The following is a 56226-nucleotide window of genomic DNA, read 5'->3' as shown; positions in this document are numbered from 1 at the left end:
GCCGCCACCGCCGCGGCGGGCCGGTCGCTCATCCCCGCGCCGGTCCGCAGCCGTCGGAAGGTGTCCACGTCCGGCACACCGGCCCGCAGCTCGTAATGGTCACTCGCGCTAGTCATGCATTACACGATAAGCCACCGCCGCCCCTCCCGGCGGAACGCGCGGGTCGGGACGGCGGGCGGGACGGCGGTGGCGGGACGGGCCGTCAGCCCCGCGTCAGGGCGAGCGACTGCACGGCGGGGAGCTTGCGCCAGTCGCTGGAGACGATGCTCGCGTGCGCCCGGGCGAGCTGCTCGGTACGGCCGCGGGCCTGGTCGGCGGTGGGGTCGGTGGCGCTGATCGCGGGTGCGACGTTCTGCGCGTCGGTCATCGTCAGCAGGTAGTGCCGGCTGTCGTACCAGGCGGTGTCGATGCCGCCCAGGTAGGCGGCGGCGTCACCGTCGAAGACCACGAACCAGGGGCGGATCGCCGTCTCCGGGTACTTGGCGCGGGGATCGCCGGCCGCGGCGCCGTGCACGGCCGGGAACACCTGGGCGTCGCCGATCCGCCCGGCCGCGGCCAGGTCGCGCAGGTGACGCCCGTACTCGACGTCGGTGTGCAGGGTGTCGAAGGGGTTGCCCTCCTCCAGCGATCCGGGGATCACGTACACCAGCACCCGCCCGGCGAGCGAGGCCCTGGTCGGCCAGTTGCCGGCCCGGACCGCGTCGTCCGCCGTGGCGTACGAGCCGCCGCCCGGCCTGGCGAGCAGGTCGGCCGGGCGCAGCACGGCGGAGCCCAGGTGGCCGGCGATCAGGGAGTCGAGCTGGGCGGGGCCCATGCCGCGGTTGGCGGCGAACCCGGCCTTGAGCTCCAGCTTGACCACCAGCGGGCCGGCGCCGGGGTGGGCGCCGAGCCAGACCCGGACGTCGTCCAGGCAGGTCTCCAGGTTCTTGTTGGCGCCGCCGGTGTAGAGCTGGGCGGGCGTGCTCGCGCTGACGCAGTTGTTGGCGTTGCCGAGCGGGTTGGAGTGGCTGACCTTCCACTCCTTGGTCACGGTGTCCGTCCAGGCGTCCAGCTCGATCATGCCGGTGCCGGTGTCCAGGCCCTGGGCGAGGTAGCCGAACGCGGCCGGGTCGTAGGTGTTGTGCAGCCCGACGGTGGTGGCCGAGCCGAACGGGAGCTCACCGGGGCCGCTCGCGGCGGCCGACTGCACCGGAAGGAGGGCGGCGGCCGCGGCGAGCAGACCGGTGGCGATGGTGCCGGCGAGGGCGCGGCGTGCGGTCACGATGACTTGTCCCCTTGTCAGAACGCGGTCGGCGGTCGCTTCCGCCGTTCGGAAGGATGCCGCGGCTGAGCATCCCTCATGTGAAGGGGACACAACAACACCATGACGGGGACGGGACGATCCCGCGGCGCCGCCGACGGTGACCGGTGACCGGCGGTCAGCGGTCAGCGGTCAGCGGTCAGCGCAGGTTCTCGCGCAACCAGTCCAGCTGCTCCCGGACGACCTGCACACGGGGGTGGCCCGGGCCGTGGATCCGGCTGTAGTCGGCGGCGCAGCGCGTCAGCAGGCCGGCCGCCTCGGCGAGGAGGCCGGCGTCGATCAGGACGTTGGCCAGGTTCTCCCGGGAGCTCACCGTGACGGGGTGACCGTCCCCGTGCAGGGCGATCCGCCGGGCCAGGATGTCCCGCAGGAGGGGGACGGCCTCCTGGTAGCGCGCCATGCCGTGCAGAACGGCGGCCAGGTTGTTGCGGGCGGAGAGGGTGTCGTCGGCGTTCGGCCCGGCGAGCGACTCCCAGGAGGCCGCCACCGCCCGCAGCTGCGGCTCCGCCTCGGCATGGCGGCCCAGCCGCACCAGGGCGGCGGCGAGGTTGCTGCGGGCCGCCACGGTGCGCTCGTGGTCACGCCCGTAGCGCTGTTCGAGCCGGGGTACCAGGGCCCGCAGGGACCGCTCGGCCGCCCGGTGGCGGCCGCTGTTGATCAGGGCGGCCGCGTGCCGGTTGACGGCGGACAGCACCTCGGGGTGGTCCGCGCCCAGCAGCCTGGTCCGGCGGTCCAGCGTGTCGCGCAGCAGCGGTTCGGCCTCCGCGGAGCGGCGCAGGGACTCCAGGGCGGCGGCCAGCCCGTCGGCGCTGTGCAGGGTGTCCGGGTGGTCCCGGCCGAGTGTCTTTGCCCTGGCGCGGAAGTTCGCCTGCCAGAGCGACTCGGCCTGCTGGACCCGGCCGAGGTGGTGCAGCAGGTCCGCCAGCTCCGCGTCGGTCCGCAGGGTCTCCTCGTGGCGGGCGCCGAGCACCGCGCGCTGGGTGCCCGCGACGTACTCGTAGAGCTCGACCGCGCGGTCGTCGCCGCCTGGGGTGTGCGCCAGGACCCGGGCGTACTCCCGCAGGAGGATCAGGGTCTCGGGGTGGTCGGCGCCCAGCTTCTCGATGGCCGCGTTCGCCCGCCACTCGGCCACCTCCACCGGCTGGACGCGGACCCGGGCGATCTCCTGCTCCGGCCGGCCCTCCGTCACCTCGGTGACGGTGATGGTGGCCCCGGGCGGCTGCCAGCGCGGCTCCCGGAGCCCGTCGGCGGCGGCCGGCCCGTCCTCGGCGCCCTCGCCGGGCGGTCCCGACGGCGCGGGGCCGCCCGTGCCGTCGGCCCGCGCGGCACGCTCGGCCCGCCTGCGCCACCATCCGCTCATCGGTGGTCCTCCTTCGTCGTCTCGTCGTCTCGTCGTCTCGTCGTCTCGTCGTCTCGTCGTCTCGTCGTCTCGTCGTCGCGGCCCGGCCGGTCAGGCGCCGGCGTGCACATGGGCGGCCCAGAGGCCGGGACTGGTGGCGAACGCCGTCCGGCACTGCCGGACGGCGTGGTGGAGCGCCTCGGCCGTCCGGTCGGTGTCCAGCCCCGGCGCCCCGGCGGGCCGGCCGGCCCGCAGGCCCTGGTAGAGCAGCCTGGTCATCCGCAGCGCCAGCAGGTCGTGCACCGGCCAGAGGGTGCCGACGGCATGGGCGTACCCGGCGAGCTGGAAGGCGGAGGTGATGTGGATCGCCTCGTCGGCCAGGTCCGCGGCGCCCCGTGCCGTCTCGCAGGCCGAGAGGACGGCGAGCCGGGCCGCGGGCAGGTCCAGCCGGGCGATCCGGCGGACCGTCAGCGCCGCCGTCCGGTGGTCGTGGACGAGGAGGCGGGCGTTGGACGGGTCCCGCGGCTCGCTGACGCCGTGGCAGGCGAAGTGCACGTGGGAGTGGCGGGGCAGCGCTTCGAGGACGCGTGCCAGGGTGGCCTCCTCGCCGATCAGCAGCTCGGTGGGCAGCAGCCCGCGGAGCAGCTCGACCTCGCGCCGGGCGCCGGTGAGCGGGCGGGCACCCGGGGTCTCGGGCAGCGCCACAGCGAGCAGGCCGTCGGCGGCCGGGGGGCGGCCGGGCGCGGACCCGCCCGCCGACGGTCCGGCCGGGCCCGGTCCGCTCGGTTCCGGTCCGGTCTCCCGGGTGCGGGCGTACGCGAGCGCGCGGACGGTCGGGGTGTAGGAGGAGACCACCCGGTCGAGCACGGTGCGGGGCCTCCCGCCGGGCGCCGCCTCGGGCCGGCCCGCTCCGCCGTCGTGGCCCGTCGCGTCCCCGTGGTGGCCCGCCGCGTGCAGCGGCAGGGCGGAGAGCGCGCCGCCCGGCGACCACCAGACCCGGGGCCACCGGCCGTCCGCCGCCGCCCCGGACAGGCCGAGCCGGTCGAGCACCGGTCCGGTGACGTGGTCCCAGGTCCAGCGGAGCACCTCGCCGATCGCCACCTGGGCCGCCCGGTCGGTCGCCGGGTCGGCCGCCGCCGCCAGCGCCGCCTCCAGCCGGCGGACCTGCTCGTCCACCGCCTCCGGAGTGGCCCCGGGCAGTGGGACCAGCAGGACCTGACCCGACCACAGGACCAGTGCGTCGCTGCGGTACCCGCTGCAGTAGGCGAGCACCACCGGCCCGCGCCGGGAGACCGCCGCCAGGAGGTCCGGGGAGGGCGGGGAGAAGAAGTCCGCGAAGCCCGGCAGGGCGCGGATCTCCGTCACCAGCTGCTCGAACCGCGCCGCCAGGGTGTGCCGCAGGTGGCTGCCGGTGGTGCCGGACAGCCCCGGCGCCCCGTCGGCCGGGTCGGCGGCGTCCCGTGCGTCCCGTGCGTCGGGGGTGTCGGGGGCGTCGGGGGCGTCGGCGTCGGCGGCGTCGGCGTCGGCGGCGTCGGCGTCGGCGGCGTCGATCCGCTCGCTCAGCTCGCGGAACCGCTCGGCGGCCGCCGGATGGGCGCGGCGCAGCCGGCCCAGGCCGTCGCGGGTGGCGATGGTGCGGCCCAGCAGGACGCCCCGGCCCTGTTCCAGCAGCTGGACGGCGAGGACGAGGTCCCCGGCCTGAACGGCGCAGGCGGCGGCCTCGGCGGCCAGCCCGTGCACCCGGGAGAGGCTGCGCTCCTGGTCACCGCGGGCCAGCCGGCCCGAGGCGGCGAACGGCAGCAGCCGTACGGCCAGTTCGTAGCCGTGCAGGGCCTCCTCCCACCGTTCGCCGGTCGCCGCCGCGGCGCCCCACTCCCAGGCGGCCAGGACCCGGCCGTGGGCCGGCATCGCCTCGGTCCGCGCGGCCCGCCGGTAGGCGTCCTCGGCGGCCCGCAGCACGCCCGGGTCGCCGTCCCGGTGGTGGAGGATCAGCAGGGTGTCGGCGTAGTACCGCAGGTAGCCGCCGTGCGCCGCGGTGCCCTCGGCGTCGGCCCAGACGGCCCGGCCGAGGTCGCTCACCGCCGCTTCCAGCGCCGCCCCGTCCCCGGTCGTGCGGTACTGGTCGAGCCGGGCGTTGCCGAGATTGGAGAGCACCAGGGCGAGCCGGGGGTCGCCGTACGGGCTCTCCTCGACGGCGCGTTCCAGCAGGGCGACGGCCTCGTCCAGGTCCGCCAGGTCGCCGGTCGCGTCGAACCGGGCCCGCAGCGCGTTGGCGAGGTGGTTCAGCCGGTCGCCCAGGGCCGGGCTGCCGGACCGGGTCAGCGCGAGGGCCTCGCGGGCCGTCGCGATCGCCTCGTCGGCCACCGCCGGCTCGCCGGTCGCACCGTGCCGGCTCTGCAGCACCACACCGAGGTTGGCCAGCCGGTCGACCCGGTCGGCGGGCCGGACCGGTCCCTCGTCGACGGCCCGGCGGGCCAGCTCGGCCGCCTCCCGGAAGGCCTGCGGGTCGTCGGTCTGGAACCCGCGCTCCCGCAGGGTGACGGCGAGGTTGGCGAGGATCTCGCCGAAGGTCTTCGTGCCGGGCCGCTCCCCGGCCAGCGCCTCGCGCAGCACCTCGACGGCCTCGTCGAGGAGTTCCACGTCACCGGTCCACTGCGCCAGCCGGTGCAGCGCGTTGCCGAGGCTGTTCAGCCGGTGCGGGCGCCGGGTGGCGTCGCGCTCCGGCACGGCCGCGGCGCGGCGCAGCAGGTCGACGGACTCCCGCAGCACCGCCAGGTCGCCGGTGGCCTCGGCGGCCAGCCGCAGGGCCACCCCGAGCCCGGCCAGGCAGCCGCCGTGGCCCGGCTGCCCGGCCGGCGTCGCGGCCACCGAGGCCCGGTTCACCCGGAGCATCTCCTCGCGGTCGCCCGGGTCGCCGGTGAGGGCGTACCAGGTCCGCAGGCCCTGGGCCAGGTTGTGCAGCGCCGGCAGCCGGGCTTCGTGGCCCGCCGGGACCACGGCCGGCACCTCGCGCCACAGCCCCAGCGCCTCCTCCAGCGCCTCGGTGTCGCCGGTGAGTTCGTAGCCGGAGTGCAGCACCTCGGCGAGACCGAGCAGCAGGGCGACGAGGTCGTCGGGGTCGGACGGCAGCCCGTCCAGCGCCCGCCGGTAGGCACTCTCGGCCCGGGTCAGGTCCTGCTCGCGGCCGGCGGCCCGGTAGCGCTCGGACAGTGCCGCGCCGAGGCCGGCCAGCGCCTCCCCCACGGTGGGCGGCTGCTGCGGCAGGCCGGCCGCGCGGGCGAACATCGCCACCGCGCCGTCCAGATCCGCCGGCCGGTGGTCGAGGTCGAACCTGGTCCGGTACCCGAGGGCGAGCAGCCGGACGTCCTGGGCCGCGGGCGGCTCGGCCGCCGCGCGTTCGACCCCGAGCTCGATCAGGGCGTCCAGGTCCCGCCGGTCGCCGAGCAGTTGCCAGCGCACCAGGAGCGCCACCAGGAGGTTGCCCGCCCGGACGGGCCGGCCCGGGTCGCCCGGCGGCGCCGTGCGCAGGTACTTCCGGGTCGTCCGGACCGCCCGGTCCAGCGCCGCCCGGTCGCCCGTTCTGAGGTGGTGCAGCAGGAGTTCGGCGGCCGGATCCGCCCCGCCTCCCGTCACCGAAAGCCGCGCCTGCGAGACGATCACCCCCGGGCGCTCCGTCGCGCCGATCGGCCGGTCTGCTCCAACTCCCCGCCTCGGCGGGTGGAATCGCTCCATATCCTAGCGAACGTACCGTCAGGAGGCCGTCGTTATACTGATCCACGATCCGCGACGACGATCCACGATCCGCGGACGACGCCATGAAGGGGGCCGGGTGGTCGAGACGGCGAGCGGCGAGCCGGACGGTCCGACGGCCGGGCACGCGCGGTTGGGGGAGTTCTGCCGGCGGCTGACCTCCGCACCCGACTCGCTCGACCTCGGCCCGGCGGGGCACCGCTTGGTGGAACACCTCACCGCCGAGCTGCGGGCCGGCCGGCCGGCGGCGGAACTCGACGACGTGTTCGACGAGTTGGAGGAGCTGCTGCTGATGGCCGGGCACAGCGCCGGGCTCGGCTCCTTCCGCACGACCCCCGTCCCCGGCCCCGCCTACCGCGCCCTGCCGGTCTCCGGCCCGGGCCACCCGCCGCTGCACGTCCTGGCCTGCCCGCACGGCCACTGCGGCCGGGTGGAGGTGCCGGACGCCGCGCAGGCGTCGCAGTGCCGGGTGTTCGGACAGCCGCTGCGGGCGGTCGGGCTCCGGTGACCAGCGCCTTCCTCGGCGCGCTGGGCGGCCGGATCGCCGAGCGCTGGGTCGCGCTGCTCGCCCTCCCCGGCCTGCTCTACCTCGCCGCCCTGACCACCGCCGGCGTCCTCGGCCAGCGCCACTGGGGCGACCTCGGCCGGCTCCGCTCACGACTCGACGATCTGGCCGCCGCGCCCGGCTCGCACAGCGCCGCCGTGATCGCCGTCGTCGCCCTGGCCGTCCTGGTCGGCGCGGCCGCGATCGGGGCGGCCGCCCAGGCGCTGGGCACCGGGGTGGAACTGCTCTGGTGCGCCGAGGCGCGCGGCCCGCTGCTGCGTCGCCTCGCCGACCGGCGGCTGCGCCGCTGGCGCACGGCGGACGAGGCCTACCGGTCGGCCCTGCTGGCGGCGGGCCGCGCCCGGATCGCCGGCGCGGCCGACGCCGACGACCTGGCCGACACCGCGGAGCTCCGCTACGCCGAACGCAACCGCGTCGCGGCGGCCCGCCCGCGCCATCCGTTCCGCACCGGGGACCGGCTGGCCGCCCCCGGCCAACGCCTCTGGCGCGCCTACCGCCTGGACCTCGCGGCCGCCTGGCCCCATCTGTGGCTGCTCGCCGCCGACGGCACCCGCGCGGAGCTGCACACCGCCCGCCTCCAGCTGGGCGCCGCCGCCCGGCTCTGCGCCTGGGGCATCGGGTACCTGCTGCTGGGCCTCTGGTGGTGGCCGGCCGCACCGGCGGGCGCGGCCGCCGTCGGCCTCGGCCTGCGCCGGGGGCGGGACGCCGCGGTGGCGTTCGCCGACCTCACCGAGGCACTCGCCGACCTGCACGTCCGGGAACTGGCACAGTCCCAGGGCATCGACTGCCCCGACGGCTTCGACCGCGCGGCGGGCGAACGGCTCTCCCGGGCCCTGGCCAAGGTGGACTGACCGCCCGCCGAGGCCCCGCCCCGCCGCCCGGCAGGCGGCACCGGGCTCCTACGGCGCTCCACCGGCGCTCCACCGGCGCCCCGCCGGTGTCGGCGGCCGGGAGGCCGTCCCCGCCGGGGCGACGAGCCCCGTGGCGGCGCCCCCCGCGGACGGCCCAGCGGCCCGCCCCGCCCGGTGGGGGTCCACCGCGCGCCGCTCGGCGGCCGAGCAGCGGTCACCCGGTGGTGACCCGCAGGTTGGCGAGGACGGCCGAGCCGTCGGCGGTGGTGGCGAGCACCCGGCCGGAGCGGTGCCAGAACGTCAGTGCCCCGCCGTGGTGGCGCAGGCCCACCGCCGGCAGACCGGCACCCGGCTGCCCCGCCGCCGTCGCGTTCGGGAGCAGCAGGGTCCGCGGCGGCTCCGCCTCGCTCGCGGTGCCGGTGTGGACGCGGACGGTGCCGTCAGCGGCCGGGGCGAGCGTCAGGGCCCAGTGCTCGCCGTCGACGACCGGCCCGGCCGGCGCCACGCCGTCGACGAGTCGTTCCACCGGCTCCCGGTCGGTCGACCAGCGCAGTGTGGTGCCGCCCCGGGCCGGATCGGGTTGGCCGGTCAGCAGCCGGCCGGTCGCCAGCAGCGCCGTGCCCTCGCCGAGGAGGTCGGCGTCCAGCGCGGTGCGCGAGCGCAGCTCCCAGCCGGGCTGGTCCCAGCGCCACAGCTCCGTCAGCACGCCACCCCCGGGCAGCCGGGAGGCGACGACGGACGCGCAGGACGTGGGCGTGCGCACCAGCGGGCCGACGGGCCGCTGCTCGCCACCGAGCTCCCGCCACACCACGGTCGGGCGCGCGGCCAGGGTGTCGAGGACGGCGATGCCCTCCTCGTCCCGGGTCAGCAGCTGTCGGCCGTCGAAGGACGGCACGAGCCCGCGCACCCGCAGCGTGCCCCAGTACCGGACGGCGCGGGTGCCGAGGTCCAGCCGGGAGATCTCGCGGACCTGCCCGTACCGGGCCACCAGCAGGGCGGCGCCGCCGTGGTCGGCCAGGACGAGTTCGTCCGCCGGGACGTCCCAGCGGGCCTTCACCCGGCCGTCGGGCCCGAGCAGTCGCACCCCCGCCTGGCCGCAGGCCACCAGCAGCAGGCCCGACTCCAGCCGCGCCGCGTCCAGGACCGGGAGCGTCCCGGGCCGGTCCACGAAGGCCCACTCGTGCCCGGCGTCGGCCGTGGGACGGGCGGGCCGGCGCGGTCGCGGCAGATCCGCCGCGACCAGCGGGTCGGCACGCCTCGCCAGCTGCTCGAACAGGGCGGTCTCGGTGCGCTGGTCGAGCGGGGCGCCGGAGCCGCCGGCACCGCCGAAGCCGCCGTCGCGGACCACGGCGCGGAGCGCCGCCGTGGCGAGTTCGCGGTCGTTCGCCGGGTCCGCGCCCGGCAGTCCGGCCAGCGCACCGGCCAGCGCGGACCGGCCGGTCGCCCGGCCGCGGCCGGCGTCGGTGGCGCCGGCGTCATCGGTGTCATCGGTGGTGCCGGTGTCATCGGTGGTGCCGGTGTCGTCGCCGGCGTCCTCCAGGACGGCCAGCGCGAGCGCCCGGGTCGCCTCCCCCGCGCCGAGGGCCAGCAGGTGGGCGAGTGCCCGGCCGCGCGCCGGGCCGCCGAGCGCGACCGCGTCCCGCAGGTCGGCGGCCACCGAGGGGCGCAACTCCTCGTCCGGCCAGGCGGCTTCGACCGCGCCCAGTCGGTCGCCGCCCGCGCGGCAGTGCTCGACCCAGGCGGCCCGCAGCTCACGCCCGGCCCCCGGGTCGTCGGCGCTCAGCCGCTCGACGGCGTCGGCGAAGGCGGCCCGCCGGTGCGCCGTCCGGACCGCCCGCGCGCGCTCACCCGCCCGCCACCAGAGCCGCACCACCAGATCGGCGGCCAGCCCACGGCCCTCGGCGAGTTCGGCGGCCTGAGCGGTCCGGCCGTGCCGGTCCAGCAGGGCGACCGCCTCGGCCGGGGCGTCCAGCAGGTCGGCGAGCACGAATGCCGCCTCGTCGATCCGCCCCTCCCGCTCCAGCGCGGTGGCGGCCTGCCGGTAGAGACCGGCCAGGTGCTGCTGCACGGTCGGCCCGGACATCGGCGAGACGCCCGCCGGGCCGCCGGTGACCGGGGTCGGCCGCAGCGCGCCCGCGAAGCGCCGGGGCAGGCCGAGCGAGAGCCACCCCTGCTCGGTGGGGCGGGATTCGCCGGCGAGCCGGAGCGCGTCGCGCAGCGCGTCGTCCCAGCGGCGCTGCTCGAAGGCGCGGGTCAGCTCCCGCAGGTAGCGGGCGTGGCGGCCGTGGACCAGCCGGCCGGCGGGGCTGCGCACGACGAGCCGGGCGAGCAGCCCCCGCAGCAGCGGCCGCCGGGTGCGGACCGGCCGCCCGCCCGCCGGGCGCGCGGCGGAACCGCCAGTTCCGGCGGTTCCGGCGGACGTGCCCCGGGCGGCCCAACTGCCCCGGGCGAGGAGGGCGGTGACGGCCACCGCGAGCAGGACCCCACCGGGGTGGAAGCCGCGGTCCACGATCAGCTGGGCGAACCGGACGACCAGGAACACGGCGACGACGACGATGAGGACGGCCGCCGCCGTGAACGCCACCGGGCCGGACCCGTCCCCCCAGCGGGGCAGCCGAAGCCGGCCGAACCACCGGGCGGCCCGGGACAGGCCCGGGAGGCGGACCCGCCGACCGCCGCCGGGCGGAGCCGCCTCGGTCAGACGGCGGGCGCGCTCGGAGCGGGCCCCGACGCCGGCCGCCGCCCGCAGGTCGGGCCGGGCGGGCCGGGGCAGGTCCTCGACGACGGGCGCGGGCTCGGCCACCGCACCGACCGGCGCGAGCCGGTGGAGGGTGAGTCCGGCCGGGTCGAGCCAGTCCGAGGGGTCCAGCGGCGGCAGTTCGGCGATCGGGAGCGTCGTCACCGCCCCCGCCACGGGGAGGACGAGCCGGCCCGTCGGCACCGGGGCGCCCTCGGCGCCGACGGCGGCCAGCCCGCCGCCGGGCAGGCGCCGCACGGGCAGTCCGGGTGCGCGGTCCGCCCGGGCCTCGACCGGCTCGGCGAGGACGAGCAGCCAGCGGCCGTCCGGGAGCGCGCGCAGCTCGGCGCCGTCCGCCCAGTGGGCCAGGACGCGCTCGGCGGCCTCGGCCGCGCCGATCACCGGGACGTCCAGGACGAAGCCGGCCGCGGCCACGGTGGCGCGGAACGCGGCGGCGGTGGCGCTCACTGGTCGCTCCCGAGGTGGTAGAGGACGCGGCCGGTGTTGGCGTCGCCGATGACGATCCGGCCCGGGCGCGGTTCGGCGGCGAGCAGGGGCAGGGTCGGGTGGACGGCGGCCGGACTGACGCCACCGGAGAAGCGGCCGAGCGTGCGGGTGCCGTCCGGCCGGATGCTGCGCACCTGCCGGCCGTCGAGGGTGCAGGTGATCAGCGCCGGCACCGCGCCCTGGTGGACCAGGCCGACCACCTCGGCCCGCTCCCGGAACGAGAGCCGTACCCGACCGCCCTGCCGGGGCTGCACCACCCAGTTCCTGCCGTCCTCGGACCAGGCCTGGGTGGTGCCGCCGTGCACGACGTGCCGGGCCCGCTCCGCCTCGGGCAGCAGCGGGTGCGGGAACAGCCGCCGCTCGCGGACCCGCTGGAAGCCGCGCTCCTCCGCGCCGGGGGCCAACGGCCCGTCGTCGCGGGCGCTCCCGCCTCGCTCGATCCGCCACCACCGGCCGCCCAGCGGGCAGAGCAGGTCGTCGCCGTCGCGCAGCACCGGCCGGAGCGGGCCGGTGCACACGGGTTCCAGGACGGCCCGGTCGAGCCCGAGGGCGGCCAGCTCGACGGTGAACTCGCCGCTCGCCCCGAGCGGGCGGCCACTGACGTACGGGAGGAGCCGCTCCCCCCTGAGGTGGAGGGCGATCAGGCGCCGGCCGATCCGGCCCGCCGCGACCACCGGCCCGTGCAGGTGGTGGCGGCGGGTCCGGATCGCGCCGTCGTGCTCCGGCCCGGCACCGGGCAGGTTGGCCGCGAGCAGGGTGGCGGTGTTCCGGCCCCTCAGCAGGAGTGTGCGGGCGTCGGTGGTGAAGACCGGCTGCGCCCGCCCGGTCGCCCCGACCGGAACGGCGACCACCGCCGGCGCGGCCCGGCGGAACTCGGCGCCGCGCAGCGCCCGGACGGCGATCGGCGCCGGGGGCAGCGGCAGCTCGACGGACGTCCGCGCGAGGCGCACGGTGACGCGGACGGCGCCGTCGGCGCTCCAGCCGCTCGGCTCGCTCGCCAGCACGTGCTGCGGGGAGGCGAGCCGGTCGGCCAGCCGGGGCGAGGTGAGCAGCCAGGACCGGTCGGCGTCGTCCAGCCCCTGCCGGGCCCGCCGGACGTCCTCGGGCGTCGGGTCGGTGTGCCGGCGGGCGGCGAGCCAGCGCGGCAGCAGCTCCGGGAGGTCCCCGGTGAGCCACTGGCCGGGCGGGTCACCCAGGATGCCGACGACCAGTTCGGTGCCGCGCGCGGCTGCCCGGCGGTGCAGGACCAGCAGGGCGGCGAGCTGGACGAGCCGCCCGGCGCCCGCCTGGGCGGGGCCGGTGTCGGCCAGCGCGACGATCCGGCCGCGTACCGTCGGGGCGCGGAACTCGGGTGCCAGGTGCAGGAGTTCACCCTCGGCCAGGCGGCGCAGGAACTCGTCGGGGGCTTCGTCGGCCAGCAGCCACTCGGAGGGCAGCAGTTGGTCGGGCCGACCGGACCGGGCGAGGCCGCCGTGCCCGTCCGGGGTGCCGCGGTCGTCGACGACGGGCTCACGCTCGCCGATCAGGGCATCCAGGCGGCGGAGCAACGGGCCCAGCGCGACGGCGAGTTCCGGCGTCAGCGCGGACAGACCGGCGGCCCAGGGGGCCAGCGCGGCGGGGAGTCGGGCGGTCATCGCAGGACACTCCCGCAGGACGGGCCCGGGGCGCTCGGGGCGCGACGGACGGCGGGAGTGGGCGCGGGAGCGGGCACGGCCCCGACACCGGGGAACAGGCAGCCGCACCCTGGCGCGGCGGCGACCGGACGCCGACGGCGGGTTCGCGCGGCCGGCCCGGGGTGGCCCGGCGGGACGGCCGTGGGTCGGGCGGTCATCGCGGGCCACCCCCGGCGGCCGGTTCCGGCGCCGCCGGGGTGGACGCGTCCTCGGTGGAGCCCGTGTAGGGGTCCAGTGCGGCGGGGTCGGTGGTCGGGGGCGGCGGGTCGGCGACCAGGGCGTGCCCGGGGAGCAGGACGCAGAGCCGGTCGCCCTCGGCACCGACGGCCCGGCGCCAGAGCGCCGCGGCGGGCCGGGGGCGCGCGGTGGTGGGTACCAGGACGCCGGCGTCGAGGCCCAGGTAGCGGGCGCCGTCCGCCCAGGGCAGGTCGGCCTCGGCGCCGAGCACCAGCAGCGCGCCGTCGCCGGCGACCACGCCGAGCCGGGCACCGCCGGCGAGCCGTTCGCGCGCGGCCACGGCCAGGGCGGCCACGGCATCGCCCAGGGCGAGTACGGCGGCGGCGGGCAACGGCGGCTCGCGGCGCTCCCAGCGCAGTGCGACGGACGGCGGGACGGACGGCGGGACGGACAGCGGAACGGACAGCGGAACGGACAGCGGGACGGACGGCGAGCCGGGCAGCGAACCGGACGGCGGGGCGGTGACGGTACCGGTCATGCGGGCGCGACCGCCGCGACCAGCTCGGCACGTATCCCGGCCAGGGCCCCGGACAGGTCGGCCGGGTCGAACCCGGCGTCGATCTCCCGCAGCGCGGCCTCCAGCCGCAGCCGGGAGTCCCGCCCCTCGGGGAGGGTGCGGTGCGCGGCCAGCAGCTGCGTACCGGTGCGGACGAGCCGCTCGGCCCGGGCCGCAGAGCTGCGCGACAGCTCCTCGGCGGCGTGCGCCAGGCTGCGGTTGGCGGCCTTCTCGACCAGGTCGGCGAGGGTGTCGCGGGCCTGCGCCTGGGCGTCGGCGGTGGGGGCGACCAGCGGCAGCACCCACAGGTCGCGGGCCGAGGCCGCCGTCCGGCCGTCGAGCACGGCGGCCGCGGCGACGAGCTTCTGCGACCGGACCGCCCGCCGGTCGCTGATCGGCACGCCCGCGGCGCGCAGCCGGCGCAGCGCGGCGGCGACCAGCGGGGTGACCTCGTCGAGGTCGCAGGCCCGGGCGGCGGCGGCCAGCCGGTCGAGCGCGCCGAGCCGGTCGGCCGCGGCCGCGAGGCCGGTCGGGCCCATCGGATCGCCCGAACCGGCGAGGTCGCGCGGGTGGAGTGGGGACGCCGCCGGCCGGCGGCCGGCCTCCAGCAGTTCCTCCAGCCGCGCGTCCGCCACCGGCTCGACGAAGACCCGGGCCAGGAAGCGGTCCGCGAAGGCGGCGAGCGCCGGGTCGTCCGGCAGGTGGTTGGCCGCGCCCACGCAGACCCGCAGCGGGCTGTGCAGCACGGTGCCGCCGCGCCGGAAGACCCGCTCGTTGAGCAGGCCGAGCAGGGTGTTGAGGACGGCGGTGGAGCCGAGGAACACCTCGTCGAGGAAGGCGATCTCGGCCTCGGGAAGCATCCCGGCGGTCTCGAACTCGATCCGGCCCTCGCGCAGTCGACGCAGGTCGACCGGGCCGAACAGCTCGTTGGGCTCGGTGAACCGGCCGAGCAGGTACTCGAAGTAGCGGCCGCCGAGCTGGCCCGCGATCCGGCGGACCGCCTCGGACTTGGCCGTGCCCGGCGCGCCGACGACCAGCAGGTGCTCGCCGGCCACCGCGCACAGGACCACCACTTCGGCCACGGTCTCGCGGTCGATCATGCCCTGCCCGGCGGCGGCCACGGCGTGCCCGATCAGCTCGGCGTCGGCAGCGTCGGCGGCGGCATGGGCGTCATGGGCGGTTGCGGTGGCGCTGGTCTCGGTCACGAGCACCGGAGTCTACGGGCGGCTCCGCGGCGCCCACCAACCGGTTTCCGGGCTACCCGCCCGCGGCATCCAGACCCCCACGGGTTCGCTGCTCACCGCTGTCGGAGTGATGCGGGGCGGCCGCTCCTTCACTCTCGGGCCTCATGGCAGGCCCGTGTCGGACAGGTGTCGGACAGGCTGCGGATCCGCTCGGTCGCCTTCTTCCGGGAGTAAGGCCCCGACCGCCCGACGAGGTGGGCACTCATTGGGTCAGTGAACTGCCCCGGCGCGTGTCCGGAGGACGTCACTGACCTCGGCACTTCAAGGCCTCGGGTGGTGGGAGGTCGAGGTTGGCGGAGAGCCGATATTCCTCCCGTGTCGTGCTCCTCGGGGTTGGTCTCTGCGGGGCCTGCGGTGGCCTCCGGCTCCAGCCCGGAGGCAGCGGAACTGGTGTCGCCGCTCCGCGTGCCGGGGGCCGTTACCGTGCACCCTTGTGAATCCTGAAGATCCGAAGGACTCGGTCCGGCGCGGGTACGACTTGCTCTCCGTTCAGTACGAGCGCGCGTTCGGCAGCGAGACGAAGTACGGATCATGGATCGAGGATCTGCTCGGTCGGCTTCCGGATGCGGGCGCGGTACTGGATGTGGGGTGCGGGACCGGAGTCCCCGTGGCCCGGTCGCTCGCCGCGGCAGGGCACCGCGTCACGGGCGTCGACATCAGCGGTGTCCAGGTCCAGCGGGCTCGGGAGCTGGTACCGGGCGCGGGGTTCGAGGCACCGCCGCACCGATGAGGGAGCCGGCGGGGCGGGGGCCTCATCGGTGCGGACCGGCGGATCAGGCCTGCCAGTGCGGCTTGCCGCTGACCATGCGGCAGTAGATCACCCGGCCGCCGGCCTCGTGGGTGCTCTTGCCCAGGTCGGCGTCGCGGCAGAACTGGCCCGCCTTGTAGCAGTTGCCGGCATTGGAGCGGATCTCGCAGTCGTCGGCGGCCGCCTTGGGCTGCGCGGTCGGTTCCGGGTCCGTCGGCGGCTTCGCGGTGGTCGCCTTGGGCTCCGGCGCGGCCTTGGTGACGGGCGGCTGCGTCTTGGGCGCGGCCGACTGGGGCCTGGCCGTGGTCGGCGCGGATGCGGGCTCCGCGGGCGGCACCGGCGTGGTCACCGCCGACGGGGTCACCACCGGCGCGGGCTCGGGCGCGGTGACCACCGGTGCGGGGGTGGCCGGCGGGACGGTGGCGACGGGTGCGGCCGGGGCCGTGACGGCGGGCGGGGAGGCGGCAGTCGTGGCGCCGTCGGCCGGCGTCGGGTCACACCCGGTCAGCGCGAGACCGACGGTGAGGACGAGTCCGGCGACGGCGGCCAGGCCGCGACGGCCGCCGCGCGTGCGTGCGGCCGTGCGGGACGACATTCGTGCGGACGTGCGTGAGGGCAGGGGAGACATGAGGGGAGACGCTCCGATCCGATGAAAAGATGTTCGGGATTCAATCAGGGCGACCACACGCCACAAGCACATCCCGCACACTTCGTTGGCAGATCGAGACCTTGCGACCACGGAGAGCAACCGGGCCGCCCGGCGCCGATCACCCACGGTCGACCGGCCCCACGCCCGTCCGGCCCGCGCGCCGCCGTCTCCGCCGGACAGGTCCGGTATCCACCCGCCCTGCCACGCTTGCCCGGCTTCGAACCCCTGCGGTGCGTACGGTCGGTGCCGTCCCGACCGAACCCGGTCGGCGGGCGGAAGGGCCTGTCGTCGTCTCTCCCACGGGCGGGAGTACGAGGACAGGGCGAAGGAGACCGGCAGCCGTGCAGCGCAAGTGGTGGACCCTCACGTCTCCCTGGCGACAGCGCGAAGATGTTCGCGGTGTCGCTGGCCCTGGTCGCCCAGGAGTTCCCGCCCGGCCGCGGGCGGGGCACCGCGATGGGCGTGTACGGGGCGACCATCGGGGTGGCGGTCGCGGTCGGCCCACTGGTCGGCGGCGGGCGGAGGCCGTGGCGGCCCCGTCGTGACGGCCCGGGCCGGAGACTCCTCCGGGCCCGGGCCGTCACGTTGCGGACGCCCCGCGCCGCTAGCCGATCGAGATCGTGAAGACCTTGTCGGCCCCGTCGGCCGCCCCGCCGTTGTTGTCGGCGTTGGTGGTGGTGAGCCAGATCCGGTCGGCCCCGGGCACCTTGGACACCGTCCGCAGCCGGCCGTAGGCGCCGACGTAGTACGCGGTCGGCGTCCCGACGTTCTCGGTGTTCCCGTCGATCGGGATGCGCCACATCCGCTCACCGCGCAGCGCCGCCATGTAGACCACGTTGCGCACGATCGCGATCCCGCTCGGCGAGGCCTCGTTGACCGGCCAGCTCGCCTTGGGGTCGGTCATCCCGGCCACCCCGCAGGTGCCCTCGCAGGTGGGCCACCCGTAGTTGGCCCCGGGCTTGACCAGGTTGAGCTCGTCCCGCTTCGAGTCGCCGAACTCCGCCTCCCAGAGCCGTCCGTCGCGGTCGAACGCCAGGCCCTGCGGGTTGCGGTGGCCGTAGCTGTAGACGTAGTTGCCGAACGGGTTGCCGGGGGCCGGCTTGCCGTCGGTGGTCAGCCGCAGGATCTTCCCGTTGAGCGAGTTCTTGTCCTGGGCCAGCGAGGACGTCTGGGCGTCACCGGTCGACGCGTACAGGTACCCGTCGGGGCCGAAGGCCAGCCGGCCGCCGTTGTGGTAGCGGTTCTTCTTGATGCCCTGGAGCAGCACCTTGTAGCCGCTCAACGTGGAGCCGTTGTACGTCATCCGCACGATCCGGTTGCCCTCGGCGGCGGTGTGCATGAGGTACACGTAGTGGTTGCCCGCCCAGTCGGGGTCGACGGCGATGCCGAGCAGGCCGCCCTCCCCGTCGGTGGTGACGGCGTTGGGCACGGTGCCGACCGCCGTCTTGGCGCCGCCCGTGGTGAGCCGGAAGACCTTGAAGCTGTCCCGCTCGGTGACCAGCGAGGTGGTGCCGTCCGGCAGCCAGGCGATGCCCCAGGGAATCGTCCACCCCGTGGAGAGGGCGCTCGGGGAGCCCGGGACGCCGCCGTCGGCCGGGCAGGCGCCGGTGGTGAAGGAGACGGGGTCGGACGGCGCCGAGTAGTTGCCCGCGGTGTCCCGGGCGACCACCGAGAGCGTGAACGGCGCGTCGCAGGCGAGCCCGGTGACCGCCGCCGAGGTGGCCGGAGGGGTGCCGGTGACGCTCTTCACGACGGCGGAGCCGCTGCGGATCTCGTACCCGACCACGCCCTTGTCGTCCGTCGCGGCGCCCCAGGTCAGAGTGGCGCCGGTGGCGGTGACGGCCGAGACGGTCGGGGTGCCCGGCCGGCCGGGCGCCGGGTCGGTACCCGCCGTGGTGGTGCAGTCGACGGCGACGCTGGCCGGCGAGGCGTTGCCGGAGGCGTCCCGGGCGATCACGGTGAGGTTGTAGGTGGTGGCCGGGGCCAGCCCGGTGAGCTGCCGGGAGGTCGCGGTGCCCGGCGCCTCGGCGAGTTTGTTGCCGTGCTCGTAGATGTCGTAGGCGGTGACGCCGACGTCGTCGCCGGCGGCTCCCCAGCCCAGCGTCAGAGCGTTCGGCCCGACGGCGGAGCAGCTCGGCGCACCGGGACGGCTCGGCGGGGTGGTGTCGGCCGCCGCGCCCACCCGGAGGCGGTCGAGGTTGGGGCCGCCGTCGGCGGTGGTGGCGGTGGCCCGGATCCGGTTGGCGCCGGCGGCGAGGGCGACGCCGACGGTCTTCTCCGCCCAGGTGTCCCAGTCGGCGGTGGGCGGGAAGGCGACACCGGCGGCGACGACCTTCCCGTTGACCGCGATGTCCATCGGGCGGTTCGCCGTACCGGCGTTGGCGTACCGGAAGGTCAGCGAGGCGGTCCCGGCCGCGGTGGCGCTCACCGTGAACTCGACGGCGGAGCCGGTGGTGTTGGTGTAGTCGACGAAGCCGGTCCCGGTGTACCCGGTGTGGTTGGTGGCCGTCTTCGCCTGCGCGAGCACGGCGTCCTCGGCCTGGTAATCAATGCTCGCCGCCGTGGCGGCGGTCGCCGCGGGCGGCGCCGCCACGGCCCCCAGGACCAGGGCGGCTGCGGCGAGCGCCGCTCCGCCGGCCCGGGCGAGCGCCGTCCGCCGGTGCGCCGCGGCTGTCGTGCGCGGGTGTCCGGTGTCGGTCATCACGGCACCCAGTAGTTTCCGGAGGCGACGATCATCGACTGCAGCTGCACGCTGCCGCCGTAGTAGAGGGCCGGGTCGATCGCGGTGCCGGCCAGCTTGGCCCAGAGCGCGTCCAGCCAGGCCTGCGAGCCCGGGTCGGTCATCGCGGTGACCACGAACGGCGCGGTGAAGGCCATGTCTCGGCCGTTCTCGAAGACCGTGCCGTTCAGCTTGTAGCCGGTGGCGATGTTCGCCGGGTCGCCGCCCGTCTTGCCCTTGATCCAGGTGTTGATCTTTCGCGCCGAGGCGAGCGAGGCGGCGTCCCCGCTGGTGACGGCGTCCGCGCCGATCCGCCACGGGTCGCGGCAGGCGTTCCAGCTGTAGTCCCCGTCGTTGGGGCTCTCCAGCACCTCGCCGGCGGCGGGCTTGGCGGTGCCGTTGGTGTTGACCACGAAGTCGGCGAGCAGCCCGGTGTTCGGGGCGTAGCCGCTCTGCTGCTTGGTGATCAGGTTCTGGTGGGCGGTGCGGACGGTGTCCCAGGTGGTGTCGCCGGTCGCGGCCCGGAAGGCGCGGAAGTGGTCGATCATCCAGTCCGAGGAGCGGGTGATGTAGTAGGTGGAGTCGCCCGAGGTGGACCAGTCGCCGAGCCGCATCAGGTGGGTCGTGGGGTTGACCTCACTGGCCTTGATCGCGTTGATGTGCTTGACGGCCAGGCCCTTGTAGTCGTACGTCCCGCCGCTGCCCCACTGCCGGTCGGCGAGCAGCAGCCCGTACGCGACGTCCAGGTCCCCGTCGGTCGCCGAGTCGGAGCCGTTGACGCTGCGGCAGGAGGAGTCCTGCTCGGCGGCGAGGAGGTTGGCGTTGTTCACCGACGGGTGGGCGAGCACGAACTTCACCATGCCGTCGAAGACCGTCCGCGCGTTGGCGTCCGCACCGGCCATCAGCGCGGTGACCACCATGCCGTAGCCCTGGCCCTCGGCGACGTACGGGTGGTCGGCGTCCGGCGAGATGGTCTCGTACCAGCCGTTGCCGCAGTTCTGCCGGACGAAGGCGGCCTTCCAGGCGTTGTACTTGTCGATCACCTGCTGGTCGGTCACGGACTGCGCGCCGGAGGGCTTGAGGGTGCCGGCCGGGTACGGGTAGCGGTGGCTGCCGAACGGCACCGCGGGGCCGCCCGGGGCCGGGCCGCTGCCGAGGTCGGCGTCCAGGTAGTCCAGGTTGGCCGTGCCGCCGGTGGTGGTGGAGGTGAGCCGGATCCGGTTGGCCCCGGCGGTGAGCCGGACGGTCAGCGTCGAGGTCGCCCAGGTGTCCCAGCTCCCGGTGGACGGGAAGGCCCGGGCCGGCTCGACCGTGGCGCCGTTGACGGCCACGGCCGCCGGGCGGTTCGCGGTGGTCCCGTTGGAGTAGCGGATGCCGAGCACGGCGTTGCCCGCGCTCGCCGCGTCGACCGTGAACTCGACCCAACTGCCTGTGGCGTTGTCGGTGTTGACGAATCCGGTGCCGGAGTAGCCGCTGTGGTTGGACTCCACCACGCCCTGCGACAGGCCCGCGCCCTCCGCCTCGTAGCGGACCGGCGCGGCCGAGGCCGGCGGGGCCGCGAGCAGCCCGGCGGCCAGGCCGGCCCCCGCGAGCAGGGCCGCGGCGCGGCCGCGGTGTCTGGTGCTCGGTCGTGTCATCGGAATGCCCCTCAGCCCTGGTACTGGACGACGATCTTGGTGAACTCGTACGGGGACTGCGCGACGCCGCTGCAGGCGTCGGCGTCCGTGCCGGAGCCGCAGGCGCGGTCGCGGTTGACCGACCAGAAGGCGTACCGGGCCAGGTGGTGCTGCTGCGCGTAGCCGAGGATGGTCCGGAAGTCGGCGGTGGTGACCGTCTCGCCCGCCTCGTCGGTCTTCCCGTTCATCGAGGAGACGCCGATGTGCCGGTACGCGGCGTCGTCACCGTAGCCGTAGGCGCTCTTGACCGCCGCCTTCAGGCCCTCCAGCGCGCTGACCGAGGCCTGGCCCATCGGGCCGGTGTGGCCGCCGAAGTCGAACGGCATGATCACCCAGCCGTCGTTGGCGAGGCCGGCCTGCGCGCCGCGCTTGATCAGGTCCTTCCCGGTGGCGTCCGGGCCGCTCGGGGTGGTGCCCATGGTCACGTAGGTGACGATGCCCGGGTTCTTGGTCTTGACGATCTTCAGGGCGTCGACGACGCGCTGACGGACCGTCGCGTTGGAGAACTCGGTGTCCTCGATGTCGATGTCCAGCGCCTTGAGCTTGTAGGCGTCGATCACCTTCTGGTACGCGCCGGCGAGCGCGCTCGCGCTGGAGCACTTCTCGCCGAGCTTGTTGCCGCTCCAGCCGCCGACCGAGATCACTACGTCGCCGCCGGCCGCCCGGATGGACTTGATCGCCGCTTCGTCGGACCCACCGGTCAGCGCCCGGCTGCCGTCCCACTTGGGGTTGCAGCCGCCGTCGGAGAGGACGAACGCGAGGGTGAACCACTTCACCCCGGTCGCCTTCATCACGTCGGTGGGCTTCTGCGGGCTGCCCCAGCCCAGGTACTCGTACGGCGCGGCGGCCATCGCGGGCACGGCCGCCGCCGGGGCGGGAGCGGCCTGGGCGGCTGACGCGGCCGGGGCGGCTGTCGCGGTGGTCGCCGAGGCCAGCAGCAGGGCGGCCGAGCCGAGGACGGCGGCCACCGACGGGGCGGTCGGACGGACTCCGATAGATATGGGCATGCCAACTCACTTTCGCCGATCCACCGCCTGCGACGGCGGATCGAGGGGGAGACGGGCGAGGCGGAGGGGGGAGCGGAGCACTCGGGGCGGACGGCGGCGACCACAGCGGGCGCCTACAGAATCGGGGCGGCGCGGCGCGCGGTCAATGGCTTTCGTTAGGAAAGTTTCCCAACTGTCACCGGAGTAACCCCCTTGCCGGCCGAGCGGCTTGACGAAATAAGTAATGCTCCCTAACTTGAACCCCCCGGCACCCCGCCCGGCGCCCCACTCCCCCACGTTCGGAGGCCCCGGTGTCCCCCGGCCTTACCCGAAGAATCGGCCTCTTCCAGGCCACCGCGCTCAACATGAGCCAGATGTGCGGCATCGGCCCCTTCGTCACGATCCCGCTGATGGTCGCGGCCTTCGGCGGGCCGCAGGCCGTCATCGGCTGGATAGCCGGCGCCGTCCTGGCCCTCGCCGACGGCCTGGTCTGGGCCGAACTCGGTGCCTCCTTGCCGGGAGCCGGCGGGACGTACGTCTACCTGCGCGAGGCCTTCCAGTACCGGACCGGGCGACTGATGCCGTTCCTCTTCGTCTGGACGGCCATGCTCTTCATCCCGCTGATCATGTCCACCGGCGTGGTCGGCTTCGTCCAGTACCTCGGCTACCTCTGGCCCGGCATGACGAGCGGCCAGGGCGATCTGGTCGGGATCGCGTTCTGCGCGCTGGTGGTGCTCCTGCTCTGGCGGCGGGTCGAGAACATCGCCCGGCTCACCACCGTGATGTGGGGGGTGATGATCCTCTCGGTGCTCGCCGTGATCGTGGCCTGCTACACCCACTTCAGCCCGAGCCGCGCCTTCGACTGGCCCGCGCACGCCGTCGAACTCACCCACGGCCAGTTCTGGATCGGCTTCGCGGCCGGCCTCACCATCGGCATCTACGACTACCTCGGGTACAACACCGCCGCCTACGTCGGCGCCGAGGTCCGCGACCCGGGCCGGGTCCTGCCGCGCGCCATCGTGCTGTCCATCGTGGGCATCATGACCATCTACCTGCTGCTGCAGATCGGCGTCCTGGGCGCGATGGACTGGCACGCGATGCTCGACCCGGAGTCGGTGGCCTCCAAGTCGGTCGCCTCGGCGGTCCTGGAGAGCACCTGGGGCAAGGGCGCCGCCCAGGTGGTCACCGCACTGATCCTGGTCACCGCCTTCGCCTCCGTCCTCGCCGGCCTGTTCGGCGGCTCCCGGGTGCCCTACGACGCGGCACGCGACGGCGTCTTCTTCCGGGCCTTCGGCCGGCTGCACCCCAGGCACGGCTTCCCCGTCCTCGGCCTGGCCGCCATGGGCGTACTCACCGCGGCCGGCTTCCTGCTCGGCCGCCACCTCGGCGCCAGCACCGACCACCCCCCGCTGACCCTGCTGATCAACCTGCTCACCACCGTGATGGTGATCGTCCAGGCCCTCGCCCAGATCGTCGCGGTCACCGTCCTGCGCCGCCGCCAGCCCGGACTCGTCCGGCCGTACAGGATGTGGCTCTACCCGGCGCCCGGCATCGTCGCGGCCGTCGGCTGGCTGGTCATCTACGGCTACGCGGACCGCAACGCGCCCGGCTTCCACCCCATCGAGTGGTCGCTGGCCTGGGTCGTCGCGGGATGCGGCGCCTTCCTCCTCTGGGCCCGCACCGAACGCACCTGGCCCTTCGGCCCCCGCGAGATCCGCGAGGAGTACCTGAGGCCGACCACCACGGCGGACGCCACGGCCTGACCTGTCCGTTGACGCGACGGCGGCCCCGGAGCTTCGGGGCCGCCGTCGCGTCAGCGGTCCCCTCGGGCCCGCCTCACGCGGCGCCCCACCCCTCGGGCCCGACCTCCGCCCACACGATCTTCCCGACTCCCGGGCGAGGACCACAACCCCAACGGCGCGAGAGGGACTTGACGAGGAAGAGCCCCCGCCCTGACTCGTCGTCGGAGCCACCGGCCCGGAGCACAGGCTCCCTGTCCGCCCGAGCATCGTGCACCTCGATCCGCAGCCACGAGGCGCAGACGGACATCACCAGCCGGACCCGGTTGCCGCCGGGCGTCCCGTGGAGCACGGCATTGGTCACCAGCTCCGAGACGATCAACAGCCCGGCCTCCGCGAAGCATTGGCCATCCGGGACCTCCACGAGCAGTTCTTCGAGCAGCCGCCGGGCATCACCCGGCGATCTGTCGCTGCGCAGCAGCCAGCAACTGCGCTCATGGATGACGGCGACCGGGCTTTCGGGCGTTCCGGACATGGGGGAACCACCTTCCGCATGCGGGGGATCAGGAGGCATCGGCAGACAAGGCAGACGGCGACACATGTCACCGTGCGTCATCGCTCCATCACCATCAGCATGGAGCATGGCTCAGCTCCCTCGCAAGCCATGTCGAGCAAATATGAAAACTTTCAGTTCAGATGCCAAGGTGGCGCCCATAAGCTCGGGTTGGCAGTGGCGAACCATCACCCGGGACGTGCACACTGGTGCACGGACAGCTCTGGAGGGGTTACACAGATGGCGGTTGCAGTGCCGGCTGTGCGCTACCGGCGCATCGCGGCGGAGCTCAGGAGGCTTCGGGAGCTCAAGAACCTCTCGGCCGAGGAAGTCGTCGCCCAGGTCGACGGCGTCAACCTCGTGAAGCTCAGCAGATACGAGAACGCCCGGGTCCAACTGAAGCCCGAAGTGGTCCGCGCGCTCCTCGACTTCTACGAGTGCGACGAGGAGCTGAAGGAAGTCCTGGTCGAGATCCTCCGGGACAAGCGCCGACCGGGCTGGATGGCCGGATACGAGCAGCTGAACCCGCTCTACACCGACCTGATCCGTCTCGAAGAGACAGCGATCGGCAATAGGTCATACGAGTCGGCCTATATCCCAGGATTGCTCCAGACTCGGCAGTACGCCCACGCCATCATCGCCAGCGGCGTCCTGACGAAGACCAGTGTCGAAGAGCGCGTCGAGGTCCGGATCAACCGTCAGTTCGTCCTGACTAGAGCCGAGAACCCCCTCAAGCTGTGGGCCGTCATCCACGAATCAGCCCTGACCATGACCGCGGCCCCTGGCGTGATGGTCGACCAGCTGGACAAACTTCAGCAGTTCAGCAAGCTCCCCAACGTCAAGATTCAGATCATGCCGGCCATGGCACCGCCACACCCCGGAATGACCGGCTCCTTCGCTCTCCTGGAATTCCGGCAACGGGATCTCGATCTCGTGCTGCTCAGCGGAATGCTGAGCAGCGACTGGGTGGAGGACCCCGATCACGTCGACCTCTACCGAGCGGCATTCGACGAGATCATGGCGACCGCCCTGGATCTCGACCAGTCGTTCAACCTCATCGCAGAGAAGAGAGACAAGCTCAAGTGACCCACTTCCCCGTCGCCTCAGCCCTTCCCGTGAAATGGAAGAAGGCACTGGCCAGCAACCCGAACGACAACTGCGTCGAGTGCGGGGAACTTGAGGGCGCCATCGTGGTCCGGGACAGCAAGGACGCCCACGGCCCCGCGCTCGACTTCCCCGCCGACGCCTGGCGGGCCTTCATCGCCGGAGTCCGCTCCGGCGACTTCCCCGCCGGGAGCTGACCCTCCGGAGCAGCCGGCGGCCCCGCGCCGAATTGGCGCGAGGCCGCAACCCCGGTGTCCCGAACTCCGAGGTGCGGGGTCAGAAGGCCGCGGCGACGCCCGGGGGCGGGTTGATGCCGAACTCGGACGCCAGCAACTCCACCAGTTCCTCGGGGCTTTCGAGCTCCCGGGCGGTGGTCGTGCCCGCCGCGTCGGTGTGGGTGAAGGTCTTCCCGTCGAGCCGCACGTGATCGGCGGTCCGGGTGCGCTGGAGGTAGAACCGACGGAACGGCGAGCGCGGGTAGGTGGCCACGAACCAGTTGGACATCGTGAGGTCGGGCGCCGGGACCGGGTCCAGGGTGAAGGCGTGCTGGTCCTCCCAGACCTCGCCCGTCCTCGCCTGCAGCACCCAGATCGGCGCGGGGCCGTCCGCCTCCTCGACGACCAGCCGGTGGGTGCGCCCGGCAGCCTCGCGAGCTTCACCGGGGATCATCGGGAGCGGCTCCAGCAGCCCGCCGATGGACCCGAATCCGACGTCGACGAGGTGGCGGCCGGATTCGCCGGGCACCTGGACGGCCAGCACCATATGGGTCCGCGGTCGGACCTCCCCGGCACGCGCGCCGACCCGCACCCGGCCGGTCAGCCGGGTGACCCCGAAGCCCAACTCGTCCAGCACCGCAGCGAACAGGGAGCTGTGCTCGAAGCAGTAGCCGCCGCGGGAGCTGTCGACGAGCTTCGCCTGGAGCTCACCGACATCCAGCGACGGCACCGAGCCGGTGACCACGTCGAGGTTCTCGAACGGGATGCCGAGGATGTGCGCGCGGTGCAGGGAGCGAAGGGTCGCGGCGGTGGGCGCGGACTCGCCCTCCCATCCGATACGGGCGAAGTACTTCTCCAGATCGACAGTCATTCCACCACGGTACGGACCGAGCGGTCCGGCCGGCCTCCGCCGCTGGTCCCGGTCGCGATCGGCCGAGCGGCCTAGGCTCTGCCGCCGGGTCGGTCCCGGCTGGAGGATCATGGTCCGGCCCTGAACGGCGGGAACACGGACGACTACGCGCGGTTTCCCGCCGCCCAGGACGCCCCCGTCCCGACCCGGCACCGCGATGCGAGAGAATGAACCCATGAACGACGACCAAACCCCACCCGCCTCGGCGATCGAGCGCCGGCAGCGGCTCCTGGACATCATGCGGAAGGACGGCGGCACCTGGGACTGGCACCGGGCCCGCGAGACCTACCTGCCCCGCCCGGACCCGCGCACCGTGCGCCGTGACCTCCAGTTGCTCGCCAAGGCCAAGCAGATCTTCCGCGCCGAGGACGGTGGGTACCAGGCTGTCGGCTAGGCGCGGGCCGGGGCCCGCGGCCCGGGCGGCGCGCGGTGGCCCTCGCCGCTACACGCCGAGGGCCACCGCGCCGAACCGTCCGACCCGGCGGACCAGGGCGGCCAGGCCGAGGTAGGCCACGAAGCCGGCCAGGCTCGGCACGGGCCCGGTGAGGAACAGTTCACCGCGCATCAACGAGATCACGTGCAGCAGCGGCACCGGCACCGTCAGGAGCGTCCAGACGGCCCGCAGCGCCACCTGGGCCGGCGTCGCGACGTCCGCGCCGCCGGCGTTCCGGAAGGCCAGCCCGGCCACCAGGGCGAGCACCGCACTCACTCCGGTGACGACGGCGGCCGCGGTGGCCCAGGGCCCGCCCGGCGCGAAGGCCGCCCAGGCCGCGACGGCCAGCACGACCGTCACCTGGGCGTAGGCGGTGGACGCGCGCCGGAAGTGCGAACCCTTCTCGGACGCCGCACCGCCGCCCGACCGCGAACCTCGGGCGGCGGCGCCCGGCGGGACGGCTCCGGGGGGCACCGTCGCCTCCACCACCGTGACCGGCGGCGCCGCCGGCCGATCCGGCCGGGCGGGGTGGACCGCGGCCCGGGACACCGGCTCCTGGACGCGCCGCACCGCCGCCCGGGAACGCCGGAACGCGGCAGCGGCCTCCGTGCGCCGGCCCGCCATCGTGAGGGCGGAGCCGAGCAGGGCCAGCGCCCACACCTCGGCGGACGCGTCGTCCTGCTCGGCGGCCAGCGCCACCGCCTCGTGCAGCGGGTCGACGGCCTCCAGCGGTCGCCCGCCGTCGTGCAGGGACCTGCCGAGGCCGCTCAACGCCGCCGACAGGACGGCCGGGGAAGCACGCTCCCGGGCCGCTACCTCATATTCCTTGACGTGTAAGGGCTTTGGACATCGAGAGGATGCCCACGGACGCCGCTGCCCGGCACGGCGGACCCCACCGGCCCCGGGCGCCCCGGGGGTGCTCCCGCCCCCGCCGGAGCCCGGGCCCGCGGGAGGGGCGGTTCACGGGGGCGGCGAGGGGAACAGTGGGAAGTACGACCTACCCGGTCTCCTGCCGCCCGGGCCGCGCCCGGCGGTTCGTCCGCTGTTCATACGGCGCTCGCCCGGCGGCGGGCACCCGTTGGGTCGGTGGCGGCAGGGTGGTGACACCCTGACAGGACGATCCCGGGACGGACATCGTGACCGAATCGCGCGCACCGCGCTGGCGCCGAAGCCTCGCCTTCCTCCTCGTCGCCGCCGCCGGGCCGGCGGGGCTGCTGAGCGCCTCGCCCGCCCGCGCGGCCTCGACCGACGACATCCGGATCAACGAGGTGGTGACCACCGGGGACGTCGACGACTCCGTCGAGCTCTACAACAAGGGCACCACCGCGGTGGACGTCTCCGGCTGGATCCTCAAGGACGACGACAACGGCTCGAAGTACGCGATCGCCGCCGGCACCACGCTGGCCCCCGGCGGGTTCCGCGCCTTCGACGTCCACGGCGCGTTCGGCCTGGGCTCCTCCGACAAGGCACGGCTGTACCTGCCGAACGGCAGCACCCTGGTCGACAGCTTCAGCTGGAGCGAGCACTCCGCCCCGTCCTGGTCGCGCTGCCCCGACGGCACCGGCGCCTTCCGCAAGGCGGCGCTCACCCTGGGGGCGGCGAACGCCTGCGGCAGCACCGGCGGCACCTCGCCCGTGGCCTGGCCGGGCAGCGGGACGGTGGCGAACGCCGACGCCTCCAACGTCTTCGGGTCGGACCTCAGCGGTCTCTACCAGGAGGGCGGCGTGCTGTGGGGGGCGCAGAACTCCGGCAAGCTGTGGCGGCTGGTGCCGAACGGGTCCGGCGGGTGGAAGCCGGACACCGCGAACGGCTGGACGGCCGGCAAGAAGCTGCGCTTCCCGGGCGGCTCCGGCACCCCTGACAGCGAGGGCGTCACCCTCACCGGCGCCGGCGCCTCGGGGGGCGTGTTCGTCGCGAGCGAGCGCAACGGCGACGCCTCCGGCACCAGCAGGCTCTCCGTCCTGCGGTACGACGTGAGCGGCACGGGCACCACGCTGACCGCCGCGAAGGAGTGGAACCTGACCTCCGCCCTGCCGTCGGTGGGCTCCAACCTCGGGCTCGAAGGCATCACCTGGATCCCCGACGGCTATCTGACCGGCGCCGGGTTCACCGACGAGTCGACCCACGCGGCCTACAACCCGGCCGGGTACGGCGCGCACGGGGGCGGGGTGTTCCTGGTCGGCGTCGAGGGCGGCCAGATCTACGGCTTCGTCCTCCAGGACAGCGGGGCGTTCACCAAGGTGGCCACCCTCGGCAGCGGCATGGCCGGGGTCATGGAGCTGCAGTGGGAGCCGCAGGCCTCCCGGCTCTGGGTGGTGTGCGACGACACCTGCGACGGCCAGCACCGGACGATGCAGGTCGGCGCGGGCGGCACCTTCGTCACCACCGCGGTGTTCAACCGGCCGAGCGGCCTGGCCAACCTGAACAACGAGGGCTTCGCCCTGGCCGGCGCCGGGGAGTGCACCGCCGGCGCCAAGCCCGTCTACTGGGCCGACGACAGCAACACCGGCGGCCACGCGCTGCGCCGGGGCAGCATCAGCTGCTGACCGGGAGGCACCGCCGTGGTCCGGGCCGCTCCGGCCGGGGCCACGGCGCGATGGTCCGGTCGGCCGGTCCGCCGGAGCGGCGGGGCCGCGGTCCGTCAGAGCGGCACGCCGTGGTCCGCCAGGGCCGAGCGGCGCTCGAAGACCTCGGGCCGCGCGGTGTCCAGGGCGGTGGCGACGGCGCCGAGCAGCACGGCCTGCTCCCCCAGCCCGCTCGGGGCGAGCTTGGGGCGCAGCGGGGTGAGGCGGTGCAGCTCGCGCTCCAGCGGTTCCAGCAGGAGGTCGGCGCTGCCGCCGACGCCGCCGCCGAGCACCACCAGGTCGGGATCGAGCACGGCCGCGAGCACGGCGATCGCGTACGCGAGCTGTTCGGCCTCGCGCTCGACCGCGCGGGCGGCGAGCGGGTCGCCGGCCCGGGCCGCGTCGAAGACCTGCTTGGCCGTCAGCGGGCCGCGCATGCCGAGGCCCAGTGCGGTGCGGACCACCGCGTCGGCCCCGGCCTCCTGCTCGATCGTCCCGCCCGGCTCGCCGTCGGCTCCGGGGGGCAGCGGCACCAGACCGACCTCGCCGGCCGCGCCGTGCGCGCCGGAGAGCAGTTCGCCGTCCTTGAGGACGCCGACGCCGAGGCCGGTGCCGATCAGCAGGTAGGCGAACATCCGGCTGCCCCGCCCGGCGCCGAGGGTGAACTCGCCGAGGGCGGCGAGGTTGGCGTCGTTGCCGACGGTGACGGCGGTCTCCAGCCCCGCCGCGATCCGGTCGAACAGACCGCGTCTGCCCCAGCCGGGCAGGCTGGTCGCGTACCGCACGCCGCGCCGCTGCTCGTCCCAGACACCCGGGGTGCCGATCACCGCGTGCACGATGTCGCCGGCCGCCAGCCCCGCCTCGGCGGCGGTCTCCCGGGCGGCCGCGACCACGGCGTCGGCCACCGCGTTGGCCGAGCGGCCCTTGTTGGGCACGTCCCGGCGGGCGACGATCCGCCCGGCGAGGTCGGCCACCGCGACCCGGAGCCAGCCCCGGCCGATGTCCACGCCGAGTACGTGGCCGGCCGTCGGGTCCGGCTCGTAGAGCACCGCCGTCCGGCCGCGCTCGGGGACGAACCGGCCCGCCTCGCGGGCCAGTCCGGCCTGCTCCAGCGCGGCCAGGGCGGCGGAGACGGTGGGCTTGGACAGCCCGGTGTCCCGGGCGAGCTGGGCGCGTGAGGAGGGGCCACCGGTGCGCAGCAGTTCGAGAAGCAGCCATTCGTTGTTGCTCCGCAGTCGCTGCCGGTTCCACGGCTGCGCCGGCGTCGCGCCCGGCGGAACGGTGGTCGGCAGGTGGCGGCTCATCGGTTCCTCCGGTCTGGGGCGTGCTCGGCGCCGTCGTCGGCGCCTGTGGCCTGCGCTCAGGCCTCGCCCAGTATGACCGGTCGTCAATCCGTCCATCGGCTGGAACCTCTCGGGGGGCAGGTGCCGCTCCGCACCCCGATGACCTGGCATGTCCTCAACCAGAGGAGGTGCGGGGGCGGCCCCGGCGGCGGTCAGCCGACCCAGCCACCGGTGAGCTCCTGCACCGCGGAGCCGTCCAGATCGGCGAGCTTGGCGCCGACGAAGGCGCGGGCGGTCTCGGAGGTCTGCATCCGGAACGGCGGCTGCTCGGCGGTCAGCGCCTCCACCACCGACTCGGCGGCCTGCTCCGGGGTCTGCGCCCGGGTGAACGCCGCCCGGGTGCGGGCGGCGTAGGCGTCCAGCGCGGGGGCGTAGGGGCCGGCGGCGGCCAGCAGGGCGGGGACGTCCAGGCCCTGGTTGGCGACGAACTCGCTGGCCACCGCGCCCGGCTCGACGACGGTGACCTTGACGCCGACGGTGGCGGCGACCGGCGCCAGCGCCTCCATGAAGCCTTCGACGGCGAACTTGGCCGCGCAGTAGGCCTCGTTGAAGGGCTGCCCGACCACGCCGCCGACGCTGGTGACGGTGACCACCCGGCCGCCGACGGCCCGCAGGTGCGGCAGCGCGGCGCGGGTGACGTCGACGACACCGAAGAAGTTGACCTCCATCGTGGCCCGGACCGGCTTCAGCCCGTCCTGCTCGACGGTGCCCACGTAGCCGGCTCCGGCGTTGTTGACGACGGCGTCGAGGCGCCCGTGCCGGGCGACCACACCGGCCACGCAGGCCTCGACCGACCGCGGATCGGTGACGTCCAGCCGGGCCACCTCGATCCGGTCGGCGACGCCCGCCGCCTCGGCGGCGGCGAGCAGCGCGCCGGAGCGGCCGGTGTCACGCATGGTGGCGACGACGTGGTGCCCGGCGCGGGCGACGGCCACGGCGGCGGCCAGGCCGATGCCGGAGGACGTACCGGTGATCAGGGCGATGCGGGCGGTGGTCATGAGGGTGCTCCCGACGGCTCGGATTTGCGTGCGTGCACACACACCATAGATCCGTGTGTGCGCACACGCAAACAGGTAGGGTGTCGGCATGGCGCGTACCGAACTCACCCTGGGCGAGCTCACCGCCCGCGACCACGCCTTCTACGGGCTCGTCTGGGCCGGCACCACCCTCAGTGCCAAGGTCGACCAGGCCCTCGGCAAGGCCCACGACCTGCCGCTCTCCTGGTTCGAGGTGATGCTCTGGCTGCACGGGCAGGCGGAGCCGGTGGCCGCCTCCGACCTCGGCGCCAAGACGCTGCTCAGCCGGAGCCAGGTCTCCCGGGTGGCCGACTCGCTCCAGGCCCGCGGCCTGGTCGAGCGCGTCCCCTCCCCCGTCGACGCCCGCTCGGTGCGGATCACCCTGACCCCCGAGGGCCGCCGGCTCTTCGCCGCCGCCGACGCCACCCGGCGCGCCGTCCTGGCCGAGGCCTTCGACGACCGGCTCGACGACGCGGACATCGCGGCCCTGGAGGTCGTCTGGGCCAAGCTCAAGCAGCCGCCCGCACCCGGGGCCTGACCGCGCCGCACGCGCCGCCGGCGCGCCGGACGACCTGCACTTCGCCGCGCCGCACGCGCTCGGCCCGGCCGCCGCCGGGGCGGCCGGGGACGACATCGCCGTCCTGGCCGCCCCGGCCGCACCGCCGCACGGCCGTCGGGCTCACAGCTTGGCGAGCGCCTGGTCCAGGTCGGCCCAGAGGTCCTCGGGATGCTCGATCCCTACGGCGACCCGGACGGTGCCCGGGCCGATGCCGGCCGCCGCCAGTTCCGCGTCGTCGAGCTGGCGGTGCGAGGTGCTGGCCGGGTGCAGGACGAGGGTGTGCACGCCCCCGAGCGAGGGGGCCAGCGAGGCCAGCCGGACCGACTCGGTGAAGGCCCGGGCCGCCTCCCGGCCGCCCGCCAGGTCGAAGGCGAGCACCCCGCCGTGGCCCTCCGGCAGCAGCCGGCGGGCGAGCTCGTGGTCGGGGTGGGCGGGCAGGCCCGGGTAGTGGACGCCGGTGACGGCCGGGTGACCGGCCAGCCGGCCGGCCAGCTCCCGGGCGCTCTCGCAGTGCCGGCGCACCCGCAGGGCCAGGGTCTGCAGGCCGCGCAGCGTCAACCAGGCGCTGTGCGGGTCGGCCGAGGCGCCCAGTTCGACCGCGTAGTGCCAGACGGTGCGGTGGAGTTCGGGGTCGGCGAAGACGGCGATCCCGGCCAGCACGTCGGAGTGCCCACCGAGGTACTTGGTGGCCGAGTGGACCACGATGTCGGCGCCGTGCTCGATCGGCCGGCAGAGCAGCGGGGTGGCGAAGGTGTTGTCCACCACGCTGAGCACCCCGGCCTCCCGGGCGACCCCGATCAGCCCGGGCAGGTCGGTGACGCGGGTGGTCGGGTTGGAGATCGTCTCCAGGTGCAGCAGGCGGGTGTTGGGGCGCAGTGCGGCCCGCACCTCCTCCGGGTCGTCGCCCCCGACGTGGGTGACCTCCACGCCCCAGCGCCGGGCGAGGTCGGCGAGCATCGCGAAGGTGCCGCCGTACAGGCTCCGCTGGGCGATCACGTGGTCGCCGGAGCTCAGCAGTGCGAGCAGCACGGTGTTGATCGCGCCCATGCCGGAGGCGGTGGCGATCGCGCCCGCGCCGCCCTCCAGCCCGGCGACCGCCTGCTCCAGCGAGCGGACCGTCGGATTGCCGTATCGGTTGTAGAGGAAGGCCTCGTCCGGTCCGGCGAAGGCGCGCGTCAGGGCGTCGTTGTCCTCGAACGCGAACAGGTGGCTCTGGTGCAGCGGCACTCCCATCGGGCGGCTGCCGGTCACCTCCGGGACGGGCGGGTGGACGATCCGGCTCTCGGGGCGCAGCGCGCTGTCGAAATCGCTCATACCGCTCATCCTCGACCGGTCCGCTCCGCCGGGGCCAGGGCCAATCCCGGGCAAGTGGCCTGCCGCGGCCCGGTCCGGGCCCGGGCGGCACCGCCCCGACGGGGCTTCAGAGTCCGCCGACGGGCAGCAGAACCACCCGCGCCGGGTCGAACGGCTCCCAGCGGGCCGGGCGACCGCTCCGGGCCACCCTCAGCCGGCACCAGCGCCGTCCGCCCGCGTCCTGCCACCATCCGCTGATCCGCCCGAGGGCCCATCGGTCGTCGTCGAAGTGCACCTCGACCGGCTGGTAGACCCACTCCACCTCGGTGTCCACCGGGCCCGCGCCCCGCTCCGGTCCACCCCGCTCCGGTCCGTCCGGCCCGGGTTCACCCCACCCCGGTCCGCCCGGTCCTGCTCCGCGCGGGTCTGTTCCGCGCGGCTCTGTTCCGTTCCGTGCCTCGCGCCTGCCTTCGAGTACGGGCATGCCCCGACCTTCCACCACGGTTGCGCCCTCCCGTTCCGGTGCGGTCGCCGGCTCCCCGACGGGACGGCCGCGCGACCGGGCGTAGTCGCCACCCGAACGACTCTACAGCGCTGTAGAGGATCCGCGCCGGAGCCCGCCCGAATCATCGGTGGGCCGCCCGCCCGCCGACCGGACCACCGGCCGACCGCACCACCGGCCGCCCGCCCGCCGACCGGACCACCGGCCGACCGCACCACCAGCGGGCCGCACCGCCCGCCGACCGGACCACCGGCCGCCCGCCCCGGTCAGGACGGCTGCAGGGCCCTCGCCAGGTCCTCCGCCTCGCGCAGCTGCGCGACGCCCAGCCGCCGCAGGCCCCGGAGCAGCAGGGCGGCGTCCGCGAGGGCGGCGTCCGCGACGGCGGCGTCCGGCCCGGGCAGTTCCGGCGGCAGCGGCATCCCGAGGAGCGCCGCCAGGTCGCCCGCCGGGATGCCCAGCACGAGCGCGAAGTCGGCGACCAGGTCCGGGGTGGGCGCGTCCGCCCCGGAGGAGATCCGCCCGTACGCGTCGGACATCCAGTACCGGCCGGTGAGCAGGTGGAAGATCTTCGTGGTTCCGGTCCACCCGAGGTTCCGGGTGGCGACCATCCGCATCAGCAGGTTCCCGGCGGAGGCCGGGTCCGGCGCCGAGGCGGGCAGCCCCTCGATCCGCCCCGGCCGGTCGGCCGGCGGCAGCGAGGCGACGAAGGAGCGCAGTTCCGCCCGCCGGTCGGCCGGCAGCGCCATGCCGAACCGCACCACGCCGACGATCGAGGTGGTGGCCATCCCGCCGGCCGGCGCGAGGTCCGCCGGCAGCGGCAGCGCCGCGATCTCGAACAGGTCGGCGGTGTCCAGGCCGAGGGCGGGCGCGAGTCGGCGCAGCAGCGCCGGATCCGGCGCGGCGCCGTCCAGCACCGCTGCCAGCTCGGCGTCGGTGACGCCGGCCCGGCGGGCCGACTCGGCGGGCTCCGGGCCCCGGTGGTCCAGCAGTCGGGCCAGCAGCGCGGCGAAGCCGGGAAGTTCGGTCATCCCGCCAGCATAGGACGGCCCGGACGCCCGGCGGACCGCTGCCCACCAGGCGCGATGGCAGCTGTCCGGCACCGGCCGGGGGCCGTCGCCGAACCGTCGGCCGGGCGGGCCCCGGCTGCCTCGGCACCAGTCGTCGGTCACCCGTTCGGCCGACGTTCCCGGCCGACACGCTGACGGAGCGTCACCTTCGCGGGGCGGCGGGCCCGCTCCGGGCCTAGCGTCGGCGGAGTGCGCGGTCATGCCCCACCGGGCCGCCCGACCCGCACGACCGACCCGCACGACCGACCCGCCCCGGGGACAGCCGAAGCCCCGACCGCGCCCCGACCCCGCCCTGTCCCCACCTCCTCCCCGTCCCGCATCCCGTGCGAAGGAGCCCCCTTGCCCACCATCACCACCAGCGACGGCACCCGGATCCACTACAAGGACTGGGGCAGCGGCCGCCCCGTCGTCTTCAGTCACGGCTGGCCGCTGAACGCCGACGTGTGGGACGAACAGCTGCGGCTGGTCGCCGGGAACGGCTTCCGTGCGATCGCCCACGACCGGCGCGGCCACGGCCGGTCCGACCAGCCCTGGCACGGTAACGACATGGACACCTACGCCGACGACCTCGCCCAGCTGATCGAGCAGTTGGACCTGCGTGACGCCGTCCTGGTGGGCCATTCGACCGGCGGCGGCGAGGTGGCGCGCTACCTCGGCCGGCACGGGTCGGCCCGGGCCGCCAAGGCCGTCCTGCTCGGCGCCGTCCCGCCGCTGATGCTGCAGGGCCCCGGCAATCCCGAGGGCACGCCCCTCGCCGCCTTCGACGACATCCGGGCCGGGGTCGACGGCAACCGCTCGCAGTTCTACTGGGAGCTCAGCGAGTCCTTCTACGGGTTCGACCGCCCCGACGCGGACCTCGTCGGCGCCGCGGGCATCCGCCGGGCGTTCTGGCTCTGGGGCATGCAGGTCGGCGCGCGCGGCGCGTACGAGTGCGTCCGGCAGTTCTCCGAGACGGACTTCACCGAGGACCTGCGGCGCATCGACATCCCCACGCTGATCGCGCACGGTGACGACGACCAGATCGTCCCGATCGCGGCCGCCGCGCTGAAGGCGGCGAAGCTCGTCCCGGACAACGTCCTCAAGGTCTACCCGGGCGGCTCGCACGGTCTGCACGGGGCGTACCGGACCGCCTTCGAGGCCGACCTCCTGGAGTTCCTCAAGTCCTGAGTGCCCCCGCGCCGCGGCCGTCCCCCCGGGGCCCGGAGGGACGGCCGCAGCGCGGCCGGACCGCCGCTCGTGCCGCTCCCCGTGCTCTCCTCGACACTCGGCCCCGGCCCGCTCCGCACCGCCTCGCGGGGCCCCGATCGGAACCCCGCGGACAGCTAACGCACGGGGGTTCCCGGCTTCGCCCGGACGTGGATGCGTTCACCCTGGGCGCCGAACAGGCTGAGGAACTCGACCGCGTTCGGCCCGGCGTTGCCGAACGCGTGCGGGGTCCTGGTGTCGAACTCGGCGGCCTCCCCGGCGGTGAGGACGAGGTCCTGCGAGCCGAGCAGCAGGCGCAGCCGCCCGGCGAGCACGTAGACCCACTCGTGGCCCTCGTGCACCCGCGTTTCGAGCTCGGGGCCGGCGCCGTGGCCCGGCGGCATGATGTGCTTGTAGGCGTGCAGCCCGCCGAGGTGGCGGGTGAGCGGGATGAAGGTCTGGCCGTAGCGCTTGAACGGGCGGGCGTGGATCCGCGGGTCGCCGGTGGCCGGGGCTCCGACCAGTTCGTCCAGCGGCACCCGGTACTCCCGGGCGAGCGGCAGCAGCAGTTCCAGGGTCGGCTTGCGCTGACCGGACTCCAGGCGGGACAGCGTGCTGAGGGAGATCCCGGTCGCCGCGCTCAGCCCGGCCAGGGTGCTGCCGCGCTCGCGCCGCAGGGCCCGCAGGCGGGGGCCCACCGTGGTCAGGACCGCGGCGAGGTCGTCACCGGCGGCGCCGCGGGGGTCCGCGGTGGGGTCTGCGGTGGGGTGGACGCTGTCGTGGGGGTGGTCGGCCATGGCTCCTATCTGCCGCTCCGGCAAGGGGATTTGTCAAACGGGCATCGGCCGACCGGGTCCCGTCGCCCGCCCCGCCGCCCCGCTCAGTGCCCGCCGCCGAGCATGATCCGGGCTATCAGCTCGCGGCGGCTGGCCACTCCCGCCTTGGCGAACACCGACTTGAGGTGGTCCTGCACGGTGTAGGGCTTCATCGTCAACAGCCGTGAGACGTCCCGGGTGTCGCAGCCGCGCACCAGCAGCACGGCCACCTCCTGCTCGCGCGCGGTCAGCCCGTACGCGGAGAGGTAGAGCGGCATCGCGTCGGCCAGGGTGGCCGCGGTCGCCACCACCGTCACCTCGCCGGCCGCGGAGCCCTGCAGCGACGAACCGTGCAGCACGTACCAGCGGCCGTCGCCGGACTGGATGCGGATCTTCGCCTGGGGCACCGGCAGCCCGCTCGCCGTGCGGCGGGCCTGCTCGGCGGCCATCGCGAAGGCGGTCGGCAGCCCCAGCGAGGTGCGGGACGGGTCGGCCAGGCGGGCGAGCAGTTCCTCGGCCGGACCGGAGATGGCGACCAGCCGGTTCGACGGGCCCAGCACCACGACGGCCGGTCCCGCGTCGGCGTCCGCCCCGCCGCCCGGCGGCAGGTGGCAGGCCCGCAGCGCGTGGCCCAGGTGCCGGGCGGCGGTGTCGGCGAGCTCGCGGTGGCGGCCGAGGAAGTGCCCCCGGTCGGCCGCCCGCATGAACGCGGCGCAGCCCCACATCCCGCCGTGCGCGTCGAAGGTCGCGCGCAGCTCGTCGCCGAACCCGGCCGGGGCGATCTGCTCGCGGAAGCGGGCGGCCCGCTCGGGGCGGCCCTGGGTCGCCCGGCTGAGCGTCTCGGCCCGGACGCCGCTGCGGCGGATCCTGGGGAAGGTGGCCGGGTCGTCGGCCCACACCTCGAGCCGGACGGCGTTCTCGAAGGAGTCCAGGCTGAGGTCGTCACTCAGCACGGAGTTGACCAGACCGGTCGCCGGGTCGGCGGTGTGCCAGCAGACGGCGTCGTACTCCAGGACGTCGCGCAGCAGTTCGTCGGCCCGCCGGAACACCTGCTCGACCGTCAGCCCCGCACCGGCCAACTCCCTTACGCCCTCGATCGCCTGCTGCGCCGCGGCCGCGCGTGACCCACGTGATCCCATGGCCCGGAAGCTAGCACGCACACCAAGCACCGGGCGCGCGCCGATCGGCGGGGTACCGGATCCCCCGCAGGGATGGCACCGGCCCGGTCCCCTACACCGGAGGTCCCGGCCCGTACGCCGGGAGTCCCGGACCCGTACACCCGGAGTGCCGGCCCCGTACGCCGGAACGGCCGACCCCGTACGCCCGGCGTCCCGACCCCGTACGCCCGGGGTCGGGTCCCCGTCCCGCCCCCCGCTACAGCCAGTCGCGCCGCTTGAAGATGAAGTAGAGGCTCACGCAGACCAGCGCCATCAGGCCGATCGCGAACGGATAGCCGAAGGCCCACTTGAGCTCGGGCATCTTCTCGAAGTTCATGCCGTAGACGGTCCCGATCAGGGTCGGCGCGAACAGGATGGCGGCCCAGGAGGAGATCTTCTTGATCTCGTCGTTCTGCATGTGCCCGGCCTCGGCCAGCTGCTTCATCTCCTCGTTCTGCCGCTGCGACACCAGGGTCGCGTTGACGGTGAGGATGTTCTGCAGCATCTGCCGGAAGCCGTCCACCCGCTCGGCGGCGTAGGTGGCGTGGTCGGCGACGTCACGCAGGTACCGCTGGAGCTCGTCGTCGGTGCCGTACTTGCCGAAGCCCGCCTCCAGGCTCTTCATGATCTCCAGCAGCGGCCGGGTGGCCCGCTGGAGCTCGATCACCTCGCGGGAGAGTTCGTAGATGCGCCGGGAGACCTGCGGGTCACCGCCGAACACCTCGGTCTCGATCTCGTCGATGTCGTGCTGGAGACCGGCGATCACCGGCGCGTAGCCGTCGACCACCGCGTCCAGCACCGCGTACAGCACGGCCTCGGGGCCGAGGGCGAGCAGCTCCGGGTCGTCCTCCAGCCGGCGGCGCACCGCGGAGAGGTCGGGCGCCTGCGAGTGGCGCACGGTGAGGACGAAGTCGGGGCCGACGAAGAGGTGGACCTCGCCGAAGTCGACCTCCTCCACGTCGTCCAGGTAGCGGGCGGCGCGCAGCACGACGAACAGCGTGTCGCCGTAGCGCTCCAGCTTCGGCCGCTGGTGGGCGACGATGGCGTCCTCGACCGCGAGCTCGTGCAGGTTGAACCGCTCGGCGGCCTCCAGCAGCTGTGCCTCGGCGGGCCGGAACAGGCCGATCCAGGCCATCGTGCCGGGCTTGGCGGGCAGTTGGCGGTAGATGTCGGCGAGGCTGGCGGGCGGCTCGACCCGGCGGCCGTCGCGGTAGACGGCGGCCTCCACGACGGAGCGCTCCAGCGCCACGGGCTCGACCGGCTGGTCGGGCCGGGGGTCCATCGAGTGCTCGGGCGCCGGCTGGACCTCGCCGCCGGGGGCGGTGTTGTCGGAGCGGGAGAACGGACGCTTGCTCGCGCGCACGGCGCGCACACGCCAGTCGGACATGGCGGGGTACCTCCACGGTTCGGTGTCCGCCGCGCTCCCGGGACGTCGGTCGCGGGAAGCCGGGGCGGGTGGGGAGGCGCCCGGCCGGCCTCCACCGCGCACGGCGCCCGGCCGCGCGGTGGCCCGTCGTCAGCGACGGGCGGTGCGGCGGCGGGGAGCGGGAGCGGTACGGGAGGAGGGGTGCCGGGGGCCAGGAGAAGAGGGGGCGGTGCCGGGGCAGGGCCGACTTCGGCCCGGACTACTGGGATCCACAGCTCTCACCTCCTCGCCGTCGGGGCGCCCGTGCCCCGGGTCGCCGTTACCGGGCCATCAGGGAGCGAGCCACGCCGTACGGCGGAGGGCACGGCTGCCCTGCGGGAACGGGTGGGCACCCCTGATCTCGTCAGAGCTTTGGCACGCCACGGCGTAGCACCCGGGGGTGCAGCCACTTGGGGTCACCCCTTAGGCCGGGGAGACCTGTCCTGAACCTGGGCGTCTCTCGACGTCGTGGGGTCAGTGGCCTGTGTCCGTGGCGACGCCTCACCGAACGAGGTGCCTGCACAACTGTCCCGATTCTAGTACCCGCGCGCCCGTGCCTCCGACCAGGGCCCCGACCGGAGTGGCGCCCCGGCCCCGGCTAGAGGTGCGCGGCCACGTACGGGACGGCGGTCGACTCCAGGCCGCCGACGGTGCCGAACTGCGGGTGGACGTTCACCTCGAAGACCACGCCGCCGCTCTCGGCCGCGAGGTCGACGCCGGCCAGCGGGAGGCCGAGCGACTTGGTCGCGGAGATCGCCAACTCGGCCAGACCGGCCGGTAGTTCACCTTCCGGCAGGACGGCCGAGAGAGCGCCCCGGCTCTCGTTGCAGGGCGCGTCCGGGTCCGGCTGGACGTGCTCGACGGCGCGCACCACGCGTCCGTCGAGGACCACCACCCGGTACTGGTGGCGCCGGCCGTCCGCGGTGAAGTTCCGGGCGTCGCGGGCGATCAGCCAGTCGGCCCCCGCCTCGGCGTAGTAGCGGGCGGCGGCGGCGAGTTGGGCAGCGGTGGTGAGGTGGAAGACGTCGTTGCCGCCCATCCCGACGGTCGGCCGGGCCCAGACGTCGCCGCCGAGCCGGTCGAAGGCCTCGGCGACGGCCCCCGGGGCGGGCCGGGAGAAAGCGACGGTGGGCATGTGCGCGATGCCGTCCCGGGTGAAACGTTCGACGGTGCGGTCCTTCTCGGTGGCCACCCGCCAGGCGTCGACGTCGGTGCCGAGCGAGCGGGCGCCGTGGGCGCCGAGCAGGCGCTGGCACTGCTCGAAGTCGCGGCGCCGGTGCGGCGGGATCTCGTAGACGATCACCGCCCCGGCCGTCACGGCGACGCCCTCGCCGGGCACCTCCAGCCGGAGGCCGCCGCCCGCGCCGGAAGCACCGGAGCCGGAGATCCGGCCGGTGCCGCCGGTCATGAAGTGCCGGGCGTCGAGGAGGACGGGTGACCGGCCGGTGAGTTCCCGCACGGCGGTCGACAGGATCTCCCGGCTGCCCTCGGTCGAGCTGTGATCGGTCATCAGAACGAGCTCGCTTCGGACCATGCCGCCATGGAACAGCTGCCCAGCCCGCGGCGACAAGGGTGCCTGTTGCGCCGCTCCGGCCCCGGATGGCCGAAACCGCCCCTGCCGGGCGGGCGGGTCGTCGGGCCGGCAGGGGCGGTCGCCGGTCGCGCCGGCTCGCGGCGGCTCCGGAAAGCCCGCAGCCCGCCCCGGTGGCGTCCGGGGCGGGCTGTGTCACGGGTGCGGGCGGCGGGCGCGCGTCCCGCCCGCCGCTACGGCCGCGCGGGGGCCGGGCGGACCAGCTCCTTGAGGACGTCCTCCATGGTGACCAGGCCGGAGGCGGTGCCGTCGGCGGCGATCGCGGCGGCCAGGTGGGTGCCGGAGCGGCGCATGGCGGTCAGCACGTCGTCCAGCGGGGTGGACTCGGGGACGCGCGCGATCGGGCGCAGCGCGCGGGCCGGGAACGGCCGGTCGCGGGCGCCGTCCTGCTCCAGGGCGTCCTTGATGTGCAGGTAGCCGAGCACCGTCCGGTCCGCGTCCAGCACCGGGAAGCGGGAGAACCCCGTCCGGGCGGCGAGCTGCTCCAGCTCGACCGGCGTGGTGCCGGGGCCGGCGAAGACGATCTCCTCGCGCGGGGTGACCACCTCGGAGACCGGGCGCGAGCCCAGCTCCAGGGCGTCCCGCAACAGCTCGGTGTCGCGGTCGCTGAGCAGTTCGGCGTCGGAGGAGTCCTTGACCATGCGGGCCAGCTCCTCCTCGGTGAACACCGAGGCGACCTCGTCCTTGGGCTCGACCTTCAGCAGGCGCAGGATCCGGTTGGCGAAGGCGTTGATGGAGAAGGCGATCGGCCGTACCGCGCGGGTCACCGCGACCAGCGGCGGCACCAGCAGGTAGGCGGCCTTCTCCGGCGCGGCCAGGGCGATGTTCTTGGGGATCATCTCGCCGAGCAGCATGTGGAGGTAGGTCGCCACGGTCAGCGCGACGACGAAGGCGATCGAGTGGATCAGGGCGTCCGGCACGCCGACGCTGTGCAGCGGGGGCTCCAGCAGGTGGGCGATCGCGGGTTCCGCGACCGCGCCGAGCACCAGCGAGGAGACGGTGATGCCGAGCTGGGCGGTGGCCAGCATCGCGGAGACGTGCTCCAGACCCCAGATCACCGTGCGGGCGCGCCGGTCGCCGGCTTCCGCGCGCGGTTCGATCTGGCTGCGCCGCACCGAGATGAGGGCGAACTCGCCGCCGACGAAGAAGGCGTTGGTCACCAGCGTGAGCAGCCCGATGACGAGCTGGATCGCGGTCATCGGTTCTCCTCCGGGCGGCGTCCGGTGCCGTCGGCGGCACCGGTGTCCGGGTCGGCGTCGGGTGCCGGGCCGCTGATCCGGACGCGTTCGGCGACGTGGTGCGCGACGGCCGTGACGTGCAGGGTCCAGCCGTGGGTCTCGACGACGTCGCCGGGCACGGGGATCCGGCCGAGGTGGTCGGCGATCAGTCCGGCGAGGGTCTCGTACGGCCCCTCGGTGTCGGGCAGTCCGACGGTGTCGAGCTGGTCGGTGCGGGTGATGCCGTCGGCGTCCCAGCGGTGGCGGCCGTCCTGGCCCTCGCCGAGGTCGATGAGGTCGGGCAGTTCGGCCGGGTCGTGCTCGTCGACGACCTCGCCGACGACCTCCTCGACGATGTCCTCCAGGGTGGCGATGCCGGCGGTGCCGCCGTACTCGTCGATCACCACCGCCATGGTCTCCTCGCCGCGGAGCAGGTCCAGCAGGCGGTCGACGGTGAGCGTCTCGGGCACCAGCAGCGGCTCGGTCACCAGGTTCGCCACCGGGTGCAGGTGGCGCCGGTCGGCGGGGACGGTGAGCGCGTCCTTGATGTGGACGGCACCGACGACCTGGTCGAGGTTGCCGCGGTAGACCGGGAACCGGGACAGCCCGGTGGCCCGGGTGAGGTTGGCGACGTCGGCCGCCGTGGCGTGCTCCTCCAGGGCCCGGACGTCGACCCGGGGGGTCATCACGTTCTCCGCCGTCAGCTCGCGCAGGTTGAGCGAGCGGACGAAGAGTTCGGCGGTGTCGGGCTCTATCGCGCCGGCCCGGGCGGAGTGCCGGGCGAGGGCGACCAGCTCCTGCGGCGTCCGGGCGGAGGCGAGGTGCTCGGCGGGCTCCAGGCCCAGGCGCCGCACCACCCGGTTCGCGGTGTTGTTGAGGTGCCCGATCAGCGGCGAGAAGGCGGCCGAGAAGTAGTACTGCGGCCCGGCCACCACCTTCGCGACGGCGAGCGGGCGCGAGATGGCCCAGTTCTTGGGCACGAGCTCGCCGGCGACCATCAGCACGACGGTGGAGAGCAGGACCCCGAGCAGGATTCCCACGGTGTTGACCGCGCCGCTCGGCAGGCCCAGGGCCTCCAGCGGTGCGCGCAGCAGCCCCGCCACGGCCGGCTGGGCGACCATGCCGATCACCAGGCTGGTGATGGTGATGCCCAGCTGGGCGCCGGAGAGCTGGAAGGTGAGGCGCCGGGCCGCCTTCAGCGCGACGGGGGCGCCGCGCTCGCCGGCGTCGGCGGCGCGTTCGAGGGCGCCCCGCTCGACGGTGGTCAGGGAGAACTCCGCGGCGACGAAGACCGCGCAGGCGGCGGTGAGCACCAGGGCGAGGAGCAGCAGCAGGACGTCGGTCACCGTGCCACCCCCGCCCCGTTGGTCGAACACGTCTTGACGGGAACAGCACGGTGAGAACTGGGAGGTTCGTCCATCGCGGGGTCCGCGACTCCTTCACTGCGACGAGGGTGGCCGGTCGGCGGGCGGCCCGGTCCGGGGGGAACGGGTCACCAGCTCTACAGGAGTGTAAAGGGTTGGCAAATCAGAGTGCCGTAAGGGCCGCCACCTGTGCGGTCGCCGCCGCTTCGGGCCAACCCTGCCGTCGCCGCGGCCGTCACCGCCGCCGGCACGGCCCTCGCCGCCGGTAACATGTGCACAGGTACGCACATGTTGGCTACGATGGTGGGCGTACCCGCACGACGCCGACCGGGGACGGGACCACCGCATGCCGGCCATCCTGCGCGACCGCACCTACCGCCACCTGTTCACGGCCCAGCTCGTCGCCCTGGCCGGCACCGGTCTGGCCACCGTGGCGCTGAGCCTGCTGGCCTACGACATCGCCGGCGACCACGCCTCGGCCGTCCTCGGCACCGCACTGGCGATCAAGATGGTGGCGTACGTCACCATCGCCCCGCTCGCCGGCGCGCTGGCGGACCGGGTCCCACGCCGGGCCCTGATGGTGGCCATGGACCTCACCCGGGCCGCCGTCGCTCTCACCCTGCCGTTCGTCACCCAGGTCTGGCAGGTCTACGCCCTGATCTTCCTCCTCCAGGCCGCCTCCGCCGCGTTCACGCCGGCCTTCCAGGCCACCCTGCCGGAGGTGCTGCCCGCCGAGCGCGACTACACCCGGGCCCTGTCGCTGTCCCGGCTGGCCTACGACCTGGAGAGCCTGTTCAGCCCGGCCCTCGCCGCCGGGCTGCTGACCCTGCTCTCCAGCGGCTGGCTGTTCGCGGGCACCGCCGCCGGCTTCCTCGCCTCGGCGGCCCTGGTGGTCTCCGCCGTCCTGCCCAAACCGGCGCCCGTCGAGCGCGCCGGCGGCGTCTACGCCAAGGCCGCCTTCGGCACCCGGCTGTTCTGGGCCACTCCCCGACTGCGGGCCCTGCTCGCCCTGGACCTCGGCGTCGCCGCCGCGGGCGCCATCGTCTTCGTCAACACCGTCGTCCTGGTCCGCGAGCACTTCCACCGGCCGGCCGGCGCCCTCTCGCTCGCGCTCGGCGCGTACGGCGCGGGCTCCATCCTGGCCGCGCTGCTGCTGCCGCGCGTGCTCGGGCGGATCGGCGACCGGGCGGTGATGCTGCCGGCCGCCTTCGCCCTGCCGGTGGTCCTGGCGGGCGTCGCCGCCGTCACCGCCACCGCCCCGAGCGCGTGGTCCTGGGGCGCCGTGCTGACCGCCTGGGCGGCGATCGGCGCGGCCTGCTCGGCGGTCCTCACCCCCGGCGGCCGGGTGCTGCGCCGCTCCGCGGCCGACGCCGACCTGCCGGCCGCCTTCGCCGCGCAGTTCTCGCTCTCCCACTCCTGCTGGCTGCTGACCTACCCGCTGGCCGGCTGGCTGGCCGCCGGAGCCGGGCTCCCGGCCACCGCCGCGGCCCTCGGCGCCGTCGCGCTCGCCTCGGCGGCCGCCGCCACCGCCCTCTGGCCCGCCCGGGAGGCCGCCGAGCTGGACCACGTCCACGCCGACCTGCCGCCGGACCACCCCCACCTCGGCGACGCCCACCCGGCCGCCGGCGGCTGGCGGCACGGGCACCGCTTCGTCATCGACCAGTACCACCGCCGGTGGCCGGCGCACGGCGACGTCCGCCCCGGCTGACGGCCGGGCACCCCGGGACGTCAGGGGCACCCTTGGCCGCACGGCTCAGCCGAAGAAGCCGAGCGCCCCCAGCGCGCAGACCCCGCCGAGGCCCATGAACACCGGCGTGAGCACCTTGAGCTCGACCCAGCTGCCCGCCCGGAACCGCATGCCCTTCGGCGGCCCCACCGGGTACCAGCGCTTGCGCCCGATCGGGATCGGCCAGAACACCGGGCAGCCCGAGACCGTCAGCGCGTCCCCGAGGCAGTGCACCAGCGAGCCGAGCGCGATCGGCAGGCCGATCCACAGGTACTGCTGCCCGGGCTGGTCGAACAGCCACTGCGAGCCGTTCCCCGGCTTGTCCAGGACGTCCGCCAGGACCCAGGCGCTGGTCGCCCCGAGCAGCCAGACCAGCACGTCGCTGGAGACCCGGGCGTGGCGCCAGAGCAGCCCCTCGATCGCCAGCACCATGTGCACGAAGAGCACCGCCAGCACGCCCCAGCGGCCGCCGTAGACCGCCACCGCGGCCGCGCCGGCGCCGCACAGCACCGCCCACAGCCAGGTGTGGGTCAGCGTCCGGTGCCCGCCCGAGCGGCGCGGGTCGCCCTTCTTCCGGGTCGACCGGTAGGCCGCGTACGAGAGCTTGTCGATCACCTCGCAGAGCGTCCGGGACACCGGCCCGAACGCCCGGGATATCGTCGCCGCCTTGTGGTCCAGATCCGGCGCCAGCGCGGCCCCCGCACAGATCAGCGTTCCCGCCAGCAGCACCGGCCAGGGCATCGGCTCGCCCAGCCCCGCGGCGATCGCCCCCGCCCCCAGCCACGCTGCCGCACCCGACAGCGCATGCGCCGGTCCCATCATGAGCTGGCTCCCGCCCTCGTTCCCAAGCGCCCTCCACGAGGACGTGACGGGGCAGCAGCCTAGCCGTCCAAGATCCACTCCCGTCGCCGGGTCGAACCCGACCGCCCCCGTCGGCAGTGCGCCGCCGAGGGCGCTGTCAAGCACCGCGCCCGCGACACGCCGCCCGGGCGGGACCGGCCGCCGCGATCGCGAGTCCGGGCCCGGGACCCGCTAGCCTGGACGGCTTACGCCCCCGGACCGCCAGCCCCACCGGCCCCGTGCACCGCGCCCCGCCCGCACCCGCCGGAGCCCCACCCGTACCGCCTCGCGCCCCGCAGCGAAGCGCACCGCACGCACCGAAGCGCGCAGCACCGCGCCGCACCGACAAGGAGCCCACCGCCGTGTCCGACACGTTCGCACACCTGCACGTCCACACCGAGTACTCGATGCTGGACGGAGCGGCGAAGAACGGGAAGCTCTTCGCGGAGGCCGAGCGGCAGGGCATGCCGGCCATCGCGATGAGTGACCACGGCAACATGTTCGGCGCGTACGAGTTCTTCCACGCCGCCGCCAAGACCGGCGTGAAGCCGATCATCGGCATCGAGGCCTACGTCGCCCCGGCTTCGCGCTTCCTGAAGAAGCAGGTGTTCTGGTCCCCCGGCGGTCAGCGCCCGGCGAGCTCCGACGGCGAGGGCGGCAAGGACGTCTCGGGCGGCGGCCGCTACACCCACATGACCATGTGGGCGCAGAACGCGACCGGTCTGCGGAACCTCTTCAAGCTCTCCTCGCTCGCGTCGATGGAGGGCTACTACATGAAGCCCCGCATGGACCGCGAGCTGATCGCGGCCAACGCGACCGGCATCATCGCCACCACCGGCTGCCCCTCGGGCGAGGTGCAGACCCGGCTGCGGCTCGGACAGTACGACGAGGCGGTCAAGGCGGCCGGCGCCTACCAGGACATCTTCGGCAAGGAGAACTACTTCCTGGAGCTGATGGACCACGGCCTGTCCATCGAGCAGGACGTCCGCCAGGACCTGCTGCGCCTGGCCAAGCAGCTGAACATCCCGCTGCTGGCGACCAACGACTCGCACTACGTCACCGCCGACCAGGCGGACGCGCACGACAGCCTGCTCTGCGTCGGCGTGGGCAAGAACAAGGACGACCCGAACCGGTTCAAGTTCCAGGGCACCGGCTACTACATCAAGACCGCCGACGAGATGCGCGAGCTGTTCCGCGAGCTCCCGGAGGCCTGCGACAACACGCTGGCGATCGCCGAGCGGGTCGAGTCGTACGAGGACGTCTTCACCTACGTCGACCGGATGCCGCAGTTCGACGTCCCCGAGGGCGAGACCCAGGCGTCGTTCCTGCGCAAGAAGATCGACGCCGGGCTGAAGGTCCGCTACGGCGACAACCCGAGCCAGGAGGTCCTGGACCGGATCGAGCTGGAGATGGGCGTCATCTCCCCGATGGGGTTCGACGCCTACTTCCTCGTGGTCGCCGACATCTGCCAGTACGCCCGCGACAACGGCATCCCGGTCGGCCCGGGCCGAGGCTCGGCGGCCGGCTCGATGGTCTCCTACCTCACCCGGATCACCGAGCTGGACCCGCTGGAGCACGACCTGCTGTTCGAGCGGTTCCTGAACCCCGAGCGCATCAACCCCCCGGACGTCGACATCGACTTCGACGACCGCCAGCGCGACCAGATGGTGCGCTACGTCACCGAGAAGTACGGCTCCGCCTACACCGCGCAGGTCAACACCTTCGGCACGATCAAGGCCAAGGCCGCCGTCAAGGACGCCAACCGCATCCTCGGCTACCCGTTCGCGATGGGCGACCGGATCACCAAGGCGATGCCGCCGGACGTCATGGGCAAGGGCGTCCCGCTCGCGGACCTCTTCAACGAGAAGCACCCGCGGTACAACGAGGGCACCGAGATCCGCTCGCTGTACGCGAACGAGCCCGACGTCAAGAAGATCATCGACACCGGCCTGGGCATCGAGGGCCTGATCCGCGGCACCGGTGTGCACGCCGCCGCCGTCATCCTCTCCTCGACCCCGCTGCTCGACCTGATCCCGCTGCACATGCGGGACAAGGACGGCGTGATCATCACCGGCTTCGACTACCCGTCGTGCGAAGCCATGGGCCTGATCAAGATGGACTTCCTGGGTCTGCGGAACCTGGGCATCATCGATCACTGCATCAAGATCGTCAAGGCCAACCGGGGCATCGACGTCGACATCGAGAAGATCGCGCTCGACGACCCCACCACCTACCAACTGCTCGCCCGCGGCGACACCCTGGGCGTGTTCCAGCTCGACGGCGGCCCCATGCGCGCCCTGCTCAAGCTGATGAAGCCCACCGAGTTCGCCGACATCTCCGCCGTCTCGGCGCTGTACCGGCCGGGCCCGATGGGCATGAACTCGCACACCAACTACGCGCTGCGCAAGAACGGCCAGCAGGAGATCATCCCGATCCACCCCGAGTTGGAGGCCCCGCTCAGCGAGGTCCTCGGCCCCACCTACGGTCTGATCGTCTACCAGGAGCAGGTGCAACGAGCCGCGCAGGTGCTGGCCGGCTACAGCCTCGGCCAGGCCGACCTGCTCCGCCGCGCGATGGGCAAGAAGAAGAAGGAGGTGCTGGAGAAGGAGTTCGTCCCCTTCCACGCGGGCTGCAAGGAGCGCGGCTACTCCGACGAGGCCATCCAGGCGGTCTGGGACGTGCTGGTCCCGTTCGCCGGCTACGCCTTCAACAAATCGCACTCCGCCGCCTACGGCCTGGTCTCGTACCAGACGGCCTACCTCAAGGCCAACTACCCCGCCGAGTACATGGCGGCGCTGCTCACCTCGGTGGCGGACGACAAGGACAAGATGGCGGTCTACCTCGCCGAGTGCCGCCAGATGGGCATCAAGATCCTGTCCCCCGACGTCAACGAGTCCGTGGTCGACTTCACCGCCGTCGGCAGCGACGTCCGGTTCGGTCTGAAGGCCGTCCGCAACGTCGGCGTGCCGGTCATCGAGTCCCTGGTCAAGACCCGCAAGGAGAAGGGCAAGTACGCCTCCTTCGCGGACTTCCTGGACAAGGTCGAGCTGGTGGTCTGCAACAAGCGCACCGTGGACTCCCTGATCAAGGCGGGCGCCTTCGACTCGCTCAGCCACACCCGCCTGTCGCTCAGCACCGTCCACGAGAGCGCGATCGACGCCGTCACCGGCCTGAAGAAGCAGCAGGCGATCGGCCAGGACGACCTGTTCGGCGCCCTGGACACCGGGGACGGCGGCGCACCGGCCATCGGGCTGGACTTCGAACTGACCGACCGGGAGTGGCCGCGCCGGCAACTGCTCAGCCTGGAGCGGGAGATGCTCGGCCTGTACGTCTCCAGCCACCCGCTGGACGGCGCCGAGCACATCCTCTCCCGCAACCGCGACACCTCCATCGCCGAACTCCTCGGCTCCGGCCGCACCGAGGGCGAGGTGCGCCTCGCCGGCCTGATCACCGCCGTCGACCGGCGGATCAACAAGGCGGGCAACGCCTGGGCCATCATCACCCTCGCCGACCGCGACGGCTCGGTCGAGGTGCTCTTCTTCCCCGCCACCTACAACCTGATGGCCGATCAGATGGTCGAGGACAACGTCATCTCGGCCCGGGGCCGGCTCAATGAGCGCGACGGCTCGCTGAGCATCTTCGGCCAGGAGATCACCACCCTCGACGTCTCCTCCGCCGAACTCGGCACCAAGCCGCCGGTGCAGATCACGGCGCCGCTCGGCAAGATCACCCCGACCGTGGTGGGCGAGCTGAAGCTCGCCCTCCAGGCCCACCCCGGCGACGTCCCGGTCCGGCTGCTGACCACCAACTGGGACAAGGACACCCTCTACGAACTCGGCTTCCTGGTGAATCCCGACAACGGACTCGCCTCGGACATCAAGACCCTGCTCGGCACCAACTCCTGGGCGGGCACCCTGTAGCGGACCGCGTCAGCCCTCCGGCCGGACCGGCGTCCCGGCCCGCCGGCCCAGTGCGCGCAGCACCTGGACCGGCAGGCCGGGGTTCCCGGCCGCGACCGCCGCGCTGTCGGGCTCGCGCAGCAGGGCGACCAGGACGGCGGCGGGCAGCCGGGGATTGCGGGCGGCGGCATGACGGACCCCCGGCCCCGGGTCGTCGAGCAGCCGGACCGCCGACGCCGCGGAGAGCCGCGGGTCCGACGCGGCCCGGCACCGCACCTCCTCGGCGGTGTCCCGACCGAGCCGCTCGACCAGCTCGGCCGTCGCCCCCCGGCCGCGAGGTCACAGCGGTTTGCGGGCCTCGATGAGGAAGCGTGCGGAGTAGGCGACGAACGAACCCTCGGCGCGGATCTGCCGGTCCAGGTCGTGGAGCCGGTCGCGATGGGCGGCGACCGTGAAGCCGGGCACCATCCAGATCACCTTCCGGAGGAAGTACACGACCGCGCCGATGTCGAAGAACTCCATCCGCAGCCGCTCGGACCGCAGGTCCGTCACCTCCAGCCCGGCAGCCCGGGCGTCGGCGCTCTCGGTGTCGGGGTGCCGCGCCAGGCGGGCCTCCGGCTGCGGGCCGAGGAAGTACTCGACCAGCTCGAACACCGAGGCCGGGCCGACGTGCTGCGCGACGTACGTACCACCGGGCCGCAGCACGCGGGCGATCTCCGCCCACCAGACCGTCGCCGGGTGACGGCTGGTCACCAGGTCGAACGCCCCGTCGGCGAAGGGCAGCGGGGGTTCGTCCGGGTCCGCGACCACGATCGCTCCCAGCGGGTGCAGCAGCCCGGTCGCCCGGGCCACGTTGGGCGGCCACGACTCGGTGGCGACCATCGCGGGCGGCAGGGGACCGGCGCCGGCCAGCACCTCGCCGCCGCCCGTCTGGATGTCCAGCGCCGCCGAGGCCGCCGCCAGCCGCTCCCCCAGCAGGCGTTGGTAGCCCCAGGAGGGGCGCTGCTCGGTGGCCCGCCCGTCCAGCCAGGAGAAGTCCCAGCCATCGACGGACACGGCCTCGGCCTCGGCAATCAGCTCTTCGAACGTACGCGACATAACCGCATCATCGCGGCCCCGGGCAGGCCCGGCCAACCGGATTTCCGAAGGCGGGGCCGCTGCCGAGGGGAGCACCGGCCGTCCCGGCGCGGCCCGGCGGCCTCCTCGTCGAAGGGGCCGGCGGAGGAATCGGCGACACAGGAGCCGCCCCGCCCCGAGAGCGTCGGCGGTCGCGGAGCCGGGATCGCCGCCCAGGCCCGGCAGGGTGCCCGGGGCGGACGCGCGGGGCCGGGCCGGGGAGTCACCCGGTGTCCCGGCGGCCGACGGAGTGCGTGGCGGTGATCCACCTGCGCCGGGCGGGCCGGGCCGCAGGGCTTCGGCCCAGCCGCGGGGGACAGCGGGTGGAGCGCCGGCGGGTTCGCCGGTGCTGATCGCCCGGGAGGCCCCTCCGGTGGTCGGGGGGGGTGGGAGGGGGCCGAACAGGTCCGCGCGGCCGGTCACCGGGCGGGGCGACGTCCCCGCGGTCGGGTGCTGCGGCCCGGCGTCGGGCCGATTCCTCGGCTGCGGTCCCGGGGCCGACCGGCCCGCTCGGGTCGCCCGGTCGGGTCGCCCGCTCGACGCAGAGGCCGGTCGACGCGGTGTGCGTCGCGGCTCCCCGTCAGGCGGCGGCGTTGCGGGCGGCGGTGGCCCAGGCGGCCGTGACGGCGCGGTGGGCGGTGGCGGTCGCGGTGGCGAGGTCGTCGTCCAGGTGCACTGGGGCGCCGAGGTGGACGTGCAGGGCCGGGCGGCGCGCCGGGGCGGTGGTGAGGCCGGCGAGCTGCTTGACCGCGCCGCCGGAGCTCAGGCGGCGGGCGCCCGCCTGGCCGAGCGGGACCACCGGTGCGCCGGTGGCCCCCGCCAGCCGGGCGAGGCCGCTGCGGAACGGGCCGGGCGCCAGCTCGCCGGAGTCGGAACGGCGCGGCAGGCCGCCCTCGCCGTAGATGAGGACCAGGTGTCCGGCAGCGAGGGCGTCGGCGGCCCGGTCCAGGGCGTCGGCGGCGTGCTCGGTGCCGCGGTGGACGGGGATGTGCCCCTCGTGGCGCAGCAGCCGCCCCAGCAGCGGGACCCGCCAGAGGCCGGCCGTCGCGAGCACCACCGGTCGCGCGCCGAGGCGGTGCAGGGCGGCGAACACGATCGCGGGGTCGGCGAGCGAGGTGTGGTTGGCGGCGACGATGCTCCCGGGTGCGAGCACGGCCTCGGGGTCGGCGCTCACCCGCAGGGAGCCGAAGGCGGGGACGAGGAGTGCGGCGGTTCGGCTGAGCATGGCTGGTGGGTCCTCCGGTGGGCGGGTGAGCTGCCACCAGTGTTCGCCGTTCCGGCCCGGCACGCCTGAGTACCCGTACTCAATGCCGCGCAGATCTGCGGGAGCCCGACTAGGCTCGCCGGATGAGGCGACTCGACGCAGTGGACCGTGCTTTGTTCGACCGAGTGGCGCTGGCGCGCCTGCGCCATGCCCAGCCGTGGCTACGGCGCTTGAGCCGGGCCGCGGACCACGGGGTGCTCTGGATGGGCACGGCCGCCGTGCTGGGGGCGGTCGGCGGCCGGGCCGGGCGGCGGGCGGCGCTGCGCGGGGTCGGATCGCTGGCGATGGCCTCGGCCGTGGCCAACATCGCCGCGAAGCAGCTGACCCGCCGTCCGCGCCCGTTGCTGGACCAGGTGCCGGTGGTGCGGCAGTTGCTGCGGCAGCCGGTGACGAGTTCCTTCCCGTCCGGCCACTCCGCCTCGGCCGCCGCGTTCGCGACGGCCGTGGCGATCGAGGCGCCGCTGCTGGGCGTCGTGGTGGCGCCGGTGGCGGCCGCCGTCGGGGCGTCCCGGATCTACACCGGCGCGCACTACCCCGGAGACGTGCTGGCCGGGTTCGCGCTGGGTTCGGGGCTGGCGGCCCTGACGCTTCGCTGGTGGCCCCGGTCGAACGACCGGCCGCCGCTCGCCGGCCCGCCGCCCCGGCCGGCGCCGGCGCTGACCGAGGGGGCCGGGCTCTCGGTAGTGGTCAACAGCGGTTCGGGGAGCGGGGCGTTGCTCGCCGACGGCCCGGAGGACACCGCGGCCGTCCTGCACACGCTGCTGCCGCGCGCGCAGGTGCGGGTCTGCGGACCGGACGACGACCTGCCCGCCCTGCTCGCCGAGGCGGCCGACCGGGCGGCGGCGGACGGCGGCGCGCTCGGGGTCTGCGGCGGCGACGGCAGTGTCAACCTGGCCGCCTCCCTGGCGGTCGAGCGCGACCTGCCGCTGGCCGTCTTCCCCGGTGGCACGCTCAACCACTTCGCGCTGGACCTCGGGATCGAGTCGCTGGAGGCGACGGCGGGCGCCGTGGAGGCCGGCTCCGCCTGCGGGGTCGACCTGGGCCTGGCCGTCGACGACACCGAGCGGCGGATCTTCCTGAACACCTTCAGTCTCGGCGTGTATCCCGAACTGGTCCGGCTCCGCGAGTCGTTGGAGGGCCGGCTGGGCAAGTGGCCGGCCCTGGCGGTGGCCGTCGCCCGGGCGCTGGGAAGTGCCGAACCGGTCACCGTCGAGGCCGGCGGACGCAGCCGGCGGCTCTGGCTGCTGTTCGCGGGCAACGGCGCCTACGACCCGCCGGGCTTCGCCCCCACCCGGCGGACCGGCCTGGCCGACGGCCTGCTGGACATCCGCGTGGTGGACGGCGGCAGCCCGTTCGCCCGGACCAGGCTGGCGGCGGCCTTCCTCTCCGGCACGCTGTCGCGTTCGCGGGTCTACCACTCGGCCCGGCTGACCGGCCTGGGCCTCGACTCGCTCGGCGACGCCGACCGGATCGCGGTGGACGGCGAGAGTGTGCCGGCGGCCGGTGCCCTGCGGCTGGGCAAGGCGCCGAACGCCCTGACGGTGTACCGCCCCGCGCCCTCGTAGCGCGCGGGGCCGTGGGGCCTGCCGGAGGCAGCCCACCGTAGGCGCCGCCCGCGGCCGCGGTCCGGGCTCTGGGTAAAGCCCCGGGCCGGGGCCGCGGCCAGGTCGCGGCCCCGGCCGGGGGGCGACACGCAAGGCGCACCATTCGGGTGACATTCCCCGGCGGTGCCCGCCCCGAGTCCCTAGTGTGCAGAGCAAGTTAGCCTACGAAGGGGTTACGCCATGTACCGTACCGTCCGCACCGTCGCCGTCCTCCTGGCCGCCATCGGCGCCGCCGCCGCCGTCCCGACCCAGGCGTTCGCCGACGGCCCCGAGGTGACCACCACGACCATCACGGTCATCGGCACCGGCAACCAGCTCGCCGGGGCCGACATCTTCAACACCGGTGGCGACAACGTGGTCGGCTCGTTCAACGGCAACGAGATCTCCTGACCCTCCGAGAACCGCCCGGCACCGGGCCGTACCGGTACTGCCCGGACCGCCACCACCGCCCGCGCCCCCCGCGCGGGCGGTGGTGTGCCGTCGGCCCGCTTCGCGGTCGCCATGGCGGCGCCGGCGGATCCACCGACGATCAGCGGGGCGGCGCGCTGTCGTACTCCTCGCGGGCCTGCGCGACGCGGTCCAGATTGGCGGCGGACCAGTCGGCGAGGGTGGCGAAGAGCGGGGCGAGACTGTCACCGAGTTCGGTGATCTCGTACTCGACGCGGGGCGGCACTTCGGCGTGGTACGTCCGCCGGACCAGCCCGTCGCGTTCCAGCTGGCGCAGCCGCTGGGTGAGCACCTTGGGGCTGATGTCCGCCACCCGCCGCTGCAGTTCGACGTAGCGCTGGCGGCCGTGCGCATGGAGCGTCCACAGCACCGGGGTGGTCCAGCGGCTGAACACGAGGTCGACCACCGGGCCGATCGGGCACGCCCGCACCGGATCGGTCGTTCCGTCCGCCGCCCAGGCCATCTCGCTCATGCCGCCCCCTCCGAGCCGGGTCACTTTCCTCTAGGTACCTACTGTACGCAGGCTGTTAGCGTCGTCCTGTCGCCACCGGGGGATCCCCTCAGGTGGCCGTAACTCCCCTGTAAACAGGGGGAATTGACGACTACCAAGTGCGAAGGACGGGGACGGACATGATCGTGGTGACGGGTGCGACGGGCAAGGTCGGACGACCGCTGGTGCAGGCGCTGGCGGCGGCGGGCGAGCAGGTGACGGCGGTGTCCCGGCGGCCGGCGGACGCCACCCTGCCGGACGGCGTGCGGCACCACCGCGCCGACCTCGCGGACGCGGAGAGCCTGCGGACCGCCCTGGACGGCGCGGAGGCGCTGTTCCTCCTCCTCTCCGGCGAGCTGCTGACGGGCGGTGAGAGCCCGGCCGCGCTGGTCGACGTGGCCAGGTCCGCGGGTGTGCGGCACGTGGTGCTGCTCTCCTCCCAGATCCTGGGTACCCGGCCGGTGCCGCCCTCGCACGCCCGACTGGGGGCCTTCGAGCAGGCCGTCCGGGAGTCCGGGCTCGACTGGACGATCCTGCGGCCGAGCGGCTTCCACTCCAACGCCTTCGCCTGGGCGGAGCCGGTCCGCACCGGCGGGACGGTGCCGGCACCGTTCGGCGATGTGGCCCTGCCGACCGTGGACCCGGCGGACCTCGCCGCCGTGGCGGCCGTCGTGCTGCGCGGCGACGGGCAGCACCACGGCCGGACGTACGTGCTGACCGGGCCCGCGCCGGTCTCCCCGCGCGAGCAGGCCGCCGCCCTCGGGGAGGCGACCGGCGCGCCGCTCGCCTTCGTCGAGCTGAGCCGCGAGGCCGCCCGGGCGCACCTCCTGGCCTTCATGCCGGAGCACGTGGCCGACGGCACGCTCGACATCCTCGGCGCGCCGACCGACGCCGAACGGCAGGTCAGCCCGGACGTGGAACGCCTGCTCGGCCGCCCCGCCGGCACCTTCGCCGACTGGGCCCGGCGCAACGCCGCCGCCTTCCACCGGACGAGCCCCGCCGAGTGACCGGCCGTCGGGGGCGGCCAGCAGCCGGGCGGCCGGCCGTCGCTACCGCCGGTAGAGCTCCCGGGCCCGGGCGAGGTCGACGGGGCCGCCCTCGGGCAGGTGCAGGAAGTGCTCCAGCTGCCACGCCTGCGCGCTGCCGGCCTGCCGGTTGGTGGGGGTCACCCAGGGCGGGTAGACGCGGAAGGCCCGCTTCCCGCCGGAACCGCCCACCGCGACGACACCGTGCCGGCGGAGGGCGTCCATGGGCAGGACGAACTGGCCGGCGTGGCGACCGTCGCGGGTGCCGATGACGAAGAGGTCGACGGGGTCGGTGGCGTCGAAGGG

47 protein-coding genes and 1 riboswitch (2 of these 48 running past the window's edge) are annotated in these 56226 nt (G+C 74.8%); of the genes, 15 read left to right on the top strand and 32 right to left on the bottom strand.

Features of this window, described 5'->3' with window-relative positions:
• The 4 genes from ABZ495_RS06790 to ABZ495_RS06775 form a co-directional block, all read right to left on the bottom strand.
• Positions 1-116, bottom strand: partial view of a GNAT family N-acetyltransferase gene (locus ABZ495_RS06790; RefSeq protein WP_359834781.1) — the beginning only. The gene continues 304 nt to the left of window position 1, outside the view; 116 of the gene's 420 nt are visible here — the first part of the coding sequence; it begins with the start codon at positions 114-116; its stop codon lies off the left edge, out of view.
• Between the two features lie 86 nt (positions 117-202).
• A complete protein-coding gene (locus tag ABZ495_RS06785; RefSeq protein WP_359834779.1) occupies positions 203-1261 on the bottom strand; it encodes a phosphatidylinositol-specific phospholipase C domain-containing protein in 1059 nt (352 codons plus the stop codon).
• A 178-nt stretch (positions 1262-1439) separates the two neighbouring features.
• On the bottom strand, positions 1440-2660 hold the full coding sequence (locus tag ABZ495_RS06780) for a tetratricopeptide repeat protein (RefSeq protein WP_359834777.1): 1221 nt from the start codon (positions 2658-2660) through the stop codon (positions 1440-1442).
• A 90-nt stretch (positions 2661-2750) separates the two neighbouring features.
• Positions 2751-6299 (bottom strand): CHAT domain-containing protein, encoded by a 3549-nt coding sequence (locus ABZ495_RS06775; RefSeq protein WP_359834775.1) that lies wholly within the window; start codon positions 6297-6299, stop codon positions 2751-2753.
• Between the two features lie 169 nt (positions 6300-6468).
• On the opposite strand from ABZ495_RS06775, the gene ABZ495_RS06770 reads away from it, so the two are divergent.
• Positions 6469-6897: a hypothetical protein gene (locus tag ABZ495_RS06770; RefSeq protein WP_359834773.1), complete on the top strand. Its 429-nt coding sequence runs from the start codon at positions 6469-6471 to the stop codon at positions 6895-6897.
• Positions 6894-7805: a hypothetical protein gene (locus ABZ495_RS06765; RefSeq protein WP_329491423.1), complete on the top strand. Its 912-nt coding sequence runs from the start codon at positions 6894-6896 to the stop codon at positions 7803-7805. The genes ABZ495_RS06770 and ABZ495_RS06765 overlap by 4 nt, the downstream gene beginning before the upstream one ends.
• A 214-nt stretch (positions 7806-8019) precedes the next feature.
• On the opposite strand, the gene ABZ495_RS06760 is transcribed toward ABZ495_RS06765, so the two are convergent.
• The 4 genes from ABZ495_RS06760 to ABZ495_RS06745 all read right to left on the bottom strand — a co-directional run bounded on the left by ABZ495_RS06760 (position 8020) and on the right by ABZ495_RS06745 (position 14660).
• On the bottom strand, positions 8020-11010 hold the full coding sequence (locus ABZ495_RS06760; protein ID WP_359834772.1) for a bpX6 domain-containing protein: 2991 nt from the start codon (positions 11008-11010) through the stop codon (positions 8020-8022).
• Positions 11007-12683: a hypothetical protein gene (locus ABZ495_RS06755; RefSeq protein WP_359834770.1), complete on the bottom strand. Its 1677-nt coding sequence runs from the start codon at positions 12681-12683 to the stop codon at positions 11007-11009. Before ABZ495_RS06755 ends, ABZ495_RS06760 begins: the two co-directional genes overlap by 4 nt.
• Positions 12684-12876: 193 nt before the next feature.
• On the bottom strand, positions 12877-13437 hold the full coding sequence (locus tag ABZ495_RS06750; protein ID WP_359804735.1) for a hypothetical protein: 561 nt from the start codon (positions 13435-13437) through the stop codon (positions 12877-12879).
• Entirely contained in the window at positions 13434-14660 is a 1227-nt protein-coding gene (locus ABZ495_RS06745; protein WP_359834768.1) for an AAA family ATPase, read from the bottom strand. The genes ABZ495_RS06750 and ABZ495_RS06745 overlap by 4 nt, the downstream gene beginning before the upstream one ends.
• 472 nt (positions 14661-15132) lie before the next feature.
• Between ABZ495_RS06745 and ABZ495_RS06740 the strand changes: the two genes are divergently transcribed.
• Positions 15133-15429, top strand: a complete 297-nt coding sequence (locus tag ABZ495_RS06740) for a class I SAM-dependent methyltransferase (RefSeq protein ID WP_359834766.1) — start codon at positions 15133-15135, stop codon at positions 15427-15429.
• Between the two features lie 43 nt (positions 15430-15472).
• Here ABZ495_RS06740 and ABZ495_RS06735 read toward each other — a convergent pair whose 3' ends face one another.
• The 4 genes from ABZ495_RS06735 to ABZ495_RS06720 form a co-directional block, all read right to left on the bottom strand.
• Positions 15473-16042: a hypothetical protein gene (locus tag ABZ495_RS06735; RefSeq protein ID WP_359804729.1), complete on the bottom strand. Its 570-nt coding sequence runs from the start codon at positions 16040-16042 to the stop codon at positions 15473-15475.
• A gap of 658 nt (positions 16043-16700) precedes the next feature.
• Positions 16701-18797 carry a PQQ-dependent sugar dehydrogenase gene (locus ABZ495_RS06730; protein WP_359834764.1) on the bottom strand — a complete coding sequence of 699 codons (2097 nt, stop codon included), beginning with the start codon at positions 18795-18797 and terminating at the stop codon, positions 16701-16703.
• Positions 18797-20452: a glycosyl hydrolase family 8 gene (locus ABZ495_RS06725; protein WP_359834762.1), complete on the bottom strand. Its 1656-nt coding sequence runs from the start codon at positions 20450-20452 to the stop codon at positions 18797-18799. The genes ABZ495_RS06730 and ABZ495_RS06725 overlap by 1 nt, the downstream gene beginning before the upstream one ends.
• 11 nt (positions 20453-20463) lie before the next feature.
• Entirely contained in the window at positions 20464-21498 is a 1035-nt protein-coding gene (locus ABZ495_RS06720) for a chitinase (protein ID WP_359834760.1), read from the bottom strand.
• Between the two features lie 290 nt (positions 21499-21788).
• Here ABZ495_RS06720 and ABZ495_RS06715 point away from each other — a divergent pair, with 290 nt between their 5' ends.
• Complete coding sequence (locus tag ABZ495_RS06715; protein ID WP_359804721.1) at positions 21789-23240, top strand: APC family permease; 1452 nt, start codon at positions 21789-21791, stop codon at positions 23238-23240.
• A gap of 73 nt (positions 23241-23313) precedes the next feature.
• Here ABZ495_RS06715 and ABZ495_RS06710 read toward each other — a convergent pair whose 3' ends face one another.
• Positions 23314-23751: an ATP-binding protein gene (locus tag ABZ495_RS06710; RefSeq protein WP_359804719.1), complete on the bottom strand. Its 438-nt coding sequence runs from the start codon at positions 23749-23751 to the stop codon at positions 23314-23316.
• Between the two features lie 258 nt (positions 23752-24009).
• Between ABZ495_RS06710 and ABZ495_RS06705 the strand changes: the two genes are divergently transcribed.
• Both ABZ495_RS06705 and ABZ495_RS06700 read left to right on the top strand, forming a co-directional pair.
• The gene (locus ABZ495_RS06705) at positions 24010-24855 is read left to right on the top strand and encodes a helix-turn-helix transcriptional regulator (RefSeq protein WP_359834758.1); all 846 of its coding nucleotides are present in this window, start codon (positions 24010-24012) and stop codon (positions 24853-24855) included.
• Positions 24856-24884: 29 nt separating this feature from the next.
• Positions 24885-25070, top strand: coding sequence for a DUF397 domain-containing protein (locus ABZ495_RS06700; RefSeq protein WP_359804716.1), 186 nt, complete (start codon positions 24885-24887; stop codon positions 25068-25070).
• 79 nt (positions 25071-25149) lie between these two features.
• On the opposite strand, the gene ABZ495_RS06695 is transcribed toward ABZ495_RS06700, so the two are convergent.
• Positions 25150-25959: an arylamine N-acetyltransferase gene (locus tag ABZ495_RS06695; RefSeq protein ID WP_359804714.1), complete on the bottom strand. Its 810-nt coding sequence runs from the start codon at positions 25957-25959 to the stop codon at positions 25150-25152.
• Between the two features lie 214 nt (positions 25960-26173).
• Here ABZ495_RS06695 and ABZ495_RS06690 point away from each other — a divergent pair, with 214 nt between their 5' ends.
• Positions 26174-26392: a hypothetical protein gene (locus tag ABZ495_RS06690; RefSeq protein WP_329491412.1), complete on the top strand. Its 219-nt coding sequence runs from the start codon at positions 26174-26176 to the stop codon at positions 26390-26392.
• Positions 26393-26440: 48 nt separating this feature from the next.
• On the opposite strand, the gene ABZ495_RS06685 is transcribed toward ABZ495_RS06690, so the two are convergent.
• Positions 26441-27202, bottom strand: coding sequence for a hypothetical protein (locus ABZ495_RS06685; protein ID WP_359834757.1), 762 nt, complete (start codon positions 27200-27202; stop codon positions 26441-26443).
• Positions 27203-27567: 365 nt separating this feature from the next.
• Between ABZ495_RS06685 and ABZ495_RS06680 the strand changes: the two genes are divergently transcribed.
• Positions 27568-28977, top strand: a complete 1410-nt coding sequence (locus ABZ495_RS06680) for a lamin tail domain-containing protein (RefSeq protein WP_359804710.1) — start codon at positions 27568-27570, stop codon at positions 28975-28977.
• A 95-nt stretch (positions 28978-29072) separates the two neighbouring features.
• Here the strand turns inward: ABZ495_RS06680 and ABZ495_RS06675 are convergent, their stop codons facing one another.
• Together ABZ495_RS06675 and ABZ495_RS06670 are read right to left on the bottom strand one after the other, a co-directional pair.
• Positions 29073-30299: an ROK family transcriptional regulator gene (locus ABZ495_RS06675; RefSeq protein ID WP_329491409.1), complete on the bottom strand. Its 1227-nt coding sequence runs from the start codon at positions 30297-30299 to the stop codon at positions 29073-29075.
• Between the two features lie 191 nt (positions 30300-30490).
• Positions 30491-31336, bottom strand: a complete 846-nt coding sequence (locus ABZ495_RS06670; RefSeq protein WP_359834755.1) for an SDR family NAD(P)-dependent oxidoreductase — start codon at positions 31334-31336, stop codon at positions 30491-30493.
• Positions 31337-31424: 88 nt separating this feature from the next.
• On the opposite strand from ABZ495_RS06670, the gene ABZ495_RS06665 reads away from it, so the two are divergent.
• A complete protein-coding gene (locus ABZ495_RS06665) occupies positions 31425-31892 on the top strand; it encodes a MarR family transcriptional regulator (protein ID WP_359804706.1) in 468 nt (155 codons plus the stop codon).
• Positions 31893-32033: 141 nt separating this feature from the next.
• Here ABZ495_RS06665 and ABZ495_RS06660 read toward each other — a convergent pair whose 3' ends face one another.
• The 3 genes from ABZ495_RS06660 to ABZ495_RS06650 form a co-directional block, all read right to left on the bottom strand.
• A complete protein-coding gene (locus ABZ495_RS06660; RefSeq protein ID WP_359834753.1) occupies positions 32034-33227 on the bottom strand; it encodes an aminotransferase class I/II-fold pyridoxal phosphate-dependent enzyme in 1194 nt (397 codons plus the stop codon).
• A 106-nt stretch (positions 33228-33333) separates the two neighbouring features.
• The gene (locus ABZ495_RS06655; protein WP_359804702.1) at positions 33334-33540 is read right to left on the bottom strand and encodes a hypothetical protein; all 207 of its coding nucleotides are present in this window, start codon (positions 33538-33540) and stop codon (positions 33334-33336) included.
• A gap of 434 nt (positions 33541-33974) precedes the next feature.
• On the bottom strand, positions 33975-34736 hold the full coding sequence (locus ABZ495_RS06650; protein WP_359804700.1) for a hypothetical protein: 762 nt from the start codon (positions 34734-34736) through the stop codon (positions 33975-33977).
• A gap of 378 nt (positions 34737-35114) precedes the next feature.
• Between ABZ495_RS06650 and ABZ495_RS06645 the strand changes: the two genes are divergently transcribed.
• Entirely contained in the window at positions 35115-35942 is an 828-nt protein-coding gene (locus tag ABZ495_RS06645; RefSeq protein WP_359804698.1) for an alpha/beta hydrolase, read from the top strand.
• Between the two features lie 155 nt (positions 35943-36097).
• Here the strand turns inward: ABZ495_RS06645 and ABZ495_RS06640 are convergent, their stop codons facing one another.
• From ABZ495_RS06640 to ABZ495_RS06615, 6 genes are all read right to left on the bottom strand, one after another.
• Positions 36098-36757, bottom strand: a complete 660-nt coding sequence (locus ABZ495_RS06640) for a helix-turn-helix transcriptional regulator (protein WP_329491402.1) — start codon at positions 36755-36757, stop codon at positions 36098-36100.
• 83 nt (positions 36758-36840) lie between these two features.
• Positions 36841-37914 carry a helix-turn-helix transcriptional regulator gene (locus ABZ495_RS06635; protein WP_359834751.1) on the bottom strand — a complete coding sequence of 358 codons (1074 nt, stop codon included), beginning with the start codon at positions 37912-37914 and terminating at the stop codon, positions 36841-36843.
• Positions 37915-38149: 235 nt separating this feature from the next.
• Positions 38150-39319 carry a magnesium and cobalt transport protein CorA gene (locus tag ABZ495_RS06630; protein ID WP_329491400.1) on the bottom strand — a complete coding sequence of 390 codons (1170 nt, stop codon included), beginning with the start codon at positions 39317-39319 and terminating at the stop codon, positions 38150-38152.
• 364 nt (positions 39320-39683) lie between these two features.
• Positions 39684-39857, bottom strand: a riboswitch (M-box (ykoK) riboswitch).
• Between the two features lie 78 nt (positions 39858-39935).
• Positions 39936-40847, bottom strand: a complete 912-nt coding sequence (locus tag ABZ495_RS06625; protein WP_359834749.1) for an alpha-L-glutamate ligase — start codon at positions 40845-40847, stop codon at positions 39936-39938.
• Positions 40848-41101: 254 nt separating this feature from the next.
• Positions 41102-42127 (bottom strand): hemolysin family protein, encoded by a 1026-nt coding sequence (locus ABZ495_RS06620; RefSeq protein ID WP_352290741.1) that lies wholly within the window; start codon positions 42125-42127, stop codon positions 41102-41104.
• A complete protein-coding gene (locus tag ABZ495_RS06615) occupies positions 42124-43491 on the bottom strand; it encodes a hemolysin family protein (protein ID WP_359834791.1) in 1368 nt (455 codons plus the stop codon). The genes ABZ495_RS06620 and ABZ495_RS06615 overlap by 4 nt, the downstream gene beginning before the upstream one ends.
• 364 nt (positions 43492-43855) lie before the next feature.
• Between ABZ495_RS06615 and ABZ495_RS06610 the strand changes: the two genes are divergently transcribed.
• Entirely contained in the window at positions 43856-45217 is a 1362-nt protein-coding gene (locus tag ABZ495_RS06610) for an MFS transporter (protein ID WP_359834747.1), read from the top strand.
• 45 nt (positions 45218-45262) lie between these two features.
• Here ABZ495_RS06610 and ABZ495_RS06605 read toward each other — a convergent pair whose 3' ends face one another.
• Complete coding sequence (locus ABZ495_RS06605) at positions 45263-46057, bottom strand: metal-dependent hydrolase (RefSeq protein WP_329491395.1); 795 nt, start codon at positions 46055-46057, stop codon at positions 45263-45265.
• Positions 46058-46437: 380 nt separating this feature from the next.
• Between ABZ495_RS06605 and dnaE the strand changes: the two genes are divergently transcribed.
• The gene (gene dnaE, locus ABZ495_RS06600; protein ID WP_352290743.1) at positions 46438-49995 is read left to right on the top strand and encodes a DNA polymerase III subunit alpha; all 3558 of its coding nucleotides are present in this window, start codon (positions 46438-46440) and stop codon (positions 49993-49995) included.
• Positions 49996-50004: 9 nt separating this feature from the next.
• Here the strand turns inward: dnaE and ABZ495_RS06595 are convergent, their stop codons facing one another.
• The 3 genes from ABZ495_RS06595 to ABZ495_RS06585 all read right to left on the bottom strand — a co-directional run bounded on the left by ABZ495_RS06595 (position 50005) and on the right by ABZ495_RS06585 (position 52315).
• The gene (locus tag ABZ495_RS06595; protein ID WP_359834745.1) at positions 50005-50250 is read right to left on the bottom strand and encodes a hypothetical protein; all 246 of its coding nucleotides are present in this window, start codon (positions 50248-50250) and stop codon (positions 50005-50007) included.
• Positions 50251-50313: 63 nt separating this feature from the next.
• On the bottom strand, positions 50314-51072 hold the full coding sequence (locus ABZ495_RS06590; protein ID WP_359804686.1) for a class I SAM-dependent methyltransferase: 759 nt from the start codon (positions 51070-51072) through the stop codon (positions 50314-50316).
• A 598-nt stretch (positions 51073-51670) separates the two neighbouring features.
• Positions 51671-52315 (bottom strand): lysophospholipid acyltransferase family protein, encoded by a 645-nt coding sequence (locus tag ABZ495_RS06585; RefSeq protein ID WP_352290746.1) that lies wholly within the window; start codon positions 52313-52315, stop codon positions 51671-51673.
• Positions 52316-52467: 152 nt separating this feature from the next.
• Here ABZ495_RS06585 and ABZ495_RS06580 point away from each other — a divergent pair, with 152 nt between their 5' ends.
• On the top strand, positions 52468-53919 hold the full coding sequence (locus tag ABZ495_RS06580; protein WP_359804682.1) for a phosphatase PAP2 family protein: 1452 nt from the start codon (positions 52468-52470) through the stop codon (positions 53917-53919).
• Between the two features lie 219 nt (positions 53920-54138).
• A complete protein-coding gene (locus ABZ495_RS06575) occupies positions 54139-54348 on the top strand; it encodes a hypothetical protein (RefSeq protein WP_359804680.1) in 210 nt (69 codons plus the stop codon).
• A gap of 139 nt (positions 54349-54487) precedes the next feature.
• On the opposite strand, the gene ABZ495_RS06570 is transcribed toward ABZ495_RS06575, so the two are convergent.
• Complete coding sequence (locus ABZ495_RS06570; protein WP_329491386.1) at positions 54488-54877, bottom strand: helix-turn-helix domain-containing protein; 390 nt, start codon at positions 54875-54877, stop codon at positions 54488-54490.
• Between the two features lie 158 nt (positions 54878-55035).
• Here ABZ495_RS06570 and ABZ495_RS06565 point away from each other — a divergent pair, with 158 nt between their 5' ends.
• Positions 55036-55902, top strand: coding sequence for an NAD(P)H-binding protein (locus ABZ495_RS06565; protein WP_359834743.1), 867 nt, complete (start codon positions 55036-55038; stop codon positions 55900-55902).
• A 42-nt stretch (positions 55903-55944) separates the two neighbouring features.
• On the opposite strand, the gene ABZ495_RS06560 is transcribed toward ABZ495_RS06565, so the two are convergent.
• Positions 55945-56226: the 3' portion of a MepB family protein gene (locus tag ABZ495_RS06560; RefSeq protein WP_359834740.1), read on the bottom strand. It continues 300 nt past the right edge of the window; 282 of the gene's 582 nt are visible here — the last part of the coding sequence; the start codon falls outside the window, past its right edge; its stop codon occupies positions 55945-55947.

Source organism: Kitasatospora sp. NPDC005748 (genome assembly GCF_040630735.1).
Classification (GTDB): Bacteria; Actinomycetota; Actinomycetes; order Streptomycetales; family Streptomycetaceae; genus Kitasatospora.
Note: the sequence above shows the minus strand (reverse complement) of the source record. Positions and strands in the feature narration are given on the sequence as shown.

What these genes read in the sequence shown, in the direction of transcription:
- ABZ495_RS06720 (WP_359834760.1), bottom strand. Translation starts at nt 21,498, where the DNA reads ATGCCCATATCTATCGGAGTCCGTCCGACCGCCCCGTCGGTGGCCGCC.
- ABZ495_RS06735 (WP_359804729.1), bottom strand. Translation starts at nt 16,042, where the DNA reads ATGTCGTCCCGCACGGCCGCACGCACGCGCGGCGGCCGTCGCGGCCTG.
- ABZ495_RS06665 (WP_359804706.1), top strand. Translation starts at nt 31,425, where the DNA reads ATGGCGCGTACCGAACTCACCCTGGGCGAGCTCACCGCCCGCGACCAC.
- ABZ495_RS06590 (WP_359804686.1), bottom strand. Translation starts at nt 51,072, where the DNA reads ATGTCGCGTACGTTCGAAGAGCTGATTGCCGAGGCCGAGGCCGTGTCC.
- ABZ495_RS06705 (WP_359834758.1), top strand. Translation starts at nt 24,010, where the DNA reads ATGGCGGTTGCAGTGCCGGCTGTGCGCTACCGGCGCATCGCGGCGGAG.
- ABZ495_RS06780 (WP_359834777.1), bottom strand. Translation starts at nt 2,660, where the DNA reads ATGAGCGGATGGTGGCGCAGGCGGGCCGAGCGTGCCGCGCGGGCCGAC.
- ABZ495_RS06690 (WP_329491412.1), top strand. Translation starts at nt 26,174, where the DNA reads ATGAACGACGACCAAACCCCACCCGCCTCGGCGATCGAGCGCCGGCAG.
- ABZ495_RS06660 (WP_359834753.1), bottom strand. Translation starts at nt 33,227, where the DNA reads ATGAGCGATTTCGACAGCGCGCTGCGCCCCGAGAGCCGGATCGTCCAC.
- ABZ495_RS06750 (WP_359804735.1), bottom strand. Translation starts at nt 13,437, where the DNA reads ATGACCGGTACCGTCACCGCCCCGCCGTCCGGTTCGCTGCCCGGCTCG.
- ABZ495_RS06565 (WP_359834743.1), top strand. Translation starts at nt 55,036, where the DNA reads ATGATCGTGGTGACGGGTGCGACGGGCAAGGTCGGACGACCGCTGGTG.
- ABZ495_RS06635 (WP_359834751.1), bottom strand. Translation starts at nt 37,914, where the DNA reads ATGGGATCACGTGGGTCACGCGCGGCCGCGGCGCAGCAGGCGATCGAG.
- ABZ495_RS06610 (WP_359834747.1), top strand. Translation starts at nt 43,856, where the DNA reads ATGCCGGCCATCCTGCGCGACCGCACCTACCGCCACCTGTTCACGGCC.
- ABZ495_RS06605 (WP_329491395.1), bottom strand. Translation starts at nt 46,057, where the DNA reads ATGATGGGACCGGCGCATGCGCTGTCGGGTGCGGCAGCGTGGCTGGGG.
- ABZ495_RS06620 (WP_352290741.1), bottom strand. Translation starts at nt 42,127, where the DNA reads ATGACCGCGATCCAGCTCGTCATCGGGCTGCTCACGCTGGTGACCAAC.
- ABZ495_RS06630 (WP_329491400.1), bottom strand. Translation starts at nt 39,319, where the DNA reads ATGTCCGACTGGCGTGTGCGCGCCGTGCGCGCGAGCAAGCGTCCGTTC.
- ABZ495_RS06640 (WP_329491402.1), bottom strand. Translation starts at nt 36,757, where the DNA reads ATGGCCGACCACCCCCACGACAGCGTCCACCCCACCGCAGACCCCACC.
- ABZ495_RS06730 (WP_359834764.1), bottom strand. Translation starts at nt 18,797, where the DNA reads ATGACCGACACCGGACACCCGCGCACGACAGCCGCGGCGCACCGGCGG.
- ABZ495_RS06695 (WP_359804714.1), bottom strand. Translation starts at nt 25,959, where the DNA reads ATGACTGTCGATCTGGAGAAGTACTTCGCCCGTATCGGATGGGAGGGC.
- ABZ495_RS06570 (WP_329491386.1), bottom strand. Translation starts at nt 54,877, where the DNA reads ATGAGCGAGATGGCCTGGGCGGCGGACGGAACGACCGATCCGGTGCGG.
- ABZ495_RS06755 (WP_359834770.1), bottom strand. Translation starts at nt 12,683, where the DNA reads ATGACCGCCCGACTCCCCGCCGCGCTGGCCCCCTGGGCCGCCGGTCTG.
- ABZ495_RS06625 (WP_359834749.1), bottom strand. Translation starts at nt 40,847, where the DNA reads ATGACCGATCACAGCTCGACCGAGGGCAGCCGGGAGATCCTGTCGACC.
- ABZ495_RS06575 (WP_359804680.1), top strand. Translation starts at nt 54,139, where the DNA reads ATGTACCGTACCGTCCGCACCGTCGCCGTCCTCCTGGCCGCCATCGGC.
- ABZ495_RS06710 (WP_359804719.1), bottom strand. Translation starts at nt 23,751, where the DNA reads ATGTCCGGAACGCCCGAAAGCCCGGTCGCCGTCATCCATGAGCGCAGT.
- ABZ495_RS06725 (WP_359834762.1), bottom strand. Translation starts at nt 20,452, where the DNA reads ATGACACGACCGAGCACCAGACACCGCGGCCGCGCCGCGGCCCTGCTC.
- ABZ495_RS06670 (WP_359834755.1), bottom strand. Translation starts at nt 31,336, where the DNA reads ATGACCACCGCCCGCATCGCCCTGATCACCGGTACGTCCTCCGGCATC.
- ABZ495_RS06675 (WP_329491409.1), bottom strand. Translation starts at nt 30,299, where the DNA reads ATGAGCCGCCACCTGCCGACCACCGTTCCGCCGGGCGCGACGCCGGCG.
- ABZ495_RS06650 (WP_359804700.1), bottom strand. Translation starts at nt 34,736, where the DNA reads ATGACCGAACTTCCCGGCTTCGCCGCGCTGCTGGCCCGACTGCTGGAC.
- ABZ495_RS06585 (WP_352290746.1), bottom strand. Translation starts at nt 52,315, where the DNA reads ATGCTCAGCCGAACCGCCGCACTCCTCGTCCCCGCCTTCGGCTCCCTG.